The organism is Streptomyces sp. NPDC028635 (assembly GCF_040637635.1).
GTDB lineage: Bacteria > Actinomycetota > Actinomycetes > Streptomycetales > Streptomycetaceae > Streptomyces.
Map to the genome: position 1 here is coordinate 1 of NZ_JBEZWX010000017.1, position 55392 is coordinate 55392.

Genomic DNA, 55392 nt, shown 5'->3' on the forward strand with positions numbered 1-55392 from the left:
GTCCTCGGTCCGGCCGCCCGTCCCCGACGAGCGCTCAGTGTCTCGGTGCCGGCCGCTGCGGGCGGACACCCCCCACCCCGTCCCCTCCCCGCCGTACGCGCCTGCGGCCCGTCGCCCCTTCCGGCCGCCGAGGGCAGCCCGTCCAAGGCGGCGGTACAGGCCGTCGACCCTTCCAGCTGCCGCGGGCCGTCCTCCAAGGCGGCGGGTGCAGCCCGTCGACCCTTCCGGCCGCAGCGCGGGCGGCCCGTCAAAGCCGACGGCAACCGCAACCCCCTAGGGGCGCGGGGAACTGCGCGACCAACCACGACGCACCCGCACAGGCCAACGAACCCCCGCGGCCCCCACGCACCGCCCACCCCAGCCGGACGCTCCGTCCACGACCGACGGCCCCCGCCAACCCCCTAGGGGCGCGGGGAACTGCGCGACCAGCCACCACGCGCCCGCACAGGCCACTCGGAGAGTGGGAGCGGCGGCATGCTGCCGCACAGGGAACGCCGGGCGTGCAGCCCACCCGCGATGCCGGGCGCAGCCTAGGCGTGGAGGCGGAACAACCCATCCCCGGCGTTCTCCAGCCGCAGGTGGGTGAGGTCGCGGACGCATACGTCGGGGTCGTGCGCGGCAGCGCGCGGGCCGACGCCCACCACCCGCATCCCCGCGGAGCGCCCCGCCGCGATGCCCGCCCCGGAGTCCTCGAAGACCACGCACTCCGCGGCCGGCACCCCCAGCTCGGCCGCGCCCTTCAGGAAGCCTTCGGGGTCCGGCTTGCTCGCGCCGACGCTCTCCGCCGTGATACGGACCGACGGCAGCGCCAGTCCCGCCGCCGCCATCCGCGCGCCGGACAGGGCGACGTCCGCCGACGTCACCAACGCGTGCGGGACGCCGAGCCGGAGCAGCGAGGCGAGGAATTCCGGGGCGCCGGGCACCGGTACCACCCCCTCCACGTCCGCCGTCTCCTCGGCGAGCATCCGCGCGTTGTCCGCGAGGTTCTGCTCCCTCGGGCGGTCGGGCAGCAGGACCGCCATCGACGCGTGGCCCTGCCGTCCGTGGACGACCTTCATCACCTCGTCGCCGTCGAGTCCGTGCCGCGCCGCCCAGCGACGCCAGATGCGTTCCACGACGGCGTCGGAGTTGACGAGCGTGCCGTCCATGTCGAGCAGCAGGGCACGGGCGGTGAGGACGGTGGCCGGCATCGGCGACTCCCAGGAAGTGAGTGATCAAGCCCCCGCGGGGACAAGGTGGTCCCGCCCGCCGGTCAGGGAAAACGGGCGGGAACCACTTTGTTCCTCCACGGTACAAAACGAGGAGGGCGTCCCGCCACCACCCCGGCGACAGTTCACCGACCGTTCAGCCGGGACCGGCCGGCGCGCGGACCGGGGCGCCGCGCTCACCCCGCCACCGCCTCCCACAGGCTCCACACGCCGAGCGCCAGCATGAGCAGGGCCGCGACCTTGGTGATGAGCGTCAGCGGGACCCGCTTCATCAGGGCCTTTCCGCCGACGATGCCGAGGCCGGCGACCGCCCACAGACCCAGCACTGCGCCGAGACCGACGGACAGCGGGTCGTCGTAGCGCGCGGCGAGGTTCGCCGTCATGATCTGCGTCAGATCGCCGAACTCGGCGACGAGGATGAGCATGAAGCCCGCACCGGCGACCTTCCAGAAGCTCTGGTTCTCGGGCCGGCGCACCTCCTCCTCGTCCTCGCCCTTCTTCATCAGCAGCACGGCCGCGCCACCCAGGAAGAGCACACCGGTGAGCGCGTGCACGATCTGCTGCGGCAGCAGGGTCAGCACGCTGCCGGCCGCGACCGCGAGCGCGACGTGGAGCGTGAAGGCGGCGGCGACACCGGCGAAGACGTACGAGGCGCGGTAGCGCGTGCCGAGGACGAGGCCGGCGAGCGCGGTCTTGTCCGGCAGCTCGGCCAGGAAGATGACGCCGAAGACGAGCGCCGTCACGGTGATGCTGATCAAGGTTCCTCTATCGGTCGGGGGCTGCCCCACCGAGAGTGCGGTACGTCACGCGCAAGACACCTCGGCACGGCAGCACACTCGAGCACCCGTGCCGTACGACACGGGCGTGCACTGCGTTGCCGAAGGTCTCGCTGGCGGAACCGCGGGATCCGCCTCCGGGCGCCGGCTCGGGCTGACCGAGCAGTATGTCGACGACACCGGCGAAGAGCTACTCCCCTTCTGCGCCACCCATCGTACGGGAAGAGCGGGCGACCTCGTGCGGCGCGGAAAGTTCGACCGTGAACCTTGTCGTGTCATGAACGCGTCACTAGCCTCTCACCGCGCGCACATCTCCCCGCAACACGGCAGCGCGAGCATTCTCGCGCCCGCAGCCCAACACCCCCACCCCACACGGGAGTTCGCATGGCCATTTCCACACGGTTCTACGCGCGTCGACGGGTGAGCATACTCGCCGCGCTCACCGCGCTGACCGCCTCCGCCGCCCTCTTCAACGCCCCCACCGCCTCCGCCGCGCTGCCCACCCCGGTCAGCGCCGCCACCGCCCGCAGCTACCTCGCCCAGCTCACCGTCGCCACCGAGAACCGCACCGGCTACAGCCGCGACCTGTTCCCCCACTGGATCACCATCAGCGGCGCCTGCAACACCCGCGAGACCGTCCTCAAGCGCGACGGCACGAACGTCGTCACCGACTCCTCCTGCGCCGCCACCAGCGGCAGCTGGTACTCGCCGTACGACGGCGCCACCTGGACCGCCGCCTCCGACCTCGACATCGACCACCTCGTACCGCTCGCCGAGGCCTGGGACTCCGGCGCGAGCAAGTGGACCACCGCGCAGCGCCAGGCGTTCGCCAACGACCTCACGCGCCCCCAGCTCATCGCCGTGACCGACAACGTCAACCAGGCCAAGGGCGACCAGGACCCGGCCACCTGGATGCCCTCGCGCTCCGACTACCGCTGCACCTACGTCCGGGCCTGGGTGCAGGTGAAGTACTACTACGACCTCTCCGTCGACACCGCCGAGAAGAACGCGCTCACGAACTACCTCGCGAGCTGCTGAGCGGACCGGCCGCCGCCCCCGTGACAGCCATGGGGCGGCGGCCGGGCAGTCATGCGTGGCCTAATGTTGAACTTGCAAGTACTCGTTAGGTCTGCCTAACCTTTGGGCTCACTCGGTGCCGCCGTCCCCACGACCGGTCCGCCGAGGTCGTTCCGCTCGACCACCGAAGGAGCCCCCACATGACCGCACGCCTCAACGGCGCGCAGCCGTACGTGCTCGCCCTGTTCCGCGTCGTCGTCGGCCTGCTCTTCGCCTGCCACGGCGCCGCCTCGCTCTTCGGCGTCCTGGGCGGCGCGACCGGCGGCAACGGCGGCACGATCGCGACCGGCACCTGGCCCGGCTGGTACGCGGCCGTGATCCAGCTGGTCTGCGGCGGCCTCGTCCTGCTGGGCCTCGGCACGCGCGCGGCGGCCCTGGTGGCCTCCGGCTCGATGGCGTACGCCTACTTCGACGTGCACCAGGGCATGGCCCTGTGGCCGATCCAGAACGGCGGCGAGGCGTCGGCGATGTTCTGCTGGGCGTTCTTCCTGCTGGTCTTCACCGGCTCCGGGGCCTTCGGTGTGGACCGGCTGCTGTCCCGGCGCGGCGAGAGCGCGGAGCGGCCGGCACCGGAGCGCACGCCGGTGGCCGCCTGACGGACACCACGGGCGGCGGCCCGACGGCTCCGGCGCCGGAGTATCCGTAGTACGGCGAGGGGCGCTCCCGGACGGGGCGCCCCTCGCCCCGTGGCGGCGCGACTTCCGACACAGGAACCCCCGGCGGATCACCTGTCCCACCTCGGGCGTACGCTGTATGGCTGTCATCGGCCGGTCACTGCCGCTCCCCGCGCTCGCGCGGCACGGTACGGCCCACGGGGGATCACGGGGAGTCGCAGTGCTGGAGAGTGTCGGGGTGCTGACCGGCAGCCCATGGATCTACGCGGTCGTCGCGGCGTCGGTCCTGCTGGACGTGTTCCTGCCGATCCTGCCCAGCGGCGTCCTCGTCATCACGGCGGCCACGGCGGCCGCTGCGGGCACCGGAGCGGCGGGTGCGCCGGCCCCCGCCAAGGTTCCCGACCTGCTCTTCCTCATCCTGTCCGCGGCGACGGCCTCCGTCCTCGGTGACCTCGTCGCCTACCGCCTGGCCTGGCGCGGAGTGGCCCGCCTGGACAGCGCGATCGCCCGCTCCCGCCGGCTGAGCCGCGCGCAGGAACGTCTCGGCGCCGCTCTCGCCCGGGGCGGCGGCCCCCTGGTCGTCCTCGCCCGCTTCGCCCCCGCCGGCCGCTCGGTCGTCTCCCTCGGCGCCGGCGCCGCACACCACCGGGCCCGCGACTTCCTCCCCTGGTCCGCCCTGGCGGGCCTGTCCTGGGCCGGCTACAGCGCCGCCCTCGGCTACTACGGCGCCCACTGGCTCGGCGCGACCTGGCTCGCCACGGGCGTGTCGGTGGCGGCCCTCTTCGCCGCGGGCGCGGCGGCGGTGTACGTGATGCGCCGCCGACCGGTCCAGGGCGCGGCGACGGCCGGCCAGTAGCCGTCCGGACGGCCGCCCGGCCGGCACACGGCGGGATCTGCGTACGCCGGGCGGCCACACGGCAGCCACACGGCGGTGATCTGCGCACGCCCAGACGGCCACCGGCAGCCACACGGCGGTGATCTGCGCACGCCCAGCGAGGAGCCATCCGGCGGTGGCCCGCACTGGCCCAGCGAGGAGCCATCCGGCGGTGGCCGCACCGGCCCAGCGGGGAGCCACCCGGCGGTGGCCGCACCGGCCCAGCGTGGAGTCACCAGGCGGTGCCCCGCATCGGTCCAGCGGCGGGGGGTCACCGAGCGGTGGTACCGCCGCCCCGCCGGGCGGGCCGCCGAGGGGCGGGCCTGCCCACCCTGGCGAGAACCCGCCCACCGTGGGACCGCCTCCTCAGGCAGCCCGCGCCGCCGTCGGCATCGACCCCGGCCTCGCGGGGCCGGCGGACGGGGGCAGGGGCCGCGCCGTCGAGGGGACAGGCGGCCCGAGCGGTCACCCGGCGCGCACGGGCCACCGCACGGCCGCTATCCCGCCCGCCGCGCCGGGGCGCCCCGGACCTCCAGCTCGTCGAGGAGGTGGGCCGTGGCGGCGGCGATCTCCTCCACCGCGCGGTCGAACACCTCCCGGTTGTGCGCGGCGGGCGCCCGGAAGCCGGACACCTTCCGTACGTATTGCAGGGCGGCGGCCCGGATGTCGTCCTCGGTGGCCTCACCGGGCAGCACGGGCGGACGCAGGGTCTTGATACTCCGGCACATGCCTCAAGTCTGGCCCCTCGCCCGGCCGGTCCGCAGCGCGCTGCGATGATCTCCTCCAGGCGGCCACCGTCCATGGGGCCGACCGACGAGAGGACACACCGATGACCCTCACGACCCAGAACCGGCTCACCGTGGCCGTCCTCGGCCCCGGCGGCGTCGGCGGGCTGCTCGCGGCCCTGCTCGCCCGGGCCGGCCACCGCGTGATCTGCCTCGCCGGCGAGAACACGGCCGACGCGCTGCGCGGCACCGGTATCAGCGTCCGCAGCGGCCTGTTCGGCGACTTCACCGTCCCGGTGGAGGCGGACACCGAGCTGCGCGAGCCGGCCGACGCCTGCCTGGTCGCCGTCAAGCACACGGCGCTGGACGCGGCCCTCACCCGCGTTCCGCCCGCCGTCCTCGGCGACGGCCTGCTGGTCCCGCTCCTCAACGGCGTCGAGCACCCGGCGCACCTGCGCGAGCGCTACCGGCCCGACCGTGTCGCCCCGGCCGTCATCCGCGTCGAGTCGACCCGGACCGCCCCCGGTGTGATCGAACACGGCACCGCCTTCGCCGAGGTCGACCTCACCGGTGATCCGGTCCCGCAGGACCGGCTGACCGCGCTCGCCGAGGCGCTCTCCGGCGCCGGTGTCACCACCCGCGTGCGGGCCGACGAGGCCGCGACCCTGTGGGCGAAGATGGCCTTCCTCGCCCCCATGGCCCTGCTCACCACGCGCCACGGCCTGCCCATGGGCGAGCTGCGCACCCGCCACCGCGACGAGCTGACCGCCCTGGCGGAGGAGACGGCGGCGGTCAGTCACGCCTGCGGCGGCCCCGGCGACCCGACCGCGTCCCTCGCCCGGTATGACACCTTCCCGGCCGCCACGAAGTCCTCCATGCAACGTGACGCCGAAGCGGGCCGCCCGCTCGAACTCGACGCGATCGGCGGCGCGTTGCTGCGTGCGGCGCAGCGGCACGGGGTGCCCGTCCCGGTGGCGTCGCGGGTGGTGCGGGAGCTGCGGGAGGCGGGGCACTGAGCGCGGCGACGGGAGGGGAACGCGCGTACCGGCGCCTCGTGCACTCATTCGAGTGAAGCCCCAGAAGCAGCTCGCTGCCTCAATTCGAACAGGCGTAGCATTGCGCTGTGGCTACGACCTATGAATTCCCCAGTGACCTCCTCGCCGGCCAGGAGGAGCTGCATCAGGTCCGGGCCGAACTGTCGGCCCTGCTCAAGCGGCTCCCCTGGTCGGTGGAGCCGCTGGACGGCTTCAGCGACGACAACGGCTGGCGCAAGCTGGAGCGCCCCGCCTCCCCCGGCTGGACCGCCGACGAGCAGGCCGAGGTGGAGAAGCTCCGGCGCCGCGAGCACGAGCTGGCGGTGTTCGTGACCACACACCGCTTCTGGTCCGAGATAGCGCCCGAGAGCCGGGTGGAGGCCCGTTCGCGGCTCAAGCACGCGCACGAGACCCCACCCGGCGAAGGAGAGGGCGACGCCGGGACCGAGGGCTAGGGGGCCGGCGGAGGCCCTGGCCCCGACCCGGGGCCAGGGCCTCGACGGCGGACTAGCCGAGCAGCCCGTTCATCTCCGCGATCTCGGCGCTCTGGCCGGTGACGATGTCACCGGCCGTCTCCTTCGCGGGCCCGTAGGCACCCTTGGCCTGCTCGGCCTTCGCCATCTCCAGAGCACCCTTGTGGTGCTCCACCATCATGGTCAGGAACAGCCGGTCGAAGTCCTCGCCCGAGGCCTTCCGCAGCTCGGCCATGTCCTGCTCGCCCATCATCCCGGGCATCCCGGCCATGCCGGACGCACCGGAGTGCGCCGAGTGGTGATCCATCCCGGGCATGTCCGAGCCGCCGTCCTGGGGCACGTCCTCACCCCAGGCCGTCAGCCAGCCGCTCATGGTCCGGATCTCCGGGTCCTGCGCCTTCTCGATCCGCGCCGCGAGGTCCTTGACCCGCGCGGACGACCCCCGGTCGGCAGCGAGCCGCGCCATCTCCAGCGCCTGCCGGTGGTGCGGGATCATGCCCTGCGCGAAGGCCACGTCCTGCGCGTTGTGCGCCCCCGCGCTCACGCCCCCGGACGCGGGGGCAGAGGCGGAGGGCGCGGCGTGCCCCTGGTGCCCGCCGTCCCCGGTTCCGCCCCCACAGGCGGCGAGAACGAAGACGGCGCTCAGCCCCACCGCAGCCAGACCGGAACGGCGCGCGAGGGTACGGGTGGTACAGCTCATGAGGGAACTCCTGCTGAAAGAAGGGAAATCTGAGACACGCGAACGCACCGCGCCGTGGAACGAACGACGGCACGGCACGGGCGGTGTCTAGATCCGCAGGAGTTGGAGTTCGGCCAGAGAGGGCGGGGCGCGGGCCCCGTCGGGCGCGGCACCGACGTACGCACACCGCGCACCGGGCGGTACGACGACGGGTCCCGGGTCGGCGACCGGCGCGGGCAGCTCGGGCCCGCCGCTCACCGCCGGGGAGGCGCAGGTGACGTCCGCATGCCGCGCATGCCCGCCACCGCAGTGTCCGTCGCTCCCCGCGCACCCGTCCCCGGCGACCACGACAGCCGGAGCACTCATCGGCACATGCCGCTCCGGCACGACCCCGCCGGGCGCCAGCGCGTGCATCCCCAGCAGCCCGGCCAGCAGTCCGAGCACGGCAACCATCCGCCGCCACCGCACCCGCGGCACCACGGACAACCCCACCTCGAACCGACGCACGCGCCCCATCGTAGGCAGCTGTCGCCCCGACCCGGCGAAGACCCCTGGCCGCGTCACCCTCACGTCACCAGTGCCCCCCGATCAGGTGAGCTTCCGCGGCGTGCGGCAACCGCACGGCTCCCCCACAGGTCGCACAGTCACAAGAACCACACAACCCCCGGGGGGCACAGATGAGCCACCAGCAGCAGCCGTACGCCGCACCGACCGCGCAGCCGCCGAAGAAGCGCAAGGTGGGCAAGGTCGCCGGGCTCGGATGCCTGGGTGTCGTCGCCGTCGTCGTCATCGCCGCCGTCGCCGGCGGCGGGGGCGGGGACTCCGGCGACACGTCGAAGAAGGACAAGGCCGTCACGGCTGTGGACACGCCCAGGAAGGACACCACCGACAAGGCCCCGGCGAAGAAGGAGAAGACCCAGGCCCAGGAGTTCCAGGAGTGCGTCGCCGCCGACGGCACGGCCACCGAGAAGGCCGCCGCCCGGCACGTCACCAAGGTGACCGGCGCCGACAAGCGCAACGACATCCTCGACTCGGCCGAGGTGTTCACCGACTTCTCCGGCGGGATGACGGGCCCGCACCAGGGCGAGGGGAAACTGATCGCGTCCGCGTTCACGTCCTGCTACGAGTCCAAGAACGGCCTCGTGACGGTGTACGACAAGAACGGCGAGATCCTGGCCAACGCGAACTACTGACGGGGCACGCGGTGACCGTGTGACGCGGCGGGGCTCGGACACGACGACGGCCCCCCGGAGAAACCTCCGAGGGGCCGCCGCTATGTCCGGACCTGGACCTGATGGTCAGTGGGCGCGGACGGTTTCGAACCGCCGACATCCTGCTTGTAAGGCAGGCGCTCTACCACTGAGCTACGCACCCGGGACAAGCCGACAGCCTACATTGTCCCGGGCCGTGACCCGCAAACCGTTACAGCGTGAGCAGGCGTAGCCGTTTTCTGAGAGCCGAGCGCATCTGCGTCCTGCCGACAGGGCGCAGGCTCGACCGCGTGCCCCAAGTGGTGTTGAGCACGCTGGTCACCCGCTTTCGCACCGGCTCCGGCTGCACGGGGCGTGCCCGTGATCCGGGGAGCCGGGGGCGGGTTCCCTCGTGCCCCCGGCTCCCCGGCCCGGCCTGGACGGTCCGATGCCCCGCACGATCTCTCCGGTCGTGTGGGGGCGGTGCCGTCCGACGCCGGATCGGATGACCGAGGGCACGCCGACCGATCGCCACCGCGGCGGCGTCGTGGCGTGTGATCTCACGTCGCGGGGTGGACAGCGGCTTCTGCCAGTGCCGAGCACCCCACTGGTGTACGCCGGGACGACTCCCGCGGGCGTGGCGTGCCCGCCTCCGGTGGTGGTGGAAAAACAGCGGGCCGTGGCGAACTGACCGGCTCGTGTGTTCGTCTTTCAGCGGTGGGAGAATGACAGCGGGCAGGGTCGAACGCAGCACGGGAGAGGGATGTGACGGCGACACCAGCGCAGCCGTATTCGTCGCCGTCGGTGTCGTATGCGCGCGCCCTACGGGACACGCTCACCTTGGTGGGGCTGCCGCTCGTGGCGGTGCTCGCGCTGCCCGCGGCCTTCGCCGGTGGTGGCACGCGGCGGTGGTTCGGCGGGCGGGCGGAGAGCCAGCGGGCCGAGGCGCAGGCCGCGAAGGACGCCGCCGCCGCTGCCTTCTACGAACTGGACACGGCGCAGCGGGACCTGCGGATCTCCGTGGAGACGATCACGGCGGTGGACGACTCCCCGGCCGCCCGGCGCGCGGTCGCCGACTTCGCGGCGCTCGGGCGGCGCATCGACGAGGTCTCCCAGCGGTACATCGCGGCCGTGGACGCCCATGATCTGGATCGCGACGATCTGGAGGCGTCGGCCGCCGCACGGGCGCGCACCGAGCTGAGCGGGGCCAAGGACGAGCTGGAGCAGGTCAAGCGGGAGCTGGAACGGTTCGGCGAGGGGCTCGGGCCGCTGCTCGGCAAGGCCGAGACGCAGCTGGCGCGGGTCGCGCCGGCCGTGGAGCGGGCCCGGCAGGCGCTGCTGGCGGCGACGGTCGCGCTGGACGCCGTACGGCAGTCGGGGCTGAAGGCCGACGATCTCGCGGCGCGGCTCGCCGCCCTGTCGCCGGAGCTGACGAAGCTCAATCAGGGGGCCGGGCAGCACGGGGTGGGGCCGACGCTGGAGCGTGCCGAGCGGGTGGCGCGGGAGGCCGAGGCGATCCGGGCGGAGGCCGAGCGGCTGCCGGAGCGGGCGGCCGAGATCGACCACCGGCTGGTGTCGCTGCGGACCCGCGCGCAGGCGCTGACGACCCGGGCCGGGCAGGTGGAGCCGGTGCTGAGCGAGCTGCGGCGGCGTTTCACGGCGGCCTGCTGGCAGGACTTGCAGCCGGTGCCGGAGCAGGCCGCGCAGAACGTGCGGCAGGCCGAGCTGAAGCTGCGGGAGGCGCAGGCCGCGCGGGACGGGCAGCGCTGGGCCGACGCGACGGCGCTGCTGTCGACGGTGCGGGCGCTGCTGAACGCGACCGACGAGGCGGTGTCGGCCGCCGGTGAGCGGCTGCGGCGGCTGAACGCCGTGCAGAAGGATCCGCGGCAGGAGGTCGAGCGGACCCGGTTCGCGATCCGGGACGCGCAGCGGCTCGCCATGACGGGCCGTACGACGCCGGATCCGCGGCATGCCCGGCCGTTGGACGACGCGGTGGCGCGGCTGGACCGGGCGGTCGCCTCTGTGGAGGGCGGTCGCCATCCCGACTACTGGCACTTCCTGACCGAGACGGAGGCGGTGCGGCAGTCGGTGGCGCGGGTGGTGGCGCAGATCCGCGAGGAGCGCGGTCACCATGCCGGGTAGCCCCCACGCCGGGTCGCTGCCCGGTTAGTCTTCTGGCATGCCTCGCTATGACTTTCGGTGCCGTACCTGTGGTGACACCTTCGAGCTGAGCCGGCCCATGGCGGAGTCGTCCGCGCCGGCGCGGTGCCCTGCCGGGCACGAGGACACGGTGAAGTTGCTGTCGACGGTGGCGGTGGGCGGCACGGCGTCCGCCCCGGCGCCGCGGGCGAGCGGCGGCGGGGGCGGCTGCTGTGGTGGAGGGTGCTGCGGCTGAGCGGACAGGTGCGGGGGCGGCCGCGGGTCCGTGGGGGTTGATCGCGGGTCCGTAGGGGGTGATCGCGGCGTTCCCCGCGCCTCTCAGGGGCGTGCTGCCGTCCGCGTCGCTCTCAGGAACTCCCGGACGATCCTCTCCCCCGCCAGTACCCCCCGCTCCGGCAGTGCCGTGATGTGGGGGGCCGTCCAGCCCTCGTCGGCCAGTTCGCCGTGGCCGGGGCGCCAGCCGCGGTCGGCGGCGAGCAGGAGGTCGGCGTCGAGGAGGGAGTCGCCGGCGGCCAGGGTGAGGTCCGCGCCGGTGCGGCGGGCGACCTCGCGTACCGCCGCGCTCTTGGTCAGCGGACCCGGTACGGCGTAGATCTTGCGGCCCTGCAGGGACACCGTCCAGCCGCGGGGTTGCGCCCAGGCGGCGAGTTCCTTCACCCATTCCTCGGGGAGCAGCTCGCGTTCCACGACGAGGTAGGCGAAGAGGTCCTCGGCGGTGCGGTGCTTGCGGACCCAGACGGGGTCGGCGGTGCGCATCAGGTGGTCCTGGATCTCCGCGAGCGGCGCGCACTCGTCGGCGAGCCGGGTCTGTACGCCCGCGTGCCAGTCCGCGTCGGTCACGCCGTCGACCAGCAGATGGCCGCCGTTGGCGCAGATCGCGTACGCCGGGGGCGGGCCGGGCAGGTTGATGCGCTGGTACTGCTTGCGGGTGCGGGTGGTGGTGGGGACGAAGACGGCCGTGTCGCCGAGGTCGGTCAGCAGCTGGGCCGCCGTCTCCGTCAGGTAGGACAGCGGCTTGCTCTCGTGGACCTCCACGCACAGCAGGCGGGGTGCCCGTGCGTCGGGCATGGTCAGGGCGAGGGCCGCCGAGGAGTAGATGAGTGTGCGGTCGAGGTCGCTTGCCACCAGTACCGGCATCAGAGGGTCACCGCCTTGCCGTCGGCGCCGGTCGCGCCGCGCGTGTACTGGGGGTGTATCAGGCCGACGCAGGTGTAGGGGAGTCCGGTGACCTCCTCGACGGGGACGCCGCGCTGCTCGGCGAGCAGGCGGACGTGGTCGAGGTCGGCGCCGGCGCCTTCGCGGGCCAGGATCTTCCACGGCACCCGGCGCAGCAGCACCCGGGTGGTCTCGCCGACGCCGGGCTTGACGAGGTTGACGTCGTGGATGCCGTACTCCTCGCTGATCCGCTCGACGGCGGCCCAGCCCGCCCAGGTGGGGGTGCGGTCGCCGGCGAGCAGTTCCTTGGCGGCCGTGTCGACGGTGTCGGCGACCTCGGGGAAGCGGGCGGCGACGGCGTCGAGGAAGGCGTTCGACAGGTCGGATCCGGCGAGTTCGCGGTAGAACTTCGCGCCGTGGAAGTCGTGCGGGCCGACCAGGTCGGCGCGCAGCACGGTGCGGGAGATCAGGCCGGAGACGGTGGAGTTGAGGCAGGCGGAGGGGATGAGGAAGTCCTCGCGGGTGCCGTAGGTGCGGACGCAGGAGCCGGGGTCGGCGAGGACGGCGATCTCCGGGTCGAAGCCGGTGATCCCCTCCTGCTTCTCGAACTCTTCGACGGCCTGGGCGAGTTCGCGGGTGATGGCGCCCTTGCCGGTCCAGCCGTCGACGAAGACGACGTCGGCGGGGTCGTGGTGGGCGGCCAGCCAGCGCAGGGCGTTGGCGTCGATGCCGCGGCCGCGCACGATGGACACGGCGTAGTGCGGCAGGTCGAGGCCGTGCCGGTACTGCGCCCAGCGGCGCATGAGGATGCCGACGGGGGTGCCGGCGCGGGCGAGGGAGACCAGGACGGGGCGGGGGGTGGGGGTGCCTGCGCGCGCGGCCCGGGCGGCTTCGAGCCTGCGGTGCCCGCGCAGGGGGAGTTCGGCGATGACTGTCTCGGTCACGACGCCGACGGCGTGCGCGATGCGTGCCGCGGAGACGTCCAGGGCCTGGTGGAAGAGGTCCTGGTACTGCTCGCTGGGCTGGTACTCCACCGGCAGTGATTCGGCGTAGTGGGCGCCGCCGCTCTGGATGGCCTCCTCGCGCTCCTCGGTGGGCGCCTCCAGGGTGACGTCCGAGAGGTCCTGCAGCAGCCAGCCGACCTCTTCGGGCGCGTAGGAGGAGAAGGCGGGGCCACGGAGTGGCTCGGGCAGCATGGCGGGCCTTTCGGGGGCGGGCGCGGGGGCGTACGACGGTACGACCGTGAGGACCACGTGCGGGGTGTGCGCGGCGAGCCGGTCGAGGAGTCCGCCGGGGGCGTGCAGCGCGTCCGTGTCGCCGGCGGAGTCGACGACGGCGACGACGGCGTCGAAGCCGGCGCCGGCCACGTTGTACGCGTAGCGCTCGCCGGGGCCGTCGGCGGGGTCGTCGTGGGCGGGGAAGACGAGGCGGGTGCGGATGGCGTAGCCGGGGTCGTCGACGGCGAGGACGGGTGAGCGGGTGGTGGTGGAGAACCGGACCTCGGCGTCGGTGATCTGCTCCAGTTCGCGGGCGAGGCGGAGGGGGGCGTACATCAGTTCCTCGTTGCCGAGGACGAGGACGCGGTGCGCTGTGTGGGGCAGGGCTTCGGCGAGGCGTGCCGCCATCGTCGGCAGGGCCGTGTCCAGGCGGGCCCGGTGTTCGGGGGTGAAGCCGTGGCGGCCGCCGTCGGGCAGGCCGGGGGGCCAGCGCAGGTCGACCCGGGTGGCGCGGTTGCGGGGCGGGTGCGGGTGTGTCGTGGCGGGTCGCTCCCCCGGGTTCTCGGCTTCGCTCGAACAGGGAGGGACCCCCATGGCGGCGGAGCCGCACAGGTCACTGCCGCGCGCCTCCGGGTGGGTTGCCTCGTGCTGCGCCACGAGGTCCCGTCCCTTCTCCAGCACGCCGTCGGGCAGTTTCACGGTGCCCGATGCCGCTGCCACGAGATCCACTCTGGTGCCGATCTCCCGTGCGAAGTCGGCGAGGCGGCCGGTGTCCTGCGCCGAGCGCATGTCGACCAGGGCGACGACCACGTACCGTCGCCGGGGGTAGCGCTCGTGCAGGTCGCGGATCGTGTTGAGGACCGTGTTGCCGGTGGAGAACTCGTCGTCGACCAGGATCAGCGGGCCGTCGCCGGCCAGCAGGGCGGGGTTCTCCGGGAGCAGCAGGTGGGTGGTGGCGTGGGAGTGGGACTCCTCGAAGCCTCCGGCCGGGGGTACGCCGGGCACGGGGCGGCGGGTGGAGTGCAGGTAGGGCGCGGTGCCCAGGCCGTCGGCGACGCAGTGGCCGAGGCCGGTCGCGGTCTCGGCGTAGCCGAGGACGACGGCGCGGGCCGCTTCCTCTGCTCCCAGGAGGGCCCGGACGCGGCGGCCGAGTGCCAGGCCGGAGCCGTGGACGACCGACGGTGACTGCGGGACGTGCTTGCCGAGGACGTGGGACACGAGCAGGTGGGCGCGCTTGGGGTTGCGGCGCAGCGCGAGTCCCAGCAGCTCGGTGAGCCCGTCGTCGCCGACGAGTTCGACGCCGAGCCGCTCGGCGACCCAGGTGCCGGTCCAGACCCCGTTGTTCACTGCGTTCTTCATCCGTCCCTGTGTCATCGGCCGGGTATGCCGGCGGCGAGCAGTTCCACGAAGCTGACGCCCTCGTCGGCGACGCCGAAGGCCTCGGCGCGCAGCAGGGTCCGCTCGGCCCAGGCGCGGTGCGGCTTCACTTCGTTCATCTTGTTGGTGTAGGCCGACCTGAGGACACCCCCGCCGCCGCGTTCGGGTTTGAGGATGTCCTGGGCGTCGCTGTACTCCTCGTGGCTGACGACGGACAGCGCGTGCACGGGCAGCACGTGGGAGGGGTGGATGCAGGTCTTTCCGAGCAGGCCGTTGGCCTGGTCGAGGGAGATCTCCCGCAGCAGTCCGTCCATGGCGTGCTCGATCAGTCTCTCGCGCAGTTCGACGGCCTGCCCCTCCAGGAAGGGGCTGGTGCGCAGCATCGGCTTGAACATGCGCTCGGAGACGCGGAAGTACTCCCAGACGGGGCCGGTGACGGTGAAGCCGGTGCCGTCGGCGCGGGCCAGCATGTTGACGACGTCGGCGATGACGGAGGCGACGATCTGGACGTCGTAGGCGGTCATGTCGGGGGCGCGGCGCAGGCCGTAGCTGGAGCAGAAGTCGGTGACGCCGAGGCGCAGGGCGAGGACGCGGTCGCGGTATTTGTCGACGGCGCGGAAGATGCCCTCGAGGGTTTCCACGCGGGATTCGCGGTAGAGCAGCTCGGGGGATTCGAGGACCGGCATGGCGAACAGGCGGCGGCCGCAGTCGGCCTCGGCGAGGGCGAGGGCCTCGAGGAAGGGGATGCCGCGTTCCTCGGTGAACTTGGGCAGTACGAATCCGGACAGCAGGCGCACGGCCGGGCCGAGGCGGCGTACCAGGTCGGGGATCTGGCGGGGGGTGCGGACCCGGATGAACAGCAGGGGCCGGTCCGCGTCCGGGAGGGCGGCGAGGTCGGCGAACTGGCGGACGAGGTTGTCCTCGCCGTGTGCGACGTCCTCGTCGCCGATGGAGTCCTCCAGGCACAGCACCATGGACACGACGCCGCGGGCGGCCTGCTTGACGATGTCGTCGGCCAGCCGGGGGCGGGTCGCCGGGCTGTACAGGGTGGCGCCGAGGGCCGCGGAGAGCAGCCGGGCCGGGGAGTCGGTGGTGAACTCGCAGGGCTGGCGGTGGAACAGCCGCTCTCGCACCTCAGGGGCGATGTGCCCGAAATGACGCATGTATCTCCCCTGGGGCGCAGGATTCTGGCCTGTGGTTGCGGTAAAAGGTGGCCGGTAATAGTACGTACGGATCCATGTCCGGAGTTCCCGCGGGGCATGAATTTCCGGTAACGCGCCCGGGGCAGCGCTGTGCCGGTGCGGGGCCACCCCGCGTTGTCGTGGACAGGACTCAGAAGGCAGGATGACGGCATGACGCACGCGATGCTGAAGGGGTCGAACGTCCCCGTCGAGGCCACGACGGTCCGTGCCGTGCTGCGCTGGTCTCCGGGGCAGGACGTGCCGGACGTGGACGCCTCGGCGTTGCTGCTGGGTTCCGGCGGCCGTGTGCGTTCGGACGAGGACTTCGTGTTCTACAACCAGCCCCGGCATCCGTCGGGGGCGGTGTGGCGGCTGGGCAAGAAGCGGCTGGCCGAGGGGCTGACGGACACGATCCAGACGGACCTCGCGGGGGTGGAGGCGGGGGTCTCGCGCATCCTGCTGGTCGCTTCGGCGGACGGGGTGGCCTTCGACCGGGTGCGGGACTTGAGCATCCTGGTGTACGACGCGGCGGCGGACGGTGAGGCGCTGGCGTCGTTCACGATCCGGCCGGAGACCGGTGAGGAGACGGCACTGATCTGCGGGGAGCTGTACCGGCGGGGCGAGGGCTGGAAGTTCCGCGCGCTCGGCGAGGGCTACTCCAACGGCCTGAAGGGCCTGGCGACGGACTTCGGCATCTCGGTGGACGAGTCGGAGGAGCAGGCGGGCGACCAGCCGGCGGCCACCGCACCGCCGTCCCAGCCCCTGCCCCCGGAGACGCCGTCGGCGGTGCCGACGCAGCCGGGCTACGGCTATCCGCAGCAGCCCCCGCCCACGGCCCCGCTGCAGCCGGCGTACGGCTATCCGCAGCCGGACAGCCGGCCGGCGTACGGCTATCCCCCGGCGGCGGCGGACGGCTACGGCTATCCGCAGCCGGTGACCGCCCCGGACCCGGATTTCCGCCTGCCGCCGATGGGTCCGCAGTTCGTCGGGCGCTGACGGGGCGGGGCTACCGTCCGGCCTTGGCCTTGTAGCCCCTGCCCCACTGGAGTCCCCAGCCGTACAGCCGGTCGATCTCGCCCTGGAAGCCGTACACGAACTTCACCTCACGCCGGACGAGGAGTTCCCCCTTCACGTTCTCGATCATCACCACGGCGCAGGAGCGGGCCTGCGGGTGCCGTTCGTCGAGTCCGATCTCGATCCGCGGCCCGTTGCTGGGGTACAGCGTGACGATGGCGTGCGTACGGTCGAAGGCGGGCGTCTGGTCGTAGATGTAGACGAAGACCAGCAGCCGTTTGATGTCCTCGCGGTGGTCGAGGTTGACGTACATCGTCTCCCCCGACCCGGACCCGAACCGGTCGTCGCCGCTGAGTTTGACGTACGGCGGTGCGTTGACGTCGCCGAGATAGCCGCCCAGCGGCTGGACGACCCCCTTGGTGCCGTCGGTCAGCTCGTACAGGCAGCCGAGGTCCAGGTCGACGTTGACCATGGACTGGCTGTGTTCGAGCACCTCCGGCGGCTTGAGCGCCCGGAAGGGGTGGCGCAGCAGGCTTTCGCGCTGGGAGCCGCCGATGTCGGAGGTGCGCATCCGCCAGGCCAGGTTGATCCGCAGGTTGCCGGTGGCCGCTCCCTGTTGGGTGAGGGAGACCTGGCGGTGCCGTTTGGTCAGCTCGATGGCGTTGGTCGCGGCGTTGCCCGAGTCGAAGTCGGCGGCGCGTCCGCCGAGCAGCCCGTCGAAGAGTCCCATTCCCGCCCCCAGGTGTCACAGCACAGACCGGCGGGGCGGCCGTGGGGAGGAGTCGTCCTCCGCCGGCCGCCCCGCCGTGAAGCTTTCCCTCGCAGGGGAGGTCGTCACACCCCGGAGGGGACCTCCGCCTTGTCGTCGGAGCCGGCGTCTCCGCCGGCCGCCGCGAGCGCCTTGTTGCGGCGCACGGAGGACCAGAAGGACCAGGCGATCAGGACGACGCCGACGAGGCCCGTGATGACCTCGTTGATCTCGTACTGGATGGTGACCATGAGGATCACCGCGAGGGCGCCGATGGCGTAGTGGGCGCCGTGCTCCAGGTAGACGTAGTCGTCGAGGGTGCCCTGGCGGACCAGGTAGACGGTGAGCGAGCGGACGTACATCGCGCCGATGCCGAGGCCGAGGGCCATCAGGACGATGTCGTTGGTGATGGCGAACGCGCCGATCACGCCGTCGAAGGAGAAGGACGCGTCCAGGACCTCGAGGTAGAGGAACATGAAGAACGCGGCCTGGCCGGCCAGGACGATCGCCGGCTTCTGTTTGCCGCTGCGGGCGGCTTCTTCCTCCTCCTCGTGCTCGCGCTCCTCCTCTTCCTCCAGCTTGTCCTCGAAGTAGCCGGACAGACCGCCGACGATCATGTAGGTGATCAGACCGGCGATACCGGCGATGAGGACCGTCTGTGCCTTGTCGGCGTGCGCGCCGCCGTGCTGGTGGGCGTGGGTGGCGAAGGTGAAGGAGGTGATCAGCAGGACGATCAGGGAGATGCAGACCGACAGCATGTCGACCTTGCCGAGCTTGGCCAGCGGCCGCTCGATCCAGCGCAGCCACTGGATGTCCCGGTCCTCGAAGATGAAGTCGAGGAAGATCATCAGCAGGAACATGCCACCGAACGCGGCGATCGCCGGGTGGGCGTCGGTCACCAGCTGCTGGTAGCGGTCCTTGTTGTTGAGCGCGAGGTCGACGGCCTCCAGGGGGCCCATCTTGGCGCTGATCGCGACGATGACGACCGGGAAGACCAGGCGCATGCCGAAGACCGCGATGAGGACGCCGACGGTGAGGAAGATCTTCTGCCAGAAGGCGCTCATCTTCTTCAGGATCCCGGCGTTGACCACCGCGTTGTCGAAGGACAGCGAGATCTCCAGGATGGAGAGGATCGCCACGATGCCGAAGGCCTCCCACCCCCCGTAGAAGACCGCTGCGACCAGGCCGAGCGCGGTGACCGCGAACGACCAGCCGAAGGTTTTCAGAAGCACTGGCTACCCAATCCTGTGTCCGGGGGTCCCCCCGAGCGAGGCGAAGAGGGGAGCGTTCACTCCCCGCGCCGCACTCGGCTTTACGAAACGTTGACCCCGAAGTCTAGAGCGATGCCCCGGAGCCCCGACGCGTACCCCTGCCCCACGGCACGGAACTTCCATTCGCCCTGGTACCGGTAGACCTCGCCGAAGATCATGGCCGTCTCCGTGGAGGCGTCCTCGCTCAGGTCGTAGCGGGCGAGTTCCTGGCCGTCGGCCTGGTTGACGACGCGGATGAAGGCGTTGGAGACCTGGCCGAAGGTCTGGCCGCGCTCGTCGGCCATGTGGATGGAGACCGGGAAGACGATCTTCTCGCAGCGGGCCGGGACCTTCGCGAGGTCGACCAGGACCGATTCGTCGTCGCCCTCGCCCTCACCGGTCAGGTTGTCGCCGGTGTGCTCCACCGAGCCGTCCGGGCTCTTGAGCTGGTTGTAGAAGACGAACCACTCGTCGCCCAGGACCCGGTTGCCGGCGTCGCACAGCAGGGCGCTGGCGTCGAGGTCGAACGGCGCGCCGGTGGTGGAGCGCGCGTCCCAGCCGAGTCCCACCATGATCTGGGTGAGGTTCGGTGCGGCCTTGGACAGGGAGACGTTGCCCCCCTTGGCGAGCGTGACGCCCATGATGCTGGTCCTCCCCTGGTGGTGCCTGTGTGGTTGTCCTGCGCGTCCGGCGCCGCGCGCAAACCGCGCGGCGCCGGACGGTGACGTTCAGGCGGTGGTCCGTTGTGCTCAGACGTTCACGCCGAAGTCCTGCGCGATGCCGCGCAGACCCGAGGCGTAGCCCTGGCCGATGGCACGGAACTTCCACTCGGCGCCGTGCCGGTAGAGCTCGCCGAAGACCATGGCGGTCTCCGTCGAGGCGTCCTCGGAGAGGTCGTAGCGCGCGATCTCCGCCTCGCCCGCCTGGTTCACGACGCGGATGAACGCGTTGCGCACCTGGCCGAACGACTGCTGGCGGTTCTCGGCGTCGTAGATCGAGACCGGGAACACGATCTTCTCGACGTCGGCCGGGACGGCCGCGAGATTGATCTTGATCTGTTCGTCGTCGCCCTCGCCCTCACCGGTGATGTTGTCGCCCGTGTGCTCCACGGAGCCGTCCGGGCTCTTGAGGTTGTTGAAGAAGACGAAGTGCTGGTCGCTGGCGACCTTGCCCGAGCTGTTGAGCAGCAGGGCACTGGCGTCGAGGTCGAAGTCGGTGCCGGTGGTGGTGCGCACGTCCCAGCCCAGACCGACGATGACCGCGGTCAGGCCCGGGGCCTCCTTCGTCAGCGATACGTTGCCGCCCTTGCTGAGGCTGACTCCCACGAGTCCTCCATTGGTGTCCGGGGGCGGGGAGCCCCGTCGTGCTGTGACATCGGATCAACGAACCGATCCTAGTGACGGGTTCCCGCACCACGCAGGCCCTGGCACCGAACATTCGCCGGGTGTCGGCCCGGAAGGGGGTGCCGAGGGCCTCGCGGCGGCGCGGGGGGCCTCGCAGGGCCGGCAGGGCCTCGCGCCGGGGGCCTCGCAGGGCCACAGGGCCTCGGGCGCCGGGGCCTCGCCGGGACAGAAGGGTCACAGGACCTCGGGCCTCACAGGGCCGCAGGGCCGAGGGCCGTGGGTCTCAGAGGGTGTCGAGGGCCTTGACGTACTCGCCCAGGTCCCGGGCGTCGGGCAGGGCGTTGACGACGCTCCAGCGCACGACGCCCTCCCGGTCGATGACGAAGGTGCCGCGCACCGCGCAGCCCTTGTCCTCGGCGAAGACGCCGTAGGCGCGCGAGACCTCGCCGTGCGGCCAGAAGTCGCTGAGCAGCGGGTACTCCAGGCCTTCCTGCTCGGCGAAGACGCGCAGGGTGTGGATGGAGTCGTTGGAGACGGCGAGCACCTGGGTGTCGCGGTCGGAGAACTGCGGCAGGTTGTCGCGGACCTCGCACAGCTCGCCCGTGCACACGCCGGTGAAGGCGAACGGGTAGAAGATCAGGACGACGTTCTTGCTGCCGCGGAAGTCGGACAGCTTCACGGTCCGGCCGTGGTTGTCCTTCAGCTCGAAGTCGGGGGCCTTGTCGCCGACCTGGATCGCCATCGTCGTTGTGTCCCTTTCGGTGCGCTGTTCGGGTGGGAACGCTCGGTACCACCCTACGAGGCGATCACCCGGGGACGACGGCAGGCCTGCGGGCGGGCCGGCGTCGGCCGGCCCGCCCGGGCTCTTGAGTCACCGCTTCGACTTGGCCGCCTTCGGCGTGGCCAGACGGCTGCCGCTCCAGTCCTTGCCCACACTGACGCTCTTGGACGCCGTCAGCCCTGCCGTGGTGGCGGCTTCCGAGATGTCGCTGGGCTCGACGTATCCCGAACGGCCGGTCTTCGGCGTGAGGAGCAGGATCGCCCCGCCTTCCTCGATGTACGTGGTGGCATCCACCAGCGCATCCGTCAGGTCGCCGTCGTCGTCACGGAACCACAGCACAACGGCGTCGGCCACGTCGTCGTAGTCCTCGTCCATCAGGTCGCCCTCGATGGCTTCCTCGATGGCCTCGCGGAGCTCCTGGTCGACGTCGTCGTCGTAGCCGATCTCCTGGACCACCTGCCCGGGCTGGAACCCCAGCCTGCCGGCAGGGTTCGTCCGCTCCTCCGCGTGGTCCGCGGTCGCGCTCACGGGTTGCCTCCTGATCATGTTTTGGTGAATTTCTCAGCCACGCGCGTGCGCGAAGCATTGGCCGTAGTCCACACGGGCGGGACGGATCGCGCAAGTACCCGGCGGTTCGGACCGCCGAAACGGTGACGTTCCGGGCCGTGTCGCCGCAACTTACGGCACAGGATCTCAGACCCGGGTGATGCGCACCACACCTTTCTGCCCCGTTTGGGCGTTTGGGAACCACGTGTGGGTACGAGACTCGAATGAGTTTCCCACCCCGGCCGACCCGTGGATTACCTCGCGGTAGTGACGGCGTCGGAGATGACGTGCGCCCCGCCCGGGGTGGACGATGGGGTCGGCGGCAACACGGCCCTTTGGACAGGTCCCTTACGACAGGTCCCTCGACAGGTAAGGATCAGCGTGGCTTCCGGATCCGATCGCACCCCGATCATCATTGGCGGCCTTCCGAGTCAGGTCCCCGACTTCGACCCCGAAGAGACCCAGGAGTGGCTCGACTCGCTCGACGCCGCCATCGACGAGCGCGGCCGGGAGCGGGCGCGCTATCTGATGCTGCGGCTGATCGAGCGGGCCCGCGAGAAGCGCGTGGCCGTGCCCGAGATGCGCAGCACGGACTACGTCAACACGATCGCCACCAAGGACGAGCCGTTCTTCCCCGGCAACGAGGAGATCGAGCGCAAGGTCCTCAACGCCACCCGCTGGAACGCGGCCGTGATGGTCTCGCGCGCCCAGCGCCCGGGCATCGGCGTCGGCGGGCACATCGCCACGTTCGCCTCCTCGGCCTCGCTCTACGACGTGGGCTTCAACCACTTCTTCCGCGGCAAGGACGAGGGCGACGGCGGCGACCAGGTCTTCTTCCAGGGCCACGCCTCGCCGGGCATCTACGCGCGCGCGTACCTGCTCGACCGGCTCAGCGCGGAGCAGCTGGACGGCTTCCGCCAGGAGAAGTCGAAGGCTCCGAACGCCCTGTCCAGCTACCCGCACCCGCGCTCGATGCCGGACTTCTGGGAGTTCCCGACGGTCTCCATGGGCCTCGGCCCGATCGGGGCGATCTACCAGGCGCGCATGAACCGCTACATGCAGGCGCGCGGTATCGCCGACACCTCCGCGTCGCATGTGTGGGCGTTCCTCGGCGACGGCGAGATGGACGAGCCGGAGTCGCTGGGGCAGCTGTCCATCGCCGCGCGCGAGGGGCTGGACAACCTGACCTTCGTGGTGAACTGCAACCTGCAGCGCCTGGACGGGCCGGTGCGCGGCAATGGCAAGATCATCCAGGAGCTGGAGTCGGTCTTCCGGGGCGCCGGCTGGAACGTGATCAAGCTGATCTGGGACCGCAGCTGGGACCCGCTGCTCGCCCAGGACCGCGACGGTGTGCTGGTCAACCGGATGAACACGACGCCGGACGGGCAGTTCCAGACGTACGCCACCGAGTCCGGTGCGTACATCCGTGAGCACTTCTTCGGTGACGACCACCGGCTGCGCGCGATGGTCGAGAACATGACCGACGACCAGATCCTGCACCTGGGCCGCGGCGGCCACGACCACCGCAAGATCTACGCGGCGTTCAAGGCGGCCAAGGAGCACAAGGGCCAGCCGACGGTCATCCTGGCCAAGACGATCAAGGGCTGGACGCTGGGCCCGAACTTCGAGGGCCGCAACGCCACGCACCAGATGAAGAAGCTCACGGTCGACGACCTCAAGGGCTTCCGCGACCGGCTGCACCTGCCGATCTCCGACAAGGAGCTGGAGAGCGGGCCCCCGCCGTACTACCACCCGGGGCGCGACTCCGAGGAGATCCAGTACATGCACGACCGGCGCAAGCAGTGCGGCGGATACGTGCCGACCCGGGTGGTGCGCTCGAAGCCGCTCCCACTGCCGGACGACAAGACGTACGCGACCGTGAAGAAGGGCTCGGGTCAGCAGTCGATCGCCACCACCATGGCGTTCGTACGACTGCTCAAGGACCTCATGCGGGACAAGGAGCTCGGCAAGCGGTTCGTCCTGATCGCACCGGACGAGTACCGCACGTTCGGCATGGACTCCTTCTTCCCGAGTGCGAAGATCTACAACCCGCTGGGCCAGCAGTACGAGTCGGTGGACCGCGAGCTGCTGCTCGCCTACAAGGAGTCGCCCACCGGCCAGATGCTGCACGACGGCATCTCGGAGGCGGGCTGCACGGCGTCGCTGATCGCGGCCGGCTCGGCGTACGCCACGCACGGCGAGCCGCTGATCCCGGTGTACGTCTTCTACTCGATGTTCGGTTTCCAGCGCACCGGCGACCAGTTCTGGCAGATGGCCGACCAGCTGGCGCGCGGTTTCGTCCTGGGCGCGACCGCCGGCCGGACGACCCTGACCGGTGAGGGCCTGCAGCACGCGGACGGCCACTCGCAGCTGCTCGCCTCGACGAACCCGGCGTGCGTGGCGTACGACCCGGCCTTCGGGTTCGAGATCGCGCACATCGTCAAGGACGGCCTGCGCCGGATGTACGGCAGCTCCGAGGAGCACCCGCACGGCGAGGACGTCTTCTACTACCTCACCGTCTACAACGAGCCCATCCGGCACCCCGCCGAGCCGGAGAACGTGGACGCCGAGGGCATCGTCAAGGGCATCCACCGCTTCGCCGAGGGCACGGAGGGCTCGATCCCGGCGCAGATCCTGGCCTCCGGTGTGGCCCTTCCCTGGGCGATCGAGGCGCAGAAGATCCTTGCCGAGGAGTGGAACGTCAGGGCCGACGTGTGGTCGGCGACCAGCTGGAACGAGCTGCGCCGCGAGGCGGTGGCCTGCGAGGAGCACAACCTGCTGCACCCGGAGGAGGAGCAGCGGGTGCCCTATGTGACGCGCAAGCTGTCCGGGGCGCAGGGGCCGTTCGTGGCCGTCTCCGACTGGATGCGGTCGGTGCCGGACCAGATCGCGCGGTGGGTGCCGGGCACGTACCAGTCGCTCGGCGCCGACGGGTTCGGCTTCGCCGACACCCGGGGCGCGGCCCGGCGGTTCTTCCACATCGACGCGCAGTCGGTCGTGGTGGCGGTGCTGACCGAGCTGGCGCGTGAGGGCAGGATCGACCGGTCGGTGCTCAAGCAGGCCGTCGACCGGTACCAGCTGCTGGACGTCACGGCCGCGGACCCGGGGGCGGCGGGCGGCGACGCGTAGCCCCCTCCCCTCCCCCGGCCTTCGGCGCGGTCCGCGGGGTGAGCCTTTCGGGGCACCCCTCGGGGCGCATCGGGGCGGCCCGCCGGCCGGTCGCCGGGGCGGTCCTCGGGGCGGTGGAGCTCGAGTCTCCACCGCCCTTATCCGTTCTTTACGATGCGGTGCATGGACGCACAATCGGCGCGGGTCCGCCAGGCTCGCCAGGCCCACTGGGAGCAGCGCACCCAGCGGCCGCTGCTGGCGCTCGCCGTGCTGTTCGCCGTCGCCTACGCCGTGCCGATCGTGGACAGTTCGGCCGGGCCCGCGGTGATCGTCGCCTGCACGGTGGCCGAGTGGGTGGTGTGGGGGGCGTTCGCCACCGACTACCTCGTCCGGCTGGTGCTCGCCCCGGACCGGACGCGGTTCGTGCGCAGGCACTGGCTGGACCTGTGCGCGGTGGTGGTGCCGGTGCTGCAGCCGCTGCGGCTGCTGCGGATCGTCGCGACGCTGCTGCTGGTGGGGCGGCGGGCGCGGATGGCGAACCAGATCCGGCTCACGACCTATGTCGTCGGGGCGGTCGTCGGGCTGCTGATGTTCGGGTCGCTGGCGGTGCTGTCGGTGGAGCGGTCGGCTCCGCACGGGAACATCCGGACGCTGGGTGACGCGCTGTGGTGGTCCTTCACGACGATGACGACCGTGGGGTACGGGGATCACGCGCCGACGACCGGGCTGGGGCGGCTCATCGCGGTCGGGCTGATGCTGTCCGGGATCGCGCTGCTCGGTGTGGTCACGGCGAACATCGCGGCGTGGTTCATCGCGCGGTTCGAGAAGGACGACGTGGAGGAGCGGCGCCAGACGGAGGCGATCGAGTCGCTGACCGAGGAGGTCCGGGCGCTGCGGGCCGAGGTGGCCGAGCTGCGGGCGCTGTCGGGGCGGGGGTGACGGCGCGACCGGCGCGGGTCCTGCGCGCACGGGTGGGCCCCCGGCCGGTGCCAGGGGTCCTTCCCTTTGCTCCCCGGTCACAGCATGCCGTTGCCCGGGGTGGCCGCTCCGACCAGCCACAGGATGGCCAGGAGCGTGTCGATGGCGCCCAGGACGAAGGCGACCAGGGCCGGGGCCTGGCGCGAGGCGCCTGACCAGGTGCGGCCCAGAGCGAGCCATCCGCAGGCCATCGCCGCGGGACCGAGGACGATCCCCAGGGTGAAGAAGCCGGCGACCGCGCAGATGGCGCCGATGATTCCGAGCGTCGCGCGGTCCGGCCCGGTCCGTGACCACATCCGGCCACGTGACCGGGGGTACCCGCGCGTTCCGTTGCCGAAGCCCGCCATCATCAACTCCCAGAACCCCGGGGTTAGTTGGAGTGCGTCGGGGCTCTGCCGCTTCGGGTAACCCGGCTTGGCGCGGTCATGCCGCCGTGCGTTCGGATTTCAAGAAAAAACCCGGGCGCCGGCGCGCTGTCCCCCTCCGGCAGCGCGGCGACGTCCGGGTCAAGCCTTCCGGCAGGGCGCACATGCCGGGCGTGCGTGCCCGGCGAACGTGCCGTACCGGAAGGCTTGACCCACTGTGACGTAGGTCCGGCACCTCAGGGGGCGGATCCTCCGTGCCGTCACCCTGATGAGCGAACTTCCCTGACGTTGCGTCAGATGTGGGCCGCGCCCGCGCCCGCCTCGGCGTTCTCACCGCGCTTGGTGAGGAAGGCGACGAAGACCGCCACCACGGCCACCCCGGCGGCGACGAGCGACGCGAGGCTCATGCCGGAGATGAAGGTGTCGTGCGCGACGCCGGTGATCTTCTCGGCGACCGGCGCGGGGATGCCCGGGGTCACCGGGGCCACGCCCACCTGGACGGCCTCGGAGGCCTGTCCCAGCTGCTGCGGGGTGAGCGGCGGCAGGCCGGCGTCCTTCCAGTTGACGGGCAGGTCGCTGTCGACCTTGGAGGCCATCACGGCGCCCAGCACGGCCGTACCGAGGCTGCCGCCGATCTGCATCGCGGCCTGCTGGAGACCGCCGGCGACACCGGACAGCTCCATGGGCGCGTTGCCGACGATGACCTCGGTGGCGCCGACCATGACCGGGGCGAGGCCGAGACCGAGCAGGGCGAACCAGAGCGACATCAGGCCGCTGCCGGTGTCCACCTTCAGCGTCGACATGCCGTACATCGCGACCGCGGTGACGGCCATGCCGCCCGCCAGCGGGACGCGCGGGCCCAGCTTGGTGATCATCGCACCGGCCAGCGGTGAGCCGACGATCATCATGCCGGTGAGCGGCAGCAGGTGCAGGCCGGCGTCGATGGGGCTCATGCCGTGCACGTTCTGCAGGTAGAAGGTGACGAAGAACAGGCCGCCCATGAAGGCGATGGCCATGAGGACCATCAGCACCACACCCGCGGACAGCGGCACCGAGCGGAACAGCTTCAGCGGGATGAGCGGTTCGGCGACCTTCGTCTCCCACAGGGCGAACAGGACGAAGCCGAGCGCGGACGCGCCGATGAACAGCCACGTCTTGCCGTCGCCCCAGCCCCACTCGGGGGCCTTGATGAGCGCCCAGACCAGGCAGAACATCGCGCCGGACAGCAGCGCGATGCCGAGCAGGTCGAAGGAGCGCGGGGCGTTCTGCGCGCGGTGGTCCAGCAGGATCAGCAGGCCGAGGACCAGCGCGAGCGCGCCGACCGGCACGTTGATGAAGAACACCGACTGCCAGTTGACGTGCTCGACCAGCACGCCGCCGAGGATGGGGCCGCCTGCGGTGGAGGCGCCGATGACCATGCCCCACAGGCCGATCGCCATGTTGAGCTTCTCGGCCGGGAAGGTCGCCCGCAGCAGGCCCAGCGCGGCCGGCATCAGCAGCGCGCCGAACAGGCCCTGGAAGACGCGGAAGGTCACGACGAGCGCGATGGAGTCGGACAGCCCGATCGCGCCCGAGGCGGCGGCGAAGCCGACGACACCGATCAGGAAGGTCTGGCGGTGGCCGAAGCGGTCACCGAGCTTGCCGGCCGTGATGAGCGAGACGGCGAGGGCCAGGAAGTAGCCGTTGGTGATCCACTGCACCTGCTGGAAGGTGGCGCCGAGGTCCTTCTGGATCGCCGGGTTGGCGATGGCGACGATCGTGCCGTCGAGGGCCACCATCATGACGCCGACGGCGACGGTTATGAGGGTGAGCCACGGATGGCCGCGCAGGCCGCTGGCGCCCGGCGCCCGCCCCGACGCGTCCGACGGGCCGCCGCCCCCCGGTCCCGTCTTGTCGAGGGTGATCTGACTAGTCATGTGTTCGAGGCTAGTGACAGTCACTGACAATTGACAAACGGATTCACAAGTCGGTAACTGACACGACACTGACGGATAGCCTGAACTGGGGCAACCGTTGACGAAGGAGGAATGTGGGCACGCTCGGGACCCCGCGCACGGCACCGCGGCCGGGGCTGCGCGAGATCAAGAAGCAGCGCACCCGGGACGCGCTGGTGCGGGCCGCCCTGGAACTGTTCACCACCCAGGGCTACGACCGGACGACGGTCGACGAGATCGCCGAGGCCGTCGACGTCTCGCAGCGCACCTTCTTCCGCTACTTCGCGGGCAAGGAGGACGCCGCTCTCGCCCTGCAGGCCATGACGGAGGCGTACTTCCTGGACGCCGTGCGCGGCCGCCCGCCGCACGAGACGCCGATGCAGGCGCTGCGGCAGGCCGTCGTGGAGGGCTGGAACCGGATCGGTGAGGCGATCGAGGCGGTCGTCCCGGTCGAGCTGTATCTGCGCATGTACCGGATGATCGAGTCGACCCCCGTGCTGCTCGCCGCTCACCTGCGCCGCTCCGCCGAGACGGAGGACAAGATCGCGCGGGTGCTGGCCGACCGCGAGGGCATCGACGTGGACGCCGACCCGCGGCCTCGGCTCGTGGTGGCCGTCTTCGGCGGGGTGATAAGGGTCACCGAACGCCAGTGGAGCGTGGGCGAGGACGGCAGCGTCGAGGCGATGCGCGAGCTCACGGCCCGCTACCTCGATCAGGTGGGGCCGGCCATCAGCGGCAACTGGCGCACCACCTGAACCCCGCACCGCGTTTGCGAAACGTGATCCCCGTCACTCGGTTCACGCGAGACCCTCTCGTTCTCCTAGTGTGTCCTCCCAGTGACTTCCTTCGACACCTCCCCACACCTGAACGTCTGGCGCATGCTGCTCGCGCTGGCCGTCGTCTTCGTGATGCTCGCGACCACCGGCTGGACGGCCCTGCGCCACGGTCCGGAGAGCAGCGCGCTGCAGGCGTCGCTCTCCGACTGGGAGCACGGCCGCGTCGCGGGCCACCGGCTGCCCGACCCGGGGGCCGGTCCGGCCCGCCTCACCCGGTTCTTCACCTCGCTGACCGCGCAGGAGCGGGCGTCGCTCGCCCGCCGCTATCCGCTCGCCGTCGGCAACATGAACGGCGCCCCGCCCCAGCTGCGCTACCACGCCAACCGCGTCGCGCTCGCCCAGGCCGCGCACACCGAGCGCGACCGCATGCACGACAGCCGGCTCAGCCGGGCCGGGCAGCAGGCCGCGGGCAAGCGGATGCACCGGTACGAGTCGATGCTGCGCGACGGGCGGCAGATCCTCGCGTTCGACCCGGACGGCTCCGGCCGCGTCGCCGAGGTCTTCGGCGACCTCGACAAGGCCGAGCGGATCTCGGTGATCGTCCCGGGTGTCGACACCGACCTGCTCACCTTCCAGCGCACCTACCGCAGGTACTCGGCGCCGGTCGGCATGGCCGATTCGCTGTACGCCGCCGAGCGGGCGGCGAGCCCGTCGACCCGTACGGCCGTCATCGCCTGGGCCGACTACACCGCGCCCGCCGGGCTCGGAATCGACTCGGCGACCGCGATGCGCGCCCAGGACGGCGCCGTACGCCTGAACGCGCTGGTGCGCGCGCTGCCCGGGCGGGCCCCGGTGGCGCTGTTCTGCCACAGCTACGGCTCCGTGGTGTGCGGGGTTGCCGCGCACGCGCTGCCGGGCCGGGTCTCCGACATCGCGGTGGCGGGCAGCCCCGGCATGCGGGTGGCGAAGGCGGCGCACCTGGGCACCTCCGCCCGGGTGTGGGCGATGCGGGACGCCACCGACTGGATCCAGGACGTGCCGTACCTGGAGTTCGGCGGTCTCGGGCACGGCGCGGACCCGGTGTCGTCGGCGTTCGGCGCGCGCGTGCTGTCGGCACGGGACGCCGAGGGACACGCCGGTTACTTTCAACCCGGCACGGACAGCGTGCGCAACTTCGCCGACATCGGGGTCGGCGCATATGACTCGGTGAGTTGCGGCGACGACGACGGCGCCTGCCGGGTGGGTTTGTCCGGTGCCTCGATGGCCGGACGCGCGTAGAGACAGCAGGAAGTGCGGTCTGCGGGGGGATGGGCCGAAGAAGCGGAGCCGCTTACGATGAGCCGCATGGGTGACGTACTGGCCGGATTTCATGCCGCCTGGGAGTTCGAGTCCGACTCCGTGCTCATCCGTTACGAACGGGGGATTCGAACGCCGAAGCTGTTCCAGGCGCTCGGTGAGCGGCGCGTCCCGCTCTCGGCGCTGGAGTCGGTGACGCTGACGCCCGGCAAACGGGGCACGGTCGTCCTGCGCGCCGTACCGCGGCCGGGGGCCGATCCGCTGCTGGAGGCGGCCGACGGTCAGCTGAAGGAGGCCGGCGACCCCTACCGGCTGGTGCTGCCGGCCGAGAAGGAGACGCTCGCCGAGTACTACGCCGACGAGCTGCGGGGCCTGCTGACCGAGTCCGGGCCCGCCGGGCGCTTCCTGGTCGAGGCGCCGGGGCCGCCGCGGGCGTTCAAGGCGTACGACGCGAAGGCGTCCTTCGACGGGACGGCGGTACGTTTCCGCTGGTCGTGGACGGGAGCGTCGTCGGCGAAGTGGAAGGCCGGCGACCAGAGCTTCCCGGTCGACGGTCTCAGCGGGGTGGAGTGGCGCTCCCCCGAGATCTTCGAGGGGCACCTGCGGCTGATACCGCGCGACGGCGACGGCGCCGCACCGCTCCAGCCGGACCAGGACCCGGCCGCGGTGGTGTTCGGGCTCGGCTACGGGCCGGTGCACGAATCGCTGCCGTTCGCGGCGGCGGTCCTGGCCGCGATACGGGAGTGCCGGCCGGCCGTGTCGGTGCCGGCCGCGCGGCGGGATCCCGCGGACATCGCCGAGCGGATCCGGCACCTGGGGGAGCTCCATCAGGCGGGGCTGGTCACGGACGAGGAGTTCTCCGTCAAGAAGGCGGAGCTGCTCTCCGAGCTGTAGCGCCGCCGTAGAAGCTGATCTTGCGGTCCAGTACCGCGAGGGTGTCGTGCAGTTCGGCGATCCTCGCCAGGACGTCCCGGCGGGTCGTCTCGAGCAGCTCCTGGCGCTCGGCGTACGTGCTCTCGCCCTCGCGCACCAGCTGCGCGTAGCGGACCATGTCGGCGACCGGCATGCCGGTCAGCCGCAGCTTGCCGACGAGGTCGAGCCAGTCCAGGTCGCGGTTGCTGTAGCGGCGCTGGCCGGTGTGCGAGCGGTCGATGTGGTCCATCAGCCCGATCCGCTCGTACCAGCGCAGGGTGTGGGCGGTCAGGCCGGTGAAGGCGACGACCTCGCTGATCGTGTAGCGGTCCTGTCCGTCGGGGCGGGGATGGCGCGGCGGGGCGGAACAGACGTCCCTTCGGGTGGCTGTGTCCTCGGTCCCCTTCAGGCGGGCCGCGGCTGTGCTCTGCATCACCGTCATGACTCCCACGCTATGACGTTGGAGTGCACTCCAAGCAAGCGGATGAGGTAAGAAACCGGCGGGACAGCGCCCCGTGATGTAAGTACCGTAGGCGCCATGAGCCTAGTACGCCGTGCCGTGCCGGAGGATGCCGGGGAACTGCTCCGGCTGCGCCAGGTGATGATCGACGCCGTACGGTCCGAGGCGGCCGCCGACTGGCACGCCGAGTCGCTGCCCGGGCTGCGGGCGCGGCTGGCGGACCCGGACGGGGACTTCGCCGCGTTCGTCGTGGACCACCCCGAGCGGCCCGGCGCACTGGCCGCGCTGGTCGTCGGCACGCTGGAGTACCGGATCGGGCGGGCGGGACATCCGCGCGGCCTTGCCGGGTTCGTCTTCAGCGTGGCGACCGACCCGGACGCCCGGCGGCGCGGCTACGCGCGCGCGTGCATGGAGGAGCTGCTGGCGTGGTTCCGGGAGCGCGGGGCGGGCTACGTCCATCTGACCGCTTCGGCGCAGGCGGAGCCGCTGTACGCGTCGATGGGCTTCGTCCGCAAGCCCGACCCCTTGATGGAGCTGACCCTGTGAGCGCTTAGGCTCGTCGGCATGTCGCTGAACAGCCTCGCATCGATCGAGAACTGGCCGGTTCCCACCGCCGCGGCGGGCGTCGTACGGGCCGACGGGACCGTGCTCGGCACCCACGGTCCGGCCGACCGGCGCTTCCCGCTCGCCTCGGTGACCAAGCCGCTCGCGGCGTACGCCGCGCTCGTCGCCTACGAGGAGGGCGCGATCGAGCTGGACGAGCCGGCCGGGCCCGCCGGGTCGACGGTGCGGCATCTGCTGGCGCACACCTCGGGCCTCGCCTTCGACGAGCACCGGGTGACGGCCGCGCCGGGCGAGCGGCGGCTGTACTCCAACGCCGGGTTCGAGCAGTTGGGCGACCATGTGGCCAAGGCGACGGACATCCCGTTCGCGGAGTATCTGCGGCAGGCGGTGCTGGAGCCGCTCGGCATGACGGCGACCTCGCTGGAGGGGTCCCCGGCCAAGGACGGCGTGTCGACGGTCGCGGACCTGCTGCGCTTCGCCGCCGAGGTGCAGGCGCCGCGGCTGCTGGATCCGCGCACGGTCGCCGAGGCGATGACTGTGCAGTACCCGGGCACCAAGGGGGTGCTGCCGGGCTACGGGCACCAGAACCCGAACGACTGGGGTCTCGGCTTCGAGATCCGCGACGGCAAGTCGCCGCACTGGACGGGCGCCACGTCGTCGCCGCGCACCTTCGGGCACTTCGGGCAGTCGGGGACGTTCGTCTGGATCGACCCGGACGCGGGCGCCGCGTGCGTGGCGCTGACGGACCGGGCCTTCGGGCCGTGGGCGATCGAGGCATGGCCGGCGTTCACGGACGCGGTGCGGGCGGAGCTGCGGTAGGCAGCCGGTCATCCGCGGCCGGTCACCGGCGGCCGCTCACCTGCCGTCGCCGGTCATCTCCCACAGCAGGACCTCCGCGGCCGACTCCGCCGGCAGCTGGAGGTCCTTCGCATCCGTGACGCGGACCGCGTCACCCGGCCCCAGCCGCTCCGGCCCGATCCGCACCTGTCCGCGTACGACATGGACGTACAGGTGCGCCGCGTCCGGCACCGCGGTCCGCTCCCCCGCCGCGAGGCGCCGCACGTGCAGCAGCGCGCCCGCCTCCGGCACGGCGTACGGGGTGGAGTCGGCGATGCCGCGGACGATCTCGTACGACGGCTCGCCGCCCGGGCGCAGCGGGGCTAGCCACATCTGCACGAAGGCCAGGGGCTCGGCGCCGTCGTTGCGTTCCACGTGCCGTACGCCCGCCGCCGAGCTGAGGCGCTGCACGTCGCCCGGGCGCACGCGCGTCTCGTGACCGGTGGAGTCGCGGTGGGTCAGCTCGCCCTCGACGACCCAGGTGACGATCTCGGTGTGGCTGTGCGGGTGCTCGTCGAAGCCGGCGCCGGGCGCGAGCCGCTCCTCGTTGCAGGCGATCAGCGCGCCGAAGCGGAGGTTGTCCGGGTCGTAGTGCGGCCCGAAGGAGAAGGAGTGCCACGACTCGATCCCGGCATCCGGATCCCCACCGCGATAGCGCGCGCCCGCACGCCGTACGTCCACCATCACGCCCCCACGGTATCCCCGCGCCCCGACACCGGGTCACCTCGGTGGCGCCTCCTGCCGGACCGACGCCCCGGTGCCGGGGGGCGGGGGCGGAGGTCGGTCCGGGGGGTGGTGGGTAGGTGGGGGCTGACCCGGCGGCGCAGGGTGGTGGCCCGATAAGGCAGTCTTGTCCCCGTGCCCGAACCCGAATCGCGTCATCCCGACCCCGCAGCGCACCCCGTCCATCCGCACGCCGCGACGCTGAAGCGGCTGGAGAAGTCCTCCGGTTCGCTCGCCGCGCAGGCGATCGCGCGGATGGACGAGACCCTGCCCTGGTACCGGGCGATGCCTCCGGAGAACCGTTCCTGGATCGGGCTGGTCGCCCAGGCGGGCATCGCCGCCTTCACCGAGTGGTTCCGGCACCCCGAGACCCCGCAGGCGATCTCGACGGACGTCTTCGGCACCGCGCCGCGCGAGCTGACCCGGGCGATCACGCTGCGGCAGACCGTGGAGATGGTGCGGACCACCATCGAGGTCATGGAGTCGGCCATCGACGAGGTGGCCGCCCCGGGCGACGAGAGCGTGCTGCGCGAGGCGCTGCTGGTGTACGCCCGCGAGATCGCCTTCGCGACCGCCCAGGTGTACGCGCAGGCCGCCGAGGCACGCGGTGCCTGGGACGCCCGCCTGGAGTCGCTCGTCGTCAACGCCGTGCTGAGCGGGGAGGCCGACGAGGGCGCCGTCAGCCGGGCCGCGGCGCTCGGCTGGAACTCCCCCGAGCATGTGTGCGTGGTGCTGGGAACGGCCCCCGACGGGGACAGCGAGCTGACCGTGGAGGCGATCCGGCGCGCGGCCCGGCACGCCAAGCTCCAGGTGCTCACCGGCGTGCTGGGCAGCCGGCTCGTCGTCGTCGCGGGCGGCAGCGACAACCCGCTGGCGGTGGCGAAGTCGCTGATCGGCCCGTTCGCGGCGGGCCCGGTGGTGGCCGGCCCGATCGTGCCGGACCTGCTGGCGGCGACCCGGTCCGCGCAGGCCGCGGCGGCGGGCCTGAAGGCCTGCTCGGCGTGGCAGGACGCGCCGCGGCCGGTGCTGGCGGACGATCTGCTGCCGGAGCGCGCGATGGCCGGTGATCCGATGGCGCGCGAGCAATTGGTGGAGGAGATCTACAGACCGCTCGAGGAGGCCGGCTCCGCTCTGCTGGAGACGCTCTCCGTCTACCTGGAACAGGCGAGCAGCCTGGAGGGGGCGGCCCGGATGCTGTTCGTTCACCCCAACACCGTGCGCTACCGGCTTCGACGTGTGACTGACGTCACCGGTTGGTCGCCGTCCGATGTACGCTCGGCGTTCACCCTGCGCATCGCGCTCATTCTGGGGCGTCTGGCCGACGGTGATCCCGGGACCTAATGTTTTGTCGGGGGCCCACAAAACCCCCTCGTGTTCTTCGTCCTTGTCCCCACGGGCGGCCACGGCCGTCCCCAAGAGAGAGTGTGAGAGTGCTCGTACTCGTCGCTCCCGGCCAGGGCGCTCAGACGCCCGGCTTCCTGACTCCCTGGCTCGACCTGCCCGGCGCGGCCGACCGCGTCGCCGCCTGGTCCGAGGCCATCGGACTGGACCTCGCCCACTACGGCACGAAGGCCGACGCGGAGGAGATCCGCGACACCGCGGTGGCCCAGCCGCTGCTGGTGGCGGCCGGCATCCTGTCCGCCGCGGCACTGGGTGACGTGACGCCCGGCGCGGTCGCCGGGCACAGCGTCGGTGAGATCACCGCCGCCGCCTTCGCGGGCGTCCTGGACGACACCGCCGCCCTGACCCTGGTGCGCACCCGTGGTCTCGCGATGGCCGAGGCCGCCGCGATCACCGAGACCGGCATGTCGGCGCTGCTCGGCGGCGACCCGGAGGTGTCGGTCGCGCACCTGCACACGCTCGGTCTGACCCCGGCGAACATCAACGGCGCCGGCCAGATCGTGGCCGCCGGCACGCTGGAGCAGCTCGCCGCGCTGAACGAGGACAAGCCCGAGGGTGTCCGCAAGGTCGTCCCGCTGAAGGTGGCCGGTGCCTTCCACACGCACCACATGGCCCCCGCGGTCGACACGCTGGCCGCGGCCGCCAAGGCCCTCACGCCCGCCGACCCCGAGGTCGCGTACGTCTCCAACAAGGACGGGCGGACCGTGGCCACCGGCACCGAGGTGCTGGACCGCCTGGTCGGCCAGGTCGCCAACCCGGTGCGCTGGGACCTGTGCATGGAGACGTTCCAGCAGCTCGGCGTGACCGCCCTGCTGGAGGTGTGCCCCGGCGGCACCCTGACCGGCCTGGCCAAGCGTGCCCTGCCGGGCGTGCAGACGCTGGCGCTGAAGACCCCCGACGACCTCGACGCGGCCCGCGAGCTCATCGCCGAGCACGCCTGAGACGCCCAAGGAGCCGAATCGAACATGGCGAAGATCAAGGCCAGCAAGGGCGCCCCGTACGCGCGCATCGTCGGCGTCGGCGGCTACCGCCCGACCCGCGTGGTGCCCAACGAGGTCATCCTCGAGACGATCGACTCGTCCGACGAGTGGATCCGCTCGCGCTCCGGCATCCAGACCCGGCACTGGGCGAACGACGAGGAGACCGTCGCCGCGATGTCCGTCGAGGCGTCCGGCAAGGCGATCGCGGACGCCGGGATCTCCGCCGAGCAGATCGGCGCGGTGATCGTCTCCACCGTCTCGCACTTCAAGCAGACCCCCGCCGTGGCCACGGAGATCGCCGACAAGCTCGGCACGAACAAGGCCGCCGCCTTCGACATCTCCGCGGGCTGCGCCGGCTTCGGCTACGGCCTCACCCTCGCCAAGGGCATGATCGTCGAGGGTTCGGCCGAGTACGTCCTGGTCATCGGCGTGGAGCGGCTGAGCGACCTGACCGACCTGGAGGACCGTGCGACGGCCTTCCTGTTCGGTGACGGCGCCGGCGCGGTCGTGGTCGGCCCCTCGCAGGAGCCGCACATCGGCCCGACGGTCTGGGGCTCGGAGGGCGACAAGTCCGAGACCATCAAGCAGACGGTGCCGTGGACGGACTACCGCGAGGGCACGGTCGAGAAGTTCCCGGCCATCACGCAGGAGGGCCAGGCGGTCTTCCGCTGGGCCGTGTTCGAGATGGCCAAGGTCGCCCAGCAGGCGCTGGACGCGGCCGGCGTCTCCGCGGCCGAGCTGGACGTCTTCATCCCGCACCAGGCCAACGAGCGGATCATCGACTCGATGGTGAAGACCCTGAAGCTGCCGGAGACGGTCACGGTCGCCCGTGACGTGCGCACCACCGGCAACACCTCCGCGGCCTCGATCCCGCTCGCGATGGAGCGGCTCCTGGCGACCGGGGAGGCCAAGAGCGGGGACACCGCGCTCGTCATCGGATTCGGGGCGGGTCTCGTGTACGCCGCGACGGTCGTTACCCTCCCCTAGGCACTCCGTGCCGGATCATCGTCTCCGGCACGGCGCGCAGCACCACCCCGCCGCTCCCGCGGTGGGCGCCACACCCTGAAGAACACCAACGAAGGAGCGCCATCATGGCCGCCACTCAGGAAGAGATCGTCGCCGGTCTCGCGGAGATCGTGAACGAGATCGCCGGGATCCCGGTTGAGGACGTCCAGCTGGACAAGTCCTTCACCGACGACCTGGACGTCGACTCGCTGTCCATGGTCGAGGTCGTCGTCGCCGCCGAAGAGCGTTTCGACGTCAAGATCCCGGACGACGACGTCAAGAACCTCAAGACCGTCGGCGACGCGACCGACTACATCCTCAAGCACCAGGCCTGAGTCCCGCTCGGGCCGGGTGCCCCGGCCCCGCCACCCGGCGGTGGCGCCGAGACTAATCCTCGTTCGATCGTTGGAGAAAGAATTCCCGTGAGCTCGACCAATCGCACCGTGGTCGTCACCGGTATCGGCGCAACCACACCGCTGGGTGGCGACGCGGCCTCGACCTGGGAGGGTCTGGTCGCCGGACGTTCCGGCGTCAAGCCCCTGGAGCAGGACTGGGCGGCCGACCAGGCCGTCAAGATCGCGGCCTCGATCGCCGTGGAGCCCACCGAGGTCATCCCGCGGCCGCAGGCCCGCAAGCTGGACCGCTCGGCGCAGTTCGCGCTGATCGCGGCCCAGGAGGCGTGGAAGGACGCCGGCTTCGAGGCGAAGGCCGGCGAGGACGCGAACATCGACCCCGACCGGCTCGGCGCGGTCATCGCCTCCGGCATCGGCGGTGTGACGACGCTGCTGGACCAGTACGACGTGCTGAAGGAGAAGGGCGTCCGCCGCGTCTCCCCGCACACCGTCCCCATGCTGATGCCGAACAGCCCCTCGGCCAACGTGGGTCTGGCCGTGGGCGCCCGCGCGGGTGTGCACACGCCGGTCTCCGCGTGCGCCTCCGGCGCCGAGGCCATCGGCTACGCCATCGAGATGATCCGCACGGGCCGCGCCGACGTCGTCGTCGCCGGTGGCACCGAGGCGGCCATCCACCCGCTGCCCATCGCCGCGTTCGGCAACATGATGGCGATGTCCAAGAACAACGACGACCCGCAGGGCGCCTCGCGTCCCTACGACGTCGCCCGGGACGGTTTCGTCCTCGGCGAGGGCGCCGGTGTGCTCGTCCTGGAGTCCGCCGAGCACGCCGCCAAGCGCGGCGCCCGGGTGTACGCGGAGGCGGTCGGCCAGGGCATCTCCGCCGACAGCCACGACATCGTGCAGCCGGAGCCGGAGGGCCGCGGCATCGCGCACGCCCTGCAGAACCTGCTGGACCGCACCGACCTGGACCCCGCCGAGATCGTGCACGTCAACGCGCACGCCACCTCGACGCCGGCCGGTGACATCGCGGAGCTGAAGGCGCTGCGCAAGGTCTTCGGCGACGACGCCGACCACATGGCGGTCTCCGCGACCAAGTCGATGACCGGTCACCTGCTCGGTGGCGCCGGCGGTGTCGAGTCCGTCGCGTGCGTCCTCGCCCTGTACCACCGGGTGGCGCCGCCGACCATCAACGTCGACCACATCGACCCCGAGGCCGAGGCCAACGCGGACGTGGTCCGCGGGGAGGCGCGCAAGCTGCCCGTGGAGGGCCGCATCGCCGCGCTGAACGACTCGTTCGGGTTCGGTGGGCACAACGTGGTGCTGGCGTTCCGGACGGTGTGAAGCACGCCGTGAGCAGTGATGGCCCGGTCCCCCTCGGTGGGGTCCGGGCCATCGCCGTTGTGTGTACCGACGTCCGCGGGGTGCGGGCCGTCCGTGGTTGCTCGCGCCGTTCCCCGCGCCCCTTTCGGGTGCTTCACACCACCTGGTGCAGCCAGCGGACGGGGGCGCCTTCACCGGCGTAGCGGAACGGCTCCAGTTCGTCGTCCCAGGGCTTGCCGAGGAGTCTGGCGATCTCGGCCTCGAGGTCGGTCTCGTCGCGCTGGGAGCGCAGCAGGGCGGCGCGCAGGCGGTCCTCGGGGATGAGGATGTCGCCGTGGATGCCGGTGACGGCGTGGAAGATGCCGAGGTCGGGGGTGCAGGAGTAGCGCTCGCCCTCGGCGCTCGCGCAGGGTTCGGCGGTCACCTCGAAGCGCAGCAGGTGCCAGCCGCGCAGCGCGGAGGCCAGTTTGGAGGCGGTGCCCGCCTCGCCCTGCCAGGAGAACTCCGAGCGCCAGGTGCCGGGCGCGGCGGGCTGCCGGATCCAGTCGAGGTTGACGCGCGTGCCGAGCACCCCGGCGACGGCCCACTCGACGTGCGGGCACAGCGCGCGCGGCGCGGAGTGCACGTACAGAACTCCACGTGTCGTCACCGGGACCTCCGGGCAGGCGGGTCGTCTTGCGGGCGGGGCGGCGGCCGTCGGGCCACGCTGATGGCGAGGCTACCGTGCGGCGGCGCAAGGAGTGTGACGTACCGTCGGTCCCGGCGCCCGGAAACGTCCGCCATTCACCCGTGGGGACGCTTGGGACGGGCCCGGTGCACCGGGTGCCGGGGCGGCGCGCACGGGCGTGCCGTGGCCCGGACGGTCCGCCGGGCGGGCCCGAACGGCGGTGTGAGCCGTTGCACGGCACGGCGGGGAACTCCCGCGCGTTGTCATGCTGGGAGGAGTCTGCCGGACGAGGTGAGGGGATCTGCTGCGGATGCGGAAGCGAAGCCACCGGGCGCGGGCCGTCGCTGCGGCCGTGGCGGCCGTCGTGCTCGGCGCCGCGGGCTGTGACGCGGTCGGCGGGCACTCCCCTGGCGGTCGGGCGGGCTCGGCGCGTCCGTCGCCGGCGCCGTCGTGGAACACCGCACCGGACTCGGTCGCCGCGGTGGGCGACTCCATCACCCGCGGTTTCGACGCCTGCTCGGTGCTGTCGGACTGCCCGGAGGTGTCCTGGGCGACCGGCAGCAGCCCGGGGGTCGACTCCCTGGCCGTGCGGCTGCTCGGCCGGGAGCGGGCGGCCACCCACAGCTGGAACTTCGCGGTGACGGGGGCTCGGATGGCCGACCTGCCGGCCCAGATGGCGCAGGCGGCGGCACACCGGCCGCAGTTGGTGACGGTCATGGCGGGCGCGAACGACGCCTGCCGGGACAGTACGGCGGCGATGACGTCCGTGGCCGACTTCCGTGCCCGGTTCGAGCAGGCCCTGCGCACACTGCGGGAGAGCCTGCCCAGGGCGCAGGTGTTCGTGGCGAGCGTGCCCGATCTGAAGCGGCTGTGGTCGCAGGGGCGGACCAACGCGCTCGGCAAGCAGATCTGGAAACTGGGCATCTGCCCGTCGATGCTGGGTGACGCGGATTCCTTCAGCGCGGCGGCGACCCTGCGCCGGAACACTGTGCAGGACCGGGTGGAGGCGTACAACGCGGTGCTGAAGGACGTGTGCGCCAAGGACCGGTACTGCCGCTTCGACGGCAACGCGGTGCACGACTTCCGGTTCGGCACCGAGCAGTTGAGTCACTGGGACTGGTTCCACCCGAGCACGGACGGCCAGGCCCGGCTGGCGGAGATCGCCTACCGCACGGTGACGGCCAAGCAGCCGGTGACGTGAGATCCGTACGACAGGGCCTAGGGTTTCCCACATGGGCGAACTTTTCGGCACACTTTCCGACGGCACACCGGTGCACCGCTGGACGCTGGAACGCGCGGGCGTGCGCGTGCGGGTCCTGTCGTACGGCGGGGTCGTGCAGTCGGCCGAGGCCGCGGACCGTCAGGGGCGTGCCGGGAACGTGGTGCTCGGGTTCGACGACCTCGACGGGTATCTCACCCACCCCGAGCCGCATCTCGGTGCGCTGATCGGGCGGTACGCCAACCGGATCGCCGGGGCCCGCTTCGTCCTGGACGGGCGGACTTACCCGCTCGTGGCGAACGAGGGCCCCAACACGCTGCACGGCGGTGAGCGCGGCTTCGACAAGCGCGTGTGGGACGTGGAGCCGGTGGAGCACGGGCTGCGGCTGACCCGGGTCAGCCCGCACGGCGAGGAGGGCTTCCCGGGCCGCCTGGAGGTCACGGCGACGTACACGCTGGACGCATCCGGTGCCCTGCATCTGGCCTACGAGGCGGTCACCGACGCGCCGACCGTGGTGAACCTGACCAACCACAGTTACTTCAACCTGGCCGGGTCGGGGCGCGCGGACGGGCACGAACTGCGCCTGGCGGCCTCCCGCTACACCCCGGTCGACGCCGCTTCGATCCCGACCGGCGACCTCGCGGACGTCACCGGCACCCGCTTCGACTTCCGCACCCCGCGCAGGACGGGCTCCGGTTACGACCACAACTTCGTGCTGGACAAGGGCGTCACATCCGCCCCGGTGGAGGTGGCCGAGCTGTACGACCCGGCGTCGGGCCGGGTGGTGACGGTGGCGACGACCGAGCCGGGGCTGCAGCTGTACACCGCCGACCATCTGGGTGCGCCGTTCCTGCCCGGGGGCGGTGTCGCGCTGGAGACCCAGCACTTCCCGGACTCCCCGAACCGGCCGGAGTTCCCGAGCACGGTGCTCAGGCCGGGCGAGGTGTACCGCTCGGAGACGGTGTACGGGTTCTCCGCACGCTGAACGGCGTGAGCCCCGGCCCAGGGGTCAGGTCCCGGACCGGGGCTGCTGGTGGGGGGCCGTCCCCTGTCAGGTGGGGCGGCGTCCCGGATCAGACGTTAATCGTGGCGGCGATGCGGCGGTCGGCGATCGAGCGTCCGGCCTGGATCTCGTACGAACCCTTCACAAATGACCATGAGTTGGTCGTCTCGTCCCAGATCTCGAAGGCGCGGCGCGGCAGCTCGACGACCGCCTCGGCGACCTCGCCGGGCCCGGCCTCGACGCCCGCGAAGCCGGCCAGCCACCGCGCCGGGCGGCTCGCGTCGGGCTCGACGGGCGCGAGGTAGAGCTGCACGACCTCGCGCCCGGACCGGTGGCCGCGGTTGCGCACCCGCACGGTCACCGTCGTGCCGTCCGTCTCGACCGCCTCGTAGGTCCAGTCGGTGTAGCCGAGGCCGTGGCCGAAGGGGTAGGCCGGGGTGCGGCCCTCCTTCTCCCAGGCCCGGTAGCCGATGAACACGTCCTCGTCGTAGTCGAGCCGGCCGTCGGCGGGCACGACCCGGGTGACCGGCGCGTCCCCCAGGGAGCCCCAGGTGGTGGGCAGCCGGCCGCCCGGCTCGTACGCGCCGGTGAGCACGTCGGCCAGGGCGGCGCCGCCCTCCTGGCCGGGGAACCAGCTCAGCAGTACGGCCGCGACCTGCTCGCGCCAGGGCAGTTCCACCGGGGAGCCGGAGTTGACGACCACGACGGTGTTCGGGTTGGCGGCGGCGACCGCGCGCACCAGGTCGTCCTGGTGGCCGGGGAGTTCCAGGCTGGTGCGGTCGAAGCCCTCGGACTCCACGCGCTCGGTGGTGGCGACCACGACGACGGCGGTGTCGGCGGCGCGGGCGGCCTCGACGGCCTCGGCGATCAGCTCCTCCGGGTCGCGCTGCGGCGCCTGGTGGGCGAGCGCGAACAGGACGGCCTTCAGCGGCGCGCCCTTCTGCTGCTCGACGACGTGGGTCAGGGAGACCTCGACGGGCTCACCGGCGCGCAGGTCGGCCTGGGTGCGCGGCACCGGGGAGCCGAAGAAGGCCTCGAAGGGGTCGCTGTCGTCGGCCGGGGGCTGGACCCCGTCGAAACAGGTCGTGCCGTCGACGCGGAGCGTGAAGGTGCCGGTGCCGCGGATGCCGAAGGTGTGCGGGCCGCCCTCGCGCGGGGTGAAGGTGCCGGTCAGTTCGACGGAGTGCAGCCGGTCGTGGATGACGCCCTCGGGCAGGTCCGCGCCGAGCCACTGGAGCTGCCCGTTCGGGGCGGAGGCGGTGCCGATGACCTCGCCGTTCTCGTCGCGGCAGACGGCCCGCAGCGTGAAGCCCCGGTCGGCGACGGAGAGTTCGGTGGCGGGGTCGGCGCCGAGAACGTGGCGGACGGCGCCGTCGGGCAGGGCGGCGGTGAGGCCGTCGAGCGGGGAGACGACGTGGGCCGGGAAGACGGTGGCGGAGCCACCGCCGAGGACGCGGGCGTCGCGGGCGGCGGCGCCGATGAGGGCGACGGTGCGGCCGGGCTTCAGCGGCAGCGCGGCGCCCTCGTTGCGGACGAGGACGAAGGAGCGGCGGGCGATCTCGCGGGCGAGCGCGTCGCCGTCGACGGTGCCGGGGAGCTCGGTGACGGCCGGTTCGGCACCGGCGAGGGCGCCGGCGCGCGCGGCGAGCCGCAGGACGCGGCGTACGGCGTCGTCGACGGCGCTCTCGGTGACCTCGCCGTCGCGTACGGCCCGGGCGAGGGCCTCGCCGTAGACGGTCTGCGGCCCGGGCATCGCCACGTCGAGGCCGCCGGCGAGGGCACCGGTGGTGTCGCGGGCGGCGAACCAGTCGGAGACGTTGAAGCCGTCGAAGCCCCACTGGCCGCGCAGCACCTCGTTCACCAGGTGGTGGTGCTCGGTCATGGTGGTGCCGTTGACCGCGTTGTAGGCGGTCATGATCCCCCACGGGCGGGCGTTCGCCACGATCGCCTCGAAGGGCGCCAGGTACAGCTCGCGCAGGGCGCGCTCGGAGACGCGGTTGTCGACGGTGAAGCGGTCGGTCTCGGCGTCGTTGGCGACGAAGTGCTTGACGGTGGTGCCGACGCCGCCGGACTGCACTCCTCGGACATAGCCGGTGCCGATGCGGCCGGTGAGGTACGGGTCCTCGCTGTAGGCCTCGAAGTGGCGGCCGCCGAGCGGGGAGCGGTGCAGGTTGACGGTGGGCGCGAGCAGGACGTGGACGCCCTTGCGGCGGGCCTCCTGGGCGAGCAGCACCCCGGCCCGGCGGGCGAGTTCCGGGTCCCAGGTGGCGGCGAGGGCGGTCGGGGACGGCAGGGCGACGGAGGGGTCGTCGGCGCTCCAGCGCACGCCGCGCACGCCGATCGGCCCGTCGGACAGGACGAGGGACGTCAGGCCGACCTCGGGGAGTGCGGGCAGGGACCACATGTCCTGGCCGGCCAGCAGCCGGGTCTTGGCGTCCAGATCGAGCTTGCCGAGTGCGGACTCGACGGCCGCCTCGCGGGCCTCGTCGGCCGGGGTGCGCTGGGTTCCCGCCATCGCGGTGCCTCCTCGTTGCCTGTGTGCGGATGACCCCATCGTGCACCCGCTACCTGTAGAGCGGTAGGTTTCGTTATTCTGCCGTTATGAACCGTGAAAGGCATGGCGTACGGTGACGCCATGAACGCAAGGGTCAGGAGCGAGGAGCGGCGCGCGGAGATCGTGCGGGCGGCCCTGGAGGTGATCGCCGAGCGCGGATACCGCGGGGCGAGCCTGGCCGCGGTGGCGGAGCGGGTGGGGCTGACCCAGCAGGGGCTGCTGCACTACTTCCCGACGAAGGACGCGCTGCTGGTCGCGGTGCTCAAGGAGCGGGACCAGTGGGACGCGGTGCCGGACAGCCAGTGGCGCCTGGACCTGCTCGCCTCCCTGGTCGAGTACAACGCGATGCGCCCCGGCATCGTCCAGACCTTCTCGGCGCTGCTCGGGGAGAGCGTCACGGAGGAGCACCCGGCCCGCGCCTACTTCACCGACCGCTACCGCCGGGTGCGGGAGAACATGGCGGCCGTCCTGCGCGCCGCGTACGGCGACCGCCTGCCCAACGGCCTCACCCCCGAACGTACCGCCCCGCTGCTGGTCGCCGTGATGGACGGCCTGCAGTACCAGTGGCTGCTGGACCCGGAGACGGTGGACATGCCGGGCGCGTTCCGGGACTTCCTGCGCCTGCTGGGCGAGCCGGCGGACTGAGCGTCACTGCCCCCACACGTGGGCGAGCGCCTTGGTGAGCACGCACACGACTCCCAGGGCGAGCGCCCGTGCCGGTGCTCTCGCCGGCCCGCCGGTCTGACCGACAACACCATGGTGTCCGCCACTTCCGTCACGCGATACTGCGCTCGTCCCGCGAGTACGCACCCCACGGCGACGGAAGGACGACAACCGCCTTGATTCCCTCACGCGTTCACGCGGCCGCCCTCGGACTGGCCCTCACCGCGGCCCTGGCCGCCCCCACCGCCGTCTCGGCGGCGCCCTCGCCGCCCCTCGCCCCGACCGTCGAGGAGCAGCGCCTCGACCGGGCGGCACCGCAGGAGATCCTGCGGCGGTCCGGATTCGACGCCGTGGCGGCGGAGTTCAGCCGGGCGCTGAGGCGCGCGCACTCCTGCGCGCAGGCGCGCCAAGTCGTCCTGCGGGAAGGGGGCGCGCTGTGGCGGCGGGCCGTGGAGCGGGCACAGGGGCGTGGGCCGGCCGGCGGGGACATCAGCCGGGACGACGACCGGCCGCTGTACTGGGCCCGGCTGGGCATGACCCGCGAACTGCGGACGTGGCAGCCCGGCTTCGCACTCGGTGAGGCCCAACGAGACGCTCTGCTGGACGACTTGGAGCGCACATCGCGCGGGCAGACCGATGTCCGGTATCCGGGGGCCGCGCAGGGGATGAAGCGGGTCCTCGTCACCGGGTTCGACCCGTTCACGCTCGACCGGGACATCCGCATCTCCAACCCGTCCGGCGCGTCCGCGCTGGCTCTGGACGGCACGGTGATCGAGACGGCCGGCGGTCCGGCGCGGGTGGAGACCGTGGTGTTCCCGGTGCGCTGGCGGGACTTCGCGCAGGGGACGGTGGAGCGGGCGCTGCGGCCGTATCTGCCGCGGGTGGATCTGTTCACGACCGTGAGCCAGGGCCGCGTCGGGCGCTTCGACGTCGAGCGCACCAACGGGGCCTGGCGGGGCGGCTCCCCGGACAACGACAACACCGGAACGGCCGGACCGGTCCCGGTCGGCGATCCGGCGACGCAGCCGCAGTGGACGACGACGACCCTCCCGTACGCCCGGATCACGGCGGCGGACACGGGCCGGTTCCCGGTGTACGACAACACGTCCGTGACCGAGATCCCGGCGGGCGGCGGTGAGCCGGTGGAACGGCCGGACGGGCCGACGCCGGGGTCGGTGGCGCGGGCCGGGGGCGGCGGGAACTACCTGTCCAACGAGATCGCCTACCGGGCGACGCTGCTGCGCGACCGGCTCGGTCTGCACGACACGCTGCCCGGCGGGCACGTCCACACGCCGGTGCTGCAGTTCGGGACGGGCAACACGGATCCGGCGACGGGCGCGGTCACGGACCCGGAGTTCGTCCGCAACCGGCTGGACATCATCGCCCAGGTGCGGGCGATCCTGTCGGTGGCTGCGGGGACGGTGTAGCGGCCTCGTCCCCGTCGGGCTCGCCCTCCTGGATCTCCTCGCCCCGCAGGTCGCGCGCCAGAAGGGTGGCGCCCGCGACGGCGCCCGGCATCAGGAACACGGCGACGAAGGGGACCAGGAAGGCCAGGCCCAGGGGGGTGCCGAAGCCCCAGACGAGGAGCTTGCGCGAGCGCAGCAGGGCGAGGCGCTCGCGCAGGGCGACGCCGCGCCGCTCCAGGGCCACGGCGGCGAGTTCCTCGGTGAGGAAGAAGCCGGTGACGAAGAAGCCGAGCACCGGGATCACGGTCTGGCCCACGACGGGCACGAACCCGAGCGCGAAGAGCAGCACGCCCCAGACGGCGGCCCGGACCAGGATGCGCAGGCTGTCGCGGGCGGAGATCCACAGCTCCCGCCACAGCGGCAGGCCCGACTCGGGCGCGGTGCCGTCGGGGGACACGTCGCGGTCGACCTTCTCGGAGAGGTTCTCGTAGAAGGGCTGGCCGATCAGCAGCGTGACGGCGGTGAAGGACAGGACGGCGAGGAGCAGGCCGAGCGCGAAGAGCACGGCGGTGAGGAAACCCCGGAACAGGCCCTGCCAGGGGCTGGTCCAGTCGTCGGCGAACGGCGTCGACCACGCGACGAAGTCCTCGCCCCACAGCGCCAGCGCGACGAGCGCCGCGGCGTACAGCACGAGCGTCACGAGGCCGGGCAGCAGCCCGAACCCGTACTGCTTGCCGTGCCGGGCCACCCACCGCTGGCCTTTGAGCAGATAGCCGAAGCCCACCCCGAGATCACGCATACCGGCACTCTAGCGATCCCCCCAACGGGCACGGTGTCCGCCCGCCCTGCCCAAGGCCAGAACCAGGACCAGGGCAGGGAGCGCACCCCGTCTTGCCGGGGTGTGAGCCCCGGGGCCGTGTCACGGTGCTCGGGGCGTGGGGCGTGGGTCCCTGGGCCGCCGCCCCGGTTCGCGGGGTGCGGGTTCGGGTGCTCGCCGGGTCGGGTCAGTGCGTCAGCATTCTGCGGAGCAGGTCCCGGAGGGACTCGCGTTCCGTGTCGGAGAGGGCGGCCAGGGGTTCGCGCGCGAAGCGCAGGCCGTCGCGGAGGTCGTGGGCGACCCGGCGGCCCTCCTCGGTGGCGGCCGCCAGCTTCACCCGGCGGTCCGCGGGGTCCGGACGGCGTTCGACCAGGCCGCGCGCCTCCAGCCGGTCCACGATCCCGGTGACGTTGGACGGCTCGCACTTCAGCTTCTGCGCCAGCTTGCGCATCGGCAGCGGCTCCAGGGACAGCAGGCTGAGCAGGCGCGCCTGGGCGCCGGTCAGCGCGTGCTCGCCCGCCGCCTCCTCGTAGTCCGCGTAGAAGCGGGCCACGACGTCCCCGATGAGCTCGACGACCTCGAGGCTCAGCGGGTCGGGGCGGCGGGAGGGGTGTGGGGTGGCCATGGTCTCCAGGATACCCGGTTACTTGACAACCTGAAATATTCAGGAGCATCGTTGTTTCAGGTAGTGAAGTAAATCGCCTGAACCCCACCGAAAGGCCCTGTCATGATCAACCGCGAATGGCACCTGCTCAGCCGCCCCGTCGGCTGGCCGAAGCCCGAGGACTTCGCCCTGGTCGAGGCGGAGGTACCGCAGCCGGGTGAGGGCCAGGTCCTGGTACGGAACAAGTACCTCTCCGTGGACCCGTACATGCGCGGCCGGATGAGTGCCGCGAAGTCCTACGCCGCCCCGTTCGAGCTCGGCAAGGCCATGCAGGGCGGCGCGGTCGGCGAGGTGATCGAGTCGAACGCCGAGGGCATCGCGGCCGGCGACCACGTCCTGCACTTCTTCGGCTGGCGCGAGTACGCCGTCTTCGACGCGAAGCACGCGGTCAAGGTCGGCCCGACCGCCGTACCGTCCGTCAAGGTCGACCCCGAGGGCGTACCCCTGTCGGCCTACCTCGGCGTGCTCGGCATGACCGGCCTGACCGCCTACGCCGGCCTGCTGCGCACCGCGTCCTTCAAGGAGGGCGACGCCGTCTTCGTCTCCGGCGCGGCCGGGGCCGTCGGCAGCCAGGTCGGGCAGATCGCCAAGCTCAAGGGCGCCTCCCGGGTCATCGGCTCGGCCGGCTCCGACGAGAAGGTCAAGCTCCTGGTCGAGGAGTACGGCTTCGACGCCGCGTTCAACTACAAGAACGGCCCCGTGAGCGAGCAGCTGCGCGCCGCCGCCCCCGACGGGATCGACGTGTACTTCGACAACGTCGGCGGGGACCACCTGGAGGCCGCCATCGGCTCCCTGAACGAAGGCGGCCGGATCGCGGTCTGCGGGATGATCTCGGTCTACAACAACACCGAGCCCGCCCCCGGCCCGAAGAACCTCGCCCGCCTCATCCAGACCCGCGGCCGCATCGAGGGCTTCCTGGTCGGCGACCACTACGACCTGCAGCCGCAGTTCGTCCAGGAGGTCGGCCCGTGGGTCGCCTCGGGCGAGCTGAAGTACCGGGAGACCGTGGTCGAGGGCGTCGAGAACACCCTCGATGCGTTCCTCGGGGTCCTGCGCGGCGACAACATCGGAAAGATGGTCGTCAAGCTCTAGCCTTCCGGCGCTTTCCGGTATGCGGTAACTTCTTTCCGAAATCCGTCGCCGATCGTGGGCGCGAGTCGCGGCGGACCGAGGAGGAGGAAGACAACCGCATGTCCATCCAGCAGTCCGACGTCCTGTACACCGCCGTCGCCACCGCCGAGAACGGCCGCGACGGCCGTGTCTCCACCGACGACGGCAAGCTCGACGTCGTCGTCAACCCGCCCGTCGAGATGGGCGGCAGCGGCGCCGGCACCAACCCGGAGCAGCTGTTCGCCGCCGGCTACAGCGCCTGCTTCCAGGGCGCGCTCGGCGTCGTCGCCCGCCAGGAGGGCGCCGACGTCTCCGGCTCGACCGTCACCGCGAAGGTCGGCATCGGCAAGAACGACGACGGCTTCGGCATCATCGTCGAGATCTCCGCGACCATCCCGAACGTGGACGCGGAGACCGCCGCGAGCCTGGTGAAGAAGGCGCACGAGGTGTGCCCGTACTCCAAGGCGACGCGGGGCAACATCACCGTGACGCTCGTCTGAGTCCGGGTCTCGTCTGCCGGGTGCGGGTTCTCCGCCGGGTGCGGGGCGTGGGGGCTGGTCGCTCGGTTCCCCGCACCGCCCTACAGGGCTTCCGCGCCCGGCATGCGCATGTCGCCGTCAGCCCGTTTCCAGCGCCGCCCGGTGTACGGCCCTGACCAGGCGGTCGTTCTCCGGTGCCGCCCCTCCCGGGTAGGCGATGCGGCGGCGGGTGTAGCCGTAGGCGAGGCCGCTGCGGGGGTCGGCGAAGGCCTGGGAGCCCCCCGCGCCGCTGTGCCCGAAGGAACCGGCGCCCAGGTACGGGTGCCACGGGTCCGAGGTCGCCTGGAAGCCGAGGCAGAAGGCCTTGTGGGTGCGGGCCACCACGTCGTAGCCCACGGAGTGGATCTGGCCGACCTCGGCGACGGTGTCCGGCTTCAGCAGCGGCGGCCTGTCGTCCACCTCGCTGATCGCCGCCGCGTACATCTTCGCCAGACCCCGCGCGGAGGCCACGCCGCCCGCAGACGCCGGCCCCTTGGCGCGCACCAGGGGGGAGTTGGCGTACCCGTCCATCGTCCCCGGCTCGGGCACCTGGGTGTTGAAGGCGATCGAGGCGAGCGTGTGCGGCCCGGCCGGCCGTGCGTCCAGCTCGGCCTGCTGCTCCGGGGTCGGGGCCATCGGCTGCACCGTCCGCACGCGCGGCTCCTCGGACTGCGGCAGGCCCAGGTAGAAGTCCAGCGCGTACGGCGCGCGCACCCGCTCCTCGTAGACCTCCTGGAGGGTGTGGCCCGTCGCGCGGCGGACCACCTCGCCGGTGAGGGCGCCGATGGTGGACGCGTGGTAGCCGAAGGCCGTGCCGGGCCGCCAGTACGGCTTCTGGTCCGCGAGCCGTTCGGCGACCGCGCGGTCGTCGGCCAGTTCCTCCGCGGAGAACCCGGCGTCGATCCCGATGAGCCCGGCCCGGTGGGCGAGCAGGTCCCGCAGGGTCACCGTGCCCTTGCCCTCGGCGCCGAACTCGGGCCAGTAGTACGTCACCTTGCGGTCCAGCTCCAGGGTGCCGTCCTGGACCAGGAGCGCGACCACGAGATGCGCGGCCCCCTTGGTGGAGGAGAACACGCCGTACAGGGAGTCGGCGGCGTTGCCCGCCCACAGGTCCACGACCCGGCGCCCGTGCACGTACGCGCACAACTGGCCTTCGTAGTCGGGCCGTTCCGTGGCGACGAACGCCTCGAACTCCTCGCGCACGGCCTCGAAGCCGTCGGCCACGGCGCCGTGAATCTCCTGACCCATCCGCTCTCCTCCCCTGGACTCCGCCTCCCATGGTGCCGGACGGAGATCATGTCGGTGGTGCTCCACGCCGGTTACGCGCAGACGGGTACGGCGACGGGCGCCCGTTCGACTCAACGGCCGAGCTCGCTCAGGTGCACCACCACAGGAACCGGTTGCAGGTGTGCGTCGGTTCGGGGGCCGGGGCCGGGGGCTGGGTCGTCGGCGCGGGCGGACGGGTGGGCTCCGGGGCGGGGCCTTCGGTCCGGGTCGCCGAGGGGGCGGAACGGGGGGTGCCGTGCGCGGCCGGGGCGCCGCTGCTCGCACTGGCGCCGGCGCTCGGGGTCGGCGCGCTGCCCGACGGGGAGGGCGAGGCGGACGTGGAGGGGCCCGGCGACGCGGACGCGGAGTGCGTGTCCGACGCCGGGACCTGGTGCGGGCGGGACGACTCGTCCGCGCCGGGCTGCGCGTCACCGCCGGCCGCGCCGTCCGGCGACCGGTCGCCGGCCGCCGCCGGGTCGGGGGCGGAGAAGCCGGGGGCGTCGGTGCCCAGTTCGGCCAGGCTCAGCCCACCGGCGGCCAGCACGAACCCGGCGGCGATGAGCAGGGTGCGGCGGCGGCGCCTGCGGTGCGCGGCGGCCTTGCGGTCCCGGCGGCTCCCGCCCTCCCCGCCGCGCCCGGCGCCGGCGGCACGGCCCGCGCCGCGCCCTGCGGTGGACGCGCGGTCCGCGCCGGGCCCTGCGGTGGCGTTGCGCAGGCGCCGGCCGGCGGGGGCGTCCAGCGTGGCGTCCGGCGCCTCCAGTTCCTCCGGATCCCGCGTGCCCCCCGTGCTTCGCGTGCCCTCCGTGCCCGGGTCCCCGTACTCGTACGTGGTCCCGTAGGCGTACCCCTCCCCCGCCTGCTCCTCGGTGCGGGTGCGCAGTTGGTCCACCGGCACGCCGCAGCCGGGGCAGGCGAGGGCGCCGTTGAGGTGGCGGTGACAGGAGTGGCAGAAGTCCATGACGCGGGAAGACTAGGTGCGCCCTGGGTAACGTTCCTAGGCACCGCTGTGAATGTTGTGTGGGAAGGCAAGCGTCCGCTCACCGAAAGTCCCGGAACCGTTACCCGTCCGACCCCTTGACGCTGCCACCGCCCCTTCCTTACTGTCACGCCAGCATTTCGAACGTGTGACGAAATCTCGAACAGCGAAGGGCAACTGCCGTGCGCATCACCGGAATCAGCACACACGTGGTCGGTACGCCGTGGCGCAACCTGACCTACGTCCAGGTGCACACCGACGAGGGGCTGACCGGAGTCGGGGAGACCCGGATGCTGGGCCACACCGACGCCCTCCTCGGCTACCTCAAGGAGGCCGAGGCCAACCACATCCTCGGCTCCGACCCGTTCGCCGTCGAGGACCTCGTCAAGCGGATGAAGTACGGCGACTACGGGCGGGCCGGCGAGATCGTGATGTCCGGGATCGCCGTGGTCGAGATGGCCTGCTGGGACATCAAGGGCAAGGCCCTCGGTGTGCCGGTGTGGCAGCTGCTGGGCGGCAAGGTCACCGACCGGGTCAAGGCGTACGCCAACGGCTGGTACACCACCGAGCGCACCCCGGAGGCGTACCACAAGGCCGCGCAGGGGGTCGTGGAGCGCGGGTACCGGGCGCTGAAGATCGACCCCTTCGGCACCGGGCACTTCGAGCTGGACCACCGGCAGACCCTGTACGCGGTCTCGCTGATCGAGGCGGTGCGCGACGCCATCGGTCCAGAGACCGAGCTGATGCTGGAGATGCACGGCCGCTTCTCCCCCGCCACCGCGGTGCGGCTCGCCAAGGAGATGGCGCCCTTCCAGCCGGCCTGGCTGGAGGAGCCGGTGCCGCCGGAGAATCTGAAGGCGCTGGAGAAGGTGGCCGCGAAGGTCGACATCCCGGTGGCCACGGGTGAGCGCATCCACGACCGCATCGAGTTCCGGGAGCTGTTCGACAGCCAGGCCGTGGACATCATCCAGCCGGACCTCGGCCACATCGGCGGCATCTGGGAGACACGCAAGCTCGCGGCGACCGCGGAGACCCACTACATGCTCATCGCCCCGCACAACGTGGGCGGTTCGGTGCTCACCGCGGCCTCCCTCCAGGTCGGTTTCACCTCGCCGAACTTCAAGATCCTCGAACACTTCAACGACTTCGCCGACGCCGAGATCAAGAAGGTCGTCAAGGGCGCGCCCGAGGTCGTCGACGGCTGGTTCCACCTCTCCGACGCGCCGGGCCTCGGCGTCGAGCTGGACGTGGACGCGGCCGCGGAGTTCCCGCAGCAGCAGGCCCGGTTCGACCTGTGGGCCGAGGGCTGGGAGAAGCGGCAGCCGAAGGGCGCACAGTGACCGTCCACGTCGTCATCGAGGCGCCCGGCGAGCACCGCATCGCCGCACACACCCCGCGCGCGCCGGAGGCCGGCGAGGCGCTGGTGCGGGTGCACTCGGCCGGGATCTGCGGCAGCGACCGCGAGGTCTACCAGGGCAACCGGCCCGAGGGGTACGTCCGTTACCCGCTGACGCCGGGACACGAGTGGTCCGGGACCGTCGAGGCCGTCGGCCCGGGTGTCCCCGCGGGCCTGGCCGGGCGCAAGGTGGTCGGCGAGGGCTTTCGCAACTGCCAGGTGTGCGACCGCTGCCACGCCGGCGAGACGACGCTGTGCACCGACGGGTACGAGGAGACGGGGTTCACCCAGCCCGGCGCGATGGCGCCGACGCTGACCCTGCCGGCCCGGCTGCTGCACGTACTGCCCGACGACGCCGACCTGACGGCTGCCGCCCTGCTGGAGCCGGCCGCCTGTGTCGCGGCCGCCGCGCTCAAGGCGAACGCCCGGCCCGGGGAGCGGGTCGCGGTGGTCGGCACCGGGACGCTCGGCATGTTCGCCGTGCAGTTCCTGCGCGCCGGGTCCCCGGCCGAACTGCTGGCCGTGGGCACCAGGAGGGACCGGGAGGCACTGGCGCGGCAGTTCGGCGCCACCGACTTCCGCACCAAGGAGCAGGATCTTCCCGGGGACTTCGACGTCGTCATCGAGACCGCCGGGTCCGCCGACGCGGCCCGGACGGCCTCGGCGCTGCTGCGGCGGGGCGGGCGGCTGGTGCTGACCGGCATCCCGGCGCCGGGCGCCGACGGTCTCGACCCGACCGATCTCGTCGTACGGCAGCTGGAGGTGCACACCGTCTTCGGAGCGCCGCCCGACGCCTGGTCGCACACGGTGCGGGTGTTCGCCGCCGGGCTGCTGGATCCGGTGCCGCTGGTGACGCACGAACTGCCGCTCACCGAATTCCCGCGGGCCATGGAGCTGGTGGGGTCGGGCGATCCGAAGGTGGGCAAGGTTCTTCTGCATCCGTAGCGCCCGCCGTGCAGACGTACGCCGGTACGAGGGTGACCTGACGGCCTTCGTACCGGCGTACCACCAGCCCCGTACGCCATGAGCCGCGCAGTCCGTACGCCATGAGCCGCGAACCGCGTCCGACATATCGAACGTCCAGGGCTTCTGGACACCAGGACACTAAGGACAACCTGTGACCGACGCTTCCGCCACGGCAGCCCGTCGCCCCGGTGAGCCCGCCCTCACCGCGCTCGGCCTGGGCGCGCCCGCCCCCGACCCCGCCGACGCCTCGCCGTACACCTTCCCCGGCGGCGGCCGCTGGCGCACCGAGGTCCCCTCGTGCGAGGGTCCCGAGGCGCTCGCGGTGGTACTGAAGGAGGCCTCGCGGCTGGACGTCCCGATCCACCGCATCAGCCAGGGCAGCGGCGTGTGGATGCTGAGCGACGCCGAGATCACCGAGATGGCGGAGGCCACCGCCGAACGCGACATCGAGCTGTGCCTGTTCACCGGGCCGCGCGGCACCTGGGACATCGGCGGTTCGACCCGCACCGACTCGCGCGGGGCCGGGCTGCGCGCCCGGGGCCACGACGCCGTGGCGGGCTGCGTCGAGGACGCGGTCCGCGCCACCGAGCTGGGCGTGAAGTGCCTGCTGGTGGCCGACGAGGGCGTGCTGTGGACCCTGCACCGGGCGCGCGTCGAGGGGATCATCCCGGCCGACACGACCCTGAAGGTCTCGGCGCTCATCGGCCCCGTCAATCCGGCCTCGTACGCGGTCTACGAGCGGCTCGGCGCCGACTCCGTCAATGTGCCGAGCGATCTCACGCTGGACCACCTCACCGAGATCCGGCGTGCGTCGGGCGCGCCGATGGACATGTACATCGAGGCGCCGGACGATCTGGGCGGCTACATCCGGATGTACGAGGTGGCCGAGCTGATCCGGCGCGGCGCCCCGCTCTATCTGAAGTTCGGTCTGTCCAAGGCGCCCGGGATCTATCCCTACGGCCACCATCTGCGGGACGTCACGCTGGCCACGGCCCGGGAGCGGGTACGGCGCGGCCGGCTGGCCCTCGACCTGCTCGCCCGGCACGGGGCCGGGGACGACATGGCTCCGCTGGGCTCCCGGCTGCCCGGGGAGCTGCGGCGCTTCGAAACACGTTCATAAATTTTCGCAACTCCCCCTTCACAGAACACGACGTAGCCGAACACAATCCCACACGTCTGTTCGTCGGTTTCCCCGCACCACCGTTCGCCGGTTCCTCCGCACCACCTCCTGACAGCGTTGCCGCACAGCCGCCGCCGGCCGTGCTCGACATCAAGGAAGACGCCATGCGCAACCGCAGAGCCGCACTGACCGCGATAGCCGGAGCCGCCTCGCTCGCCCTCACCCTGACCGCCTGCGGCCAGAGCGGCGAGGGCGGCAGCAAGGAGGACTCGGGGTCCGCCAAGGGAGGCACGATCGGCATCGCGATGCCGACGAAGTCCTCCGAGCGGTGGATCGCCGACGGCAACAACGTCAAGAAGGACCTGGAGTCCAAGGGCTACCAGACCAAGCTGGTCTTCGGGGAGGACGACCCCGACCAGCAGGTCTCCCAGATCGAGAACCTGATCACGCAGGGCGTGAAGGCCCTCATCGTCGCCGCCATCGACAACAAGTCGCTCGGCAACGTGCTGCAGCAGGCCAAGGACGCGAACATCCCGGTCATCGCCTACGACCGGCTCATCCTCGGCACGCCGAACGTCGACTACTACGCCTCCTTCGACAACGAGAAGGTCGG

General features: G+C 72.1%; 55 protein-coding genes, 1 tRNA gene and 1 pseudogene (1 of these 57 only partly in view). 31 read left to right on the forward strand and 26 right to left on the reverse strand.

Annotated elements, in window-relative coordinates:
* Window positions 1-530 precede the first annotated feature (530 nt).
* Window positions 531-1190: an HAD-IA family hydrolase gene (locus tag AB0E88_RS19595; protein WP_361631919.1), complete on the reverse strand. Its 660-nt coding sequence runs from the start codon at window positions 1188-1190 to the stop codon at window positions 531-533.
* Between the two features lie 194 nt (window positions 1191-1384).
* Window positions 1385-1966: a TMEM165/GDT1 family protein gene (locus AB0E88_RS19600; RefSeq protein WP_361631921.1), complete on the reverse strand. Its 582-nt coding sequence runs from the start codon at window positions 1964-1966 to the stop codon at window positions 1385-1387.
* A gap of 402 nt (window positions 1967-2368) precedes the next feature.
* Here AB0E88_RS19600 and AB0E88_RS19605 point away from each other — a divergent pair, with 402 nt between their 5' ends.
* The 3 genes from AB0E88_RS19605 to AB0E88_RS19615 all read left to right on the forward strand — a co-directional run bounded on the left by AB0E88_RS19605 (window position 2369) and on the right by AB0E88_RS19615 (window position 4531).
* Window positions 2369-3022: an HNH endonuclease family protein gene (locus AB0E88_RS19605; RefSeq protein ID WP_361631923.1), complete on the forward strand. Its 654-nt coding sequence runs from the start codon at window positions 2369-2371 to the stop codon at window positions 3020-3022.
* A 179-nt stretch (window positions 3023-3201) separates the two neighbouring features.
* Window positions 3202-3657: a DoxX family protein gene (locus tag AB0E88_RS19610; RefSeq protein ID WP_361631925.1), complete on the forward strand. Its 456-nt coding sequence runs from the start codon at window positions 3202-3204 to the stop codon at window positions 3655-3657.
* 238 nt (window positions 3658-3895) lie between these two features.
* Entirely contained in the window at window positions 3896-4531 is a 636-nt protein-coding gene (locus AB0E88_RS19615) for a VTT domain-containing protein (protein ID WP_361631927.1), read from the forward strand.
* A 515-nt stretch (window positions 4532-5046) separates the two neighbouring features.
* Here the strand turns inward: AB0E88_RS19615 and AB0E88_RS19620 are convergent.
* Window positions 5047-5277 carry a DUF2277 domain-containing protein gene (locus AB0E88_RS19620; RefSeq protein WP_361631929.1) on the reverse strand — a complete coding sequence of 77 codons (231 nt, stop codon included), beginning with the start codon at window positions 5275-5277 and terminating at the stop codon, window positions 5047-5049.
* A 101-nt stretch (window positions 5278-5378) separates the two neighbouring features.
* Here AB0E88_RS19620 and AB0E88_RS19625 point away from each other — a divergent pair, with 101 nt between their 5' ends.
* On the forward strand, window positions 5379-6290 hold the full coding sequence (locus AB0E88_RS19625; RefSeq protein WP_361631931.1) for a 2-dehydropantoate 2-reductase: 912 nt from the start codon (window positions 5379-5381) through the stop codon (window positions 6288-6290).
* A 107-nt stretch (window positions 6291-6397) separates the two neighbouring features.
* Window positions 6398-6763 (forward strand): hypothetical protein, encoded by a 366-nt coding sequence (locus AB0E88_RS19630; RefSeq protein ID WP_361631933.1) that lies wholly within the window; start codon window positions 6398-6400, stop codon window positions 6761-6763.
* Window positions 6764-6815: 52 nt separating this feature from the next.
* On the opposite strand, the gene AB0E88_RS19635 is transcribed toward AB0E88_RS19630, so the two are convergent.
* Both AB0E88_RS19635 and AB0E88_RS19640 read right to left on the reverse strand, forming a co-directional pair.
* Window positions 6816-7481, reverse strand: coding sequence for a DUF305 domain-containing protein (locus tag AB0E88_RS19635; protein WP_361631935.1), 666 nt, complete (start codon window positions 7479-7481; stop codon window positions 6816-6818).
* A gap of 87 nt (window positions 7482-7568) precedes the next feature.
* Window positions 7569-7913, reverse strand: coding sequence for a DUF6153 family protein (locus tag AB0E88_RS19640; RefSeq protein ID WP_361632157.1), 345 nt, complete (start codon window positions 7911-7913; stop codon window positions 7569-7571).
* Window positions 7914-8137: 224 nt separating this feature from the next.
* Here AB0E88_RS19640 and AB0E88_RS19645 point away from each other — a divergent pair, with 224 nt between their 5' ends.
* Window positions 8138-8653, forward strand: coding sequence for a hypothetical protein (locus tag AB0E88_RS19645; RefSeq protein ID WP_361631937.1), 516 nt, complete (start codon window positions 8138-8140; stop codon window positions 8651-8653).
* Between the two features lie 109 nt (window positions 8654-8762).
* Here the strand turns inward: AB0E88_RS19645 and AB0E88_RS19650 are convergent.
* Window positions 8763-8834, reverse strand: a tRNA-Val gene (locus tag AB0E88_RS19650).
* A gap of 48 nt (window positions 8835-8882) precedes the next feature.
* Window positions 8883-9277: pseudogene (locus tag AB0E88_RS19655) on the reverse strand (hypothetical protein); the annotation flags it as partial.
* A 138-nt stretch (window positions 9278-9415) separates the two neighbouring features.
* Here AB0E88_RS19655 and AB0E88_RS19660 point away from each other — a divergent pair.
* Both AB0E88_RS19660 and AB0E88_RS19665 read left to right on the forward strand, forming a co-directional pair.
* Window positions 9416-10792 carry a hypothetical protein gene (locus tag AB0E88_RS19660; RefSeq protein ID WP_361631939.1) on the forward strand — a complete coding sequence of 459 codons (1377 nt, stop codon included), beginning with the start codon at window positions 9416-9418 and terminating at the stop codon, window positions 10790-10792.
* A 37-nt stretch (window positions 10793-10829) separates the two neighbouring features.
* Window positions 10830-11045: a zinc ribbon domain-containing protein gene (locus AB0E88_RS19665; protein ID WP_361631941.1), complete on the forward strand. Its 216-nt coding sequence runs from the start codon at window positions 10830-10832 to the stop codon at window positions 11043-11045.
* A gap of 83 nt (window positions 11046-11128) precedes the next feature.
* Here the strand turns inward: AB0E88_RS19665 and AB0E88_RS19670 are convergent, their stop codons facing one another.
* Genes AB0E88_RS19670 through AB0E88_RS19680 form a run of 3 tightly spaced genes read right to left on the reverse strand, consistent with a single transcriptional unit; the run spans window position 11129 to window position 15722 of the window.
* Window positions 11129-11947 (reverse strand): HAD family hydrolase, encoded by an 819-nt coding sequence (locus tag AB0E88_RS19670; RefSeq protein WP_361631943.1) that lies wholly within the window; start codon window positions 11945-11947, stop codon window positions 11129-11131.
* On the reverse strand, window positions 11947-14541 hold the full coding sequence (locus AB0E88_RS19675; protein ID WP_361631945.1) for a phosphoribosyltransferase: 2595 nt from the start codon (window positions 14539-14541) through the stop codon (window positions 11947-11949). Before AB0E88_RS19675 ends, AB0E88_RS19670 begins: the two co-directional genes overlap by 1 nt.
* Before the next feature lie 11 nt (window positions 14542-14552).
* Entirely contained in the window at window positions 14553-15722 is a 1170-nt protein-coding gene (locus AB0E88_RS19680; RefSeq protein ID WP_361631947.1) for an HpcH/HpaI aldolase/citrate lyase family protein, read from the reverse strand.
* A 189-nt stretch (window positions 15723-15911) separates the two neighbouring features.
* Here AB0E88_RS19680 and AB0E88_RS19685 point away from each other — a divergent pair, with 189 nt between their 5' ends.
* Complete coding sequence (locus AB0E88_RS19685; protein WP_361631949.1) at window positions 15912-16736, forward strand: TerD family protein; 825 nt, start codon at window positions 15912-15914, stop codon at window positions 16734-16736.
* Window positions 16737-16746: 10 nt separating this feature from the next.
* Here the strand turns inward: AB0E88_RS19685 and AB0E88_RS19690 are convergent, their stop codons facing one another.
* From AB0E88_RS19690 to AB0E88_RS19715, 6 genes are all read right to left on the reverse strand, one after another.
* Window positions 16747-17484 (reverse strand): Tellurium resistance, encoded by a 738-nt coding sequence (locus AB0E88_RS19690; protein ID WP_361631951.1) that lies wholly within the window; start codon window positions 17482-17484, stop codon window positions 16747-16749.
* Window positions 17485-17588: 104 nt separating this feature from the next.
* The gene (locus AB0E88_RS19695) at window positions 17589-18734 is read right to left on the reverse strand and encodes a DUF475 domain-containing protein (RefSeq protein WP_361631953.1); all 1146 of its coding nucleotides are present in this window, start codon (window positions 18732-18734) and stop codon (window positions 17589-17591) included.
* A gap of 80 nt (window positions 18735-18814) precedes the next feature.
* Window positions 18815-19393 (reverse strand): TerD family protein, encoded by a 579-nt coding sequence (locus tag AB0E88_RS19700; protein ID WP_361631955.1) that lies wholly within the window; start codon window positions 19391-19393, stop codon window positions 18815-18817.
* 108 nt (window positions 19394-19501) lie between these two features.
* Window positions 19502-20077, reverse strand: a complete 576-nt coding sequence (locus AB0E88_RS19705; protein ID WP_361631957.1) for a calcium homeostasis/redox stress adaptation protein — start codon at window positions 20075-20077, stop codon at window positions 19502-19504.
* A gap of 301 nt (window positions 20078-20378) precedes the next feature.
* Complete coding sequence (locus AB0E88_RS19710) at window positions 20379-20837, reverse strand: peroxiredoxin (RefSeq protein WP_361631959.1); 459 nt, start codon at window positions 20835-20837, stop codon at window positions 20379-20381.
* Between the two features lie 129 nt (window positions 20838-20966).
* Window positions 20967-21404, reverse strand: a complete 438-nt coding sequence (locus AB0E88_RS19715; protein WP_361631961.1) for a DUF3052 domain-containing protein — start codon at window positions 21402-21404, stop codon at window positions 20967-20969.
* Between the two features lie 399 nt (window positions 21405-21803).
* Between AB0E88_RS19715 and aceE the strand changes: the two genes are divergently transcribed.
* Complete coding sequence (aceE, locus tag AB0E88_RS19720; protein ID WP_361631963.1) at window positions 21804-24551, forward strand: pyruvate dehydrogenase (acetyl-transferring), homodimeric type; 2748 nt, start codon at window positions 21804-21806, stop codon at window positions 24549-24551.
* 162 nt (window positions 24552-24713) lie between these two features.
* Window positions 24714-25469: an ion channel gene (locus AB0E88_RS19725; protein ID WP_361631965.1), complete on the forward strand. Its 756-nt coding sequence runs from the start codon at window positions 24714-24716 to the stop codon at window positions 25467-25469.
* A 77-nt stretch (window positions 25470-25546) separates the two neighbouring features.
* Here the strand turns inward: AB0E88_RS19725 and AB0E88_RS19730 are convergent, their stop codons facing one another.
* Window positions 25547-25858, reverse strand: coding sequence for a small hydrophobic protein (locus AB0E88_RS19730; RefSeq protein WP_361631967.1), 312 nt, complete (start codon window positions 25856-25858; stop codon window positions 25547-25549).
* 308 nt (window positions 25859-26166) lie between these two features.
* A complete protein-coding gene (locus tag AB0E88_RS19735) occupies window positions 26167-27789 on the reverse strand; it encodes an MFS transporter (RefSeq protein WP_361631969.1) in 1623 nt (540 codons plus the stop codon).
* Between the two features lie 113 nt (window positions 27790-27902).
* Here AB0E88_RS19735 and AB0E88_RS19740 point away from each other — a divergent pair, with 113 nt between their 5' ends.
* From AB0E88_RS19740 to AB0E88_RS19750, 3 genes are all read left to right on the forward strand, one after another.
* Window positions 27903-28562, forward strand: coding sequence for a TetR family transcriptional regulator (locus AB0E88_RS19740; protein ID WP_361631971.1), 660 nt, complete (start codon window positions 27903-27905; stop codon window positions 28560-28562).
* An 81-nt stretch (window positions 28563-28643) separates the two neighbouring features.
* Window positions 28644-29861, forward strand: a complete 1218-nt coding sequence (locus tag AB0E88_RS19745; RefSeq protein WP_361631973.1) for an alpha/beta hydrolase — start codon at window positions 28644-28646, stop codon at window positions 29859-29861.
* A 66-nt stretch (window positions 29862-29927) separates the two neighbouring features.
* Complete coding sequence (locus tag AB0E88_RS19750; protein WP_361631975.1) at window positions 29928-30773, forward strand: DUF4429 domain-containing protein; 846 nt, start codon at window positions 29928-29930, stop codon at window positions 30771-30773.
* On the opposite strand, the gene AB0E88_RS19755 is transcribed toward AB0E88_RS19750, so the two are convergent.
* Window positions 30742-31233 carry a MerR family transcriptional regulator gene (locus AB0E88_RS19755; RefSeq protein ID WP_361631977.1) on the reverse strand — a complete coding sequence of 164 codons (492 nt, stop codon included), beginning with the start codon at window positions 31231-31233 and terminating at the stop codon, window positions 30742-30744. The genes AB0E88_RS19750 and AB0E88_RS19755 overlap by 32 nt on opposite strands.
* 96 nt (window positions 31234-31329) lie before the next feature.
* Between AB0E88_RS19755 and AB0E88_RS19760 the strand changes: the two genes are divergently transcribed.
* Entirely contained in the window at window positions 31330-31797 is a 468-nt protein-coding gene (locus AB0E88_RS19760; protein ID WP_361631979.1) for a GNAT family N-acetyltransferase, read from the forward strand.
* An 18-nt stretch (window positions 31798-31815) separates the two neighbouring features.
* Window positions 31816-32634, forward strand: coding sequence for a serine hydrolase domain-containing protein (locus AB0E88_RS19765; protein WP_361631981.1), 819 nt, complete (start codon window positions 31816-31818; stop codon window positions 32632-32634).
* Window positions 32635-32670: 36 nt separating this feature from the next.
* On the opposite strand, the gene AB0E88_RS19770 is transcribed toward AB0E88_RS19765, so the two are convergent.
* Complete coding sequence (locus AB0E88_RS19770) at window positions 32671-33336, reverse strand: pirin family protein (RefSeq protein ID WP_361632159.1); 666 nt, start codon at window positions 33334-33336, stop codon at window positions 32671-32673.
* A gap of 174 nt (window positions 33337-33510) precedes the next feature.
* Between AB0E88_RS19770 and AB0E88_RS19775 the strand changes: the two genes are divergently transcribed.
* The 5 genes from AB0E88_RS19775 to fabF all read left to right on the forward strand — a co-directional run bounded on the left by AB0E88_RS19775 (window position 33511) and on the right by fabF (window position 38455).
* Window positions 33511-34716: a helix-turn-helix domain-containing protein gene (locus tag AB0E88_RS19775; RefSeq protein WP_361631983.1), complete on the forward strand. Its 1206-nt coding sequence runs from the start codon at window positions 33511-33513 to the stop codon at window positions 34714-34716.
* A gap of 89 nt (window positions 34717-34805) precedes the next feature.
* Entirely contained in the window at window positions 34806-35717 is a 912-nt protein-coding gene (locus AB0E88_RS19780) for an ACP S-malonyltransferase (RefSeq protein ID WP_361632161.1), read from the forward strand.
* 24 nt (window positions 35718-35741) lie between these two features.
* Window positions 35742-36743 (forward strand): ketoacyl-ACP synthase III, encoded by a 1002-nt coding sequence (locus AB0E88_RS19785; RefSeq protein ID WP_361631985.1) that lies wholly within the window; start codon window positions 35742-35744, stop codon window positions 36741-36743.
* 104 nt (window positions 36744-36847) lie between these two features.
* Window positions 36848-37096: an acyl carrier protein gene (locus tag AB0E88_RS19790; protein WP_004931691.1), complete on the forward strand. Its 249-nt coding sequence runs from the start codon at window positions 36848-36850 to the stop codon at window positions 37094-37096.
* Between the two features lie 87 nt (window positions 37097-37183).
* The gene (fabF, locus tag AB0E88_RS19795; protein ID WP_361631987.1) at window positions 37184-38455 is read left to right on the forward strand and encodes a beta-ketoacyl-ACP synthase II; all 1272 of its coding nucleotides are present in this window, start codon (window positions 37184-37186) and stop codon (window positions 38453-38455) included.
* Window positions 38456-38588: 133 nt separating this feature from the next.
* Here fabF and AB0E88_RS19800 read toward each other — a convergent pair whose 3' ends face one another.
* Window positions 38589-39083, reverse strand: coding sequence for a DUF3145 domain-containing protein (locus tag AB0E88_RS19800; protein ID WP_361631989.1), 495 nt, complete (start codon window positions 39081-39083; stop codon window positions 38589-38591).
* A gap of 328 nt (window positions 39084-39411) precedes the next feature.
* Between AB0E88_RS19800 and AB0E88_RS19805 the strand changes: the two genes are divergently transcribed.
* Window positions 39412-40302 carry an SGNH/GDSL hydrolase family protein gene (locus AB0E88_RS19805; protein WP_361631991.1) on the forward strand — a complete coding sequence of 297 codons (891 nt, stop codon included), beginning with the start codon at window positions 39412-39414 and terminating at the stop codon, window positions 40300-40302.
* Window positions 40303-40333: 31 nt separating this feature from the next.
* Entirely contained in the window at window positions 40334-41305 is a 972-nt protein-coding gene (locus tag AB0E88_RS19810; protein WP_361631993.1) for an aldose epimerase family protein, read from the forward strand.
* Between the two features lie 88 nt (window positions 41306-41393).
* On the opposite strand, the gene AB0E88_RS19815 is transcribed toward AB0E88_RS19810, so the two are convergent.
* Window positions 41394-43838, reverse strand: coding sequence for a glycoside hydrolase family 3 C-terminal domain-containing protein (locus tag AB0E88_RS19815; protein ID WP_361631995.1), 2445 nt, complete (start codon window positions 43836-43838; stop codon window positions 41394-41396).
* A 102-nt stretch (window positions 43839-43940) separates the two neighbouring features.
* Between AB0E88_RS19815 and AB0E88_RS19820 the strand changes: the two genes are divergently transcribed.
* Both AB0E88_RS19820 and AB0E88_RS19825 read left to right on the forward strand, forming a co-directional pair.
* Window positions 43941-44522: a TetR/AcrR family transcriptional regulator gene (locus AB0E88_RS19820; protein WP_361631997.1), complete on the forward strand. Its 582-nt coding sequence runs from the start codon at window positions 43941-43943 to the stop codon at window positions 44520-44522.
* Window positions 44523-44716: 194 nt separating this feature from the next.
* Window positions 44717-45967 carry a pyroglutamyl peptidase gene (locus tag AB0E88_RS19825; RefSeq protein ID WP_361631999.1) on the forward strand — a complete coding sequence of 417 codons (1251 nt, stop codon included), beginning with the start codon at window positions 44717-44719 and terminating at the stop codon, window positions 45965-45967.
* Here the strand turns inward: AB0E88_RS19825 and AB0E88_RS19830 are convergent.
* Both AB0E88_RS19830 and AB0E88_RS19835 read right to left on the reverse strand, forming a co-directional pair.
* Entirely contained in the window at window positions 45918-46745 is an 828-nt protein-coding gene (locus AB0E88_RS19830; protein WP_361632001.1) for an EI24 domain-containing protein, read from the reverse strand. The genes AB0E88_RS19825 and AB0E88_RS19830 overlap by 50 nt on opposite strands.
* A 205-nt stretch (window positions 46746-46950) precedes the next feature.
* Window positions 46951-47388 carry a MarR family transcriptional regulator gene (locus tag AB0E88_RS19835; RefSeq protein WP_361632003.1) on the reverse strand — a complete coding sequence of 146 codons (438 nt, stop codon included), beginning with the start codon at window positions 47386-47388 and terminating at the stop codon, window positions 46951-46953.
* Window positions 47389-47490: 102 nt separating this feature from the next.
* Between AB0E88_RS19835 and AB0E88_RS19840 the strand changes: the two genes are divergently transcribed.
* Both AB0E88_RS19840 and AB0E88_RS19845 read left to right on the forward strand, forming a co-directional pair.
* On the forward strand, window positions 47491-48519 hold the full coding sequence (locus AB0E88_RS19840; RefSeq protein ID WP_361632005.1) for an NADP-dependent oxidoreductase: 1029 nt from the start codon (window positions 47491-47493) through the stop codon (window positions 48517-48519).
* A gap of 98 nt (window positions 48520-48617) precedes the next feature.
* The gene (locus tag AB0E88_RS19845; RefSeq protein WP_361632007.1) at window positions 48618-49037 is read left to right on the forward strand and encodes an organic hydroperoxide resistance protein; all 420 of its coding nucleotides are present in this window, start codon (window positions 48618-48620) and stop codon (window positions 49035-49037) included.
* Between the two features lie 117 nt (window positions 49038-49154).
* On the opposite strand, the gene AB0E88_RS19850 is transcribed toward AB0E88_RS19845, so the two are convergent.
* The gene (locus AB0E88_RS19850; RefSeq protein ID WP_361632009.1) at window positions 49155-50303 is read right to left on the reverse strand and encodes a serine hydrolase domain-containing protein; all 1149 of its coding nucleotides are present in this window, start codon (window positions 50301-50303) and stop codon (window positions 49155-49157) included.
* A gap of 127 nt (window positions 50304-50430) precedes the next feature.
* Window positions 50431-51279, reverse strand: coding sequence for a hypothetical protein (locus AB0E88_RS19855; RefSeq protein ID WP_361632011.1), 849 nt, complete (start codon window positions 51277-51279; stop codon window positions 50431-50433).
* Window positions 51280-51479: 200 nt separating this feature from the next.
* Here AB0E88_RS19855 and AB0E88_RS19860 point away from each other — a divergent pair, with 200 nt between their 5' ends.
* The 4 genes from AB0E88_RS19860 to chvE all read left to right on the forward strand — a co-directional run.
* Entirely contained in the window at window positions 51480-52637 is a 1158-nt protein-coding gene (locus tag AB0E88_RS19860) for a mandelate racemase/muconate lactonizing enzyme family protein (protein ID WP_361632013.1), read from the forward strand.
* Window positions 52634-53638 carry an alcohol dehydrogenase catalytic domain-containing protein gene (locus AB0E88_RS19865; protein ID WP_361632015.1) on the forward strand — a complete coding sequence of 335 codons (1005 nt, stop codon included), beginning with the start codon at window positions 52634-52636 and terminating at the stop codon, window positions 53636-53638. The genes AB0E88_RS19860 and AB0E88_RS19865 overlap by 4 nt, the downstream gene beginning before the upstream one ends.
* A 172-nt stretch (window positions 53639-53810) precedes the next feature.
* The gene (locus tag AB0E88_RS19870) at window positions 53811-54779 is read left to right on the forward strand and encodes a hypothetical protein (protein WP_361632017.1); all 969 of its coding nucleotides are present in this window, start codon (window positions 53811-53813) and stop codon (window positions 54777-54779) included.
* A 164-nt stretch (window positions 54780-54943) separates the two neighbouring features.
* Window positions 54944-55392: the 5' portion of a multiple monosaccharide ABC transporter substrate-binding protein gene (gene chvE / locus AB0E88_RS19875; RefSeq protein WP_361632019.1), read on the forward strand. Its footprint extends 658 nt past the window's final position; 449 of the gene's 1107 nt are visible here — the first part of the coding sequence; it begins with the start codon at window positions 54944-54946; its stop codon lies off the right edge, out of view.

Coding starts and splice junctions, on each gene's coding strand:
- AB0E88_RS19645 (WP_361631937.1), top strand. CDS start 8,138: ATGAGCCACCAGCAGCAGCCGTACGCCGCACCGACCGCGCAGCCGCCG.
- AB0E88_RS19785 (WP_361631985.1), top strand. CDS start 35,742: ATGGCGAAGATCAAGGCCAGCAAGGGCGCCCCGTACGCGCGCATCGTC.
- AB0E88_RS19850 (WP_361632009.1), bottom strand. CDS start 50,303: ATGGGTCAGGAGATTCACGGCGCCGTGGCCGACGGCTTCGAGGCCGTG.
- AB0E88_RS19830 (WP_361632001.1), bottom strand. CDS start 46,745: ATGCGTGATCTCGGGGTGGGCTTCGGCTATCTGCTCAAAGGCCAGCGG.
- AB0E88_RS19725 (WP_361631965.1), top strand. CDS start 24,714: ATGGACGCACAATCGGCGCGGGTCCGCCAGGCTCGCCAGGCCCACTGG.
- AB0E88_RS19605 (WP_361631923.1), top strand. CDS start 2,369: ATGGCCATTTCCACACGGTTCTACGCGCGTCGACGGGTGAGCATACTC.
- AB0E88_RS19635 (WP_361631935.1), bottom strand. CDS start 7,481: ATGAGCTGTACCACCCGTACCCTCGCGCGCCGTTCCGGTCTGGCTGCG.
- AB0E88_RS19755 (WP_361631977.1), bottom strand. CDS start 31,233: ATGACGGTGATGCAGAGCACAGCCGCGGCCCGCCTGAAGGGGACCGAG.
- AB0E88_RS19820 (WP_361631997.1), top strand. CDS start 43,941: ATGGCGTACGGTGACGCCATGAACGCAAGGGTCAGGAGCGAGGAGCGG.
- AB0E88_RS19735 (WP_361631969.1), bottom strand. CDS start 27,789: ATGACTAGTCAGATCACCCTCGACAAGACGGGACCGGGGGGCGGCGGC.
- AB0E88_RS19690 (WP_361631951.1), bottom strand. CDS start 17,484: ATGGGACTCTTCGACGGGCTGCTCGGCGGACGCGCCGCCGACTTCGAC.
- AB0E88_RS19675 (WP_361631945.1), bottom strand. CDS start 14,541: ATGAAGAACGCAGTGAACAACGGGGTCTGGACCGGCACCTGGGTCGCC.
- AB0E88_RS19855 (WP_361632011.1), bottom strand. CDS start 51,279: ATGGACTTCTGCCACTCCTGTCACCGCCACCTCAACGGCGCCCTCGCC.
- AB0E88_RS19625 (WP_361631931.1), top strand. CDS start 5,379: ATGACCCTCACGACCCAGAACCGGCTCACCGTGGCCGTCCTCGGCCCC.
- AB0E88_RS19595 (WP_361631919.1), bottom strand. CDS start 1,190: ATGCCGGCCACCGTCCTCACCGCCCGTGCCCTGCTGCTCGACATGGAC.
- AB0E88_RS19840 (WP_361632005.1), top strand. CDS start 47,491: ATGATCAACCGCGAATGGCACCTGCTCAGCCGCCCCGTCGGCTGGCCG.
- AB0E88_RS19730 (WP_361631967.1), bottom strand. CDS start 25,858: ATGATGGCGGGCTTCGGCAACGGAACGCGCGGGTACCCCCGGTCACGT.
- AB0E88_RS19760 (WP_361631979.1), top strand. CDS start 31,330: ATGAGCCTAGTACGCCGTGCCGTGCCGGAGGATGCCGGGGAACTGCTC.
- AB0E88_RS19790 (WP_004931691.1), top strand. CDS start 36,848: ATGGCCGCCACTCAGGAAGAGATCGTCGCCGGTCTCGCGGAGATCGTG.
- AB0E88_RS19710 (WP_361631959.1), bottom strand. CDS start 20,837: ATGGCGATCCAGGTCGGCGACAAGGCCCCCGACTTCGAGCTGAAGGAC.
- AB0E88_RS19835 (WP_361632003.1), bottom strand. CDS start 47,388: ATGGCCACCCCACACCCCTCCCGCCGCCCCGACCCGCTGAGCCTCGAG.
- AB0E88_RS19750 (WP_361631975.1), top strand. CDS start 29,928: ATGGGTGACGTACTGGCCGGATTTCATGCCGCCTGGGAGTTCGAGTCC.
- AB0E88_RS19770 (WP_361632159.1), bottom strand. CDS start 33,336: ATGGTGGACGTACGGCGTGCGGGCGCGCGCTATCGCGGTGGGGATCCG.
- AB0E88_RS19665 (WP_361631941.1), top strand. CDS start 10,830: ATGCCTCGCTATGACTTTCGGTGCCGTACCTGTGGTGACACCTTCGAG.
- AB0E88_RS19815 (WP_361631995.1), bottom strand. CDS start 43,838: ATGGCGGGAACCCAGCGCACCCCGGCCGACGAGGCCCGCGAGGCGGCC.
- AB0E88_RS19670 (WP_361631943.1), bottom strand. CDS start 11,947: ATGCCGGTACTGGTGGCAAGCGACCTCGACCGCACACTCATCTACTCC.
- AB0E88_RS19805 (WP_361631991.1), top strand. CDS start 39,412: ATGCGGAAGCGAAGCCACCGGGCGCGGGCCGTCGCTGCGGCCGTGGCG.
- AB0E88_RS19700 (WP_361631955.1), bottom strand. CDS start 19,393: ATGGGCGTCACGCTCGCCAAGGGGGGCAACGTCTCCCTGTCCAAGGCC.
- AB0E88_RS19610 (WP_361631925.1), top strand. CDS start 3,202: ATGACCGCACGCCTCAACGGCGCGCAGCCGTACGTGCTCGCCCTGTTC.
- AB0E88_RS19620 (WP_361631929.1), bottom strand. CDS start 5,277: ATGTGCCGGAGTATCAAGACCCTGCGTCCGCCCGTGCTGCCCGGTGAG.
- AB0E88_RS19680 (WP_361631947.1), bottom strand. CDS start 15,722: ATGCGTCATTTCGGGCACATCGCCCCTGAGGTGCGAGAGCGGCTGTTC.
- AB0E88_RS19765 (WP_361631981.1), top strand. CDS start 31,816: ATGTCGCTGAACAGCCTCGCATCGATCGAGAACTGGCCGGTTCCCACC.
- AB0E88_RS19685 (WP_361631949.1), top strand. CDS start 15,912: ATGACGCACGCGATGCTGAAGGGGTCGAACGTCCCCGTCGAGGCCACG.
- AB0E88_RS19640 (WP_361632157.1), bottom strand. CDS start 7,913: ATGGTTGCCGTGCTCGGACTGCTGGCCGGGCTGCTGGGGATGCACGCG.
- AB0E88_RS19845 (WP_361632007.1), top strand. CDS start 48,618: ATGTCCATCCAGCAGTCCGACGTCCTGTACACCGCCGTCGCCACCGCC.
- AB0E88_RS19810 (WP_361631993.1), top strand. CDS start 40,334: ATGGGCGAACTTTTCGGCACACTTTCCGACGGCACACCGGTGCACCGC.